This window comes from Marinobacterium sp. xm-m-312, assembly GCF_013283295.1.
Classification (GTDB): domain Bacteria; phylum Pseudomonadota; class Gammaproteobacteria; order Pseudomonadales; family Balneatricaceae; genus Marinobacterium_E.
Window position 1 is genome coordinate 57,672 of sequence record NZ_WBYS01000008.1, and the last position, 57,671, is coordinate 115,342.

The following is a 57,671-nucleotide window of genomic DNA, read 5'->3' on the forward strand; positions in this document are numbered from 1 at the left end:
TACGCCAAGCTCAAGGAATGCGTAACGAACAGCGTTGATCTTAGCTAGGAAGTCAGAGTGAGGTACAGTAACTTTACCGTCCTGGTGACCACACTGTTTCTCATCAGAAACCTGGTTCTCTAGCTGGATACAACAAGCACCGGCTTCGATCATTTTCTTAGCTAAAAGGTAAGTCGCTTCAGCGTTACCGAAACCAGCATCGATATCAGCAATGATTGGAACGATATGAGTTTCGAAGCTATCGATCTTAGCGATGATCTCTTGCTCTTTAGTGTTGTTGCCAGCGTCACGTGCAGCGTCTAGCTCACGGTAAAGGTGGTTAAGTTCCCACGCATCCGCTTGTTTAAGGAAGGTGTAAAGCTCTTCGATAAGCATTGGCACAGACGTTTTCTCGTGCATTGATTGGTCAGGAAGTGGACCGAACTCTGAACGTAGAGCCGCAACCATCCAGCCAGATAGGTATAGGTAGCGCTTGTCAGTAGAACCGAAGTGCTTCTTGATAGAGATTAGTTTCTGTTGACCGATGAAACCGTGCCAGCAACCTAGAGACTGAGTGTATTTAGATGTATCAGCATCGTAATCAGCCATATCTTTACGCATGATCGCTGCAGTGTATTTAGCGATATCTAGACCCGAGTGGAAACGGTTCTGAAGTTTCATGCGAGCAGCCGATTCAGCATTAATTGCTGACCATGTGCCGCCGTACTGGTTACAAGTCGCTTGTTGAGCTTCAATCTCTTGTTTGTATGTAGACATATCTCATCCTCAATAATGGGTACCTGTGCACCCGAATGTGTTAAATCTCTGGCGGTTCAAAAATCAAACCTGACCGATGGCGACATCATGAAGATTGCTGCACCTGCTGTCAAAGCGCTTTTGTGCATAGCAGCATAGAATGGAGGGTGTCAGTTAGGGGGTGGTCGTATTTCTTGTAGTTAAACTACAAGCAGTCAATGTGGTGATATTTGTTTTAATTTATATAAAACAATAACTTACTTTAATATAGACTATGGTTTAGCGACTTAAGTTTAATAGTAAATGGTCGTAAATTGTCTGTTTTTACAGCGATTAAATACTCTTTTTATATACCAATTTCTTCTATAAGACCTTTGGTGCATGGCAAGAAGTTGTAGGTGGAAAATAGTATAAAAGCGACATAAGCTGTCCTTTGGCGAACCGCTGGTTTAATGTGAAGGCACGATTACCTACTGAATGGCTCCCTGAGTAAAGAGCTGTTTGATGAGCGATGACTCGCCAATCTTGTACTGATTAGCTGATAGGTAACCTTGATTGGCTAGCTGTTTAGCAAGTTCTATCTCTGCGTCATCGACCTCTAGCTGAACGCCGTTACAGAAGAGTTTGAACTGTTCACCATCAGAATAGAGCAGGCGGTTGTTTGGAAGAAGCTCGATACCGTCCTCGGTGGCGCCCAGTATCCAATCATCGTAATCCTCTGGGTCAAGCTGTTCAGTTTGATCAGGATACTTAGGTTCTGAAAACAAGGACCCTAAAGCGCTTTCAAGCTGTTCCCGATTGGATAAAAGTGCTTTTAGGCGCTGTTCGATTTGAGTGATGGACGCTTGATCGATCTCCCCCGGCGATTGGCAAAGAGTTCGTTTAGGATCACTAAACCGGTGTTCGCTAGTCAGGGCTTCACCGATGCTGTCTGATACGGTTCGCAGTATCTCGGCATCGGATGGTGCTCTGAATCCTGCAGAGTAGGTGACGCAATCTTCACTGGTTGCTATGCCGTTATGAGCGACTTGTGGAGGGAGGTAGAGCATATCGCCCGGCTCCAGATCAAAGCTCTCTAGGCATTGGAATTCACTCAGAATCATAACCGGCGCATCCGGTAAACGGGGTGATTGGCTGGATTCGATAGCACCCAACTCCCAGCGACGTGTCCCTTTAGCCTGAATTAAAAAGACATCGTAGTTGTCATAGTGTGGTCCAACACCACCACCCGGCGTTGCATAGCTGATCATCAGATCATCGATGCGCCAGTTAGGGACAAAGTTGAAGGCATCTAGCAATGCTTTTGCTTCGGGGGAGTAGTGGTCTACGGCTTGCACTAGAAGCGTCCAGTGCGATTCTGGAAGATGTGCGAAGGTCTCCTCATTTAGAGGACCACATTCCAACTGGTATTCTGAGCTGTCCGGTTTGAATTGAATCAGTCTCGATTCGACTTCCTCTTCGAGGGATAAGCCTGCCAATTCATCAGAGCTGACAACGGGTTCAAGGTCGGGAAATGCATTGCGAATTAACAGTGGTTTCTGTTGCCAATAGTCACGCAGAAACGTCTCAACCGTTAAATCACCCCAGTTAATTGTGTACATAGCCAATCCTTTAAAAATGATGGCTTCATTTTAAATTAAAGGGCCGGTGGGTGATATCTACTTTGTTAAGAATTCCAGTGACTGGCTTCAGCCTGTCATCTGCTTTATCGGTGTTTTCCAGATAGGTATTAAATTCTAACTGCGGATGACAGGCTGAAGGCCAGTCACCGTCGCTACTAGCTAGATGCATACGAAAATTAATCGCGACCTCTTCGAGATCGCTCCAACAACCTAACTGCGGATGACAGGCTGAAGGCCAGTCACCGTCGCTACTAGCTAGATGCATACGAAAATTAATCGCGACCTCTTCGAGATCGCTCCAACAACCTAACTGCGGATGGCAGGCTGAAGGCCAGTCACCAATAGATGAATTAGATAGACCGATCCTGGGTGAGCTACTATTATTCAGTGATGAATGAATTACAGATTACACGAGTCGATTACCTAGATCCGCAACAGGGTAAAGATCTTGTCACTCTATTAAATGCCTATGCATTGGATCCCTTGGGGGGTGACACTCCGCTTAGTGATGAAGTGAAGCAGGCTCTTCCTGCTAAATTAGCTGAGGTAGACGGTGCAAATAGCTTTATTGCCTATGTGAATGATCAGCCAGTCGGGCTGCTTAATGCCTTTATGGGCTTTAGCACCTTTAATGCCGCTCCATTGATCAATATTCACGACGTTTATGTGGCACCCCAAGCGAGAGGTAAGGGTGTTGTCGATGCACTCTTTGCTGCTATCGAAGCGGTGGCTAAGGAGTTGAACTGCTGCAAGATCACCTTGGAAGTATTAGAGGAGAATGGCGTTGCTCAGTCTGCTTATAAACGGTTGGGCTATAAAGGCTACGATCTTGGTGAACTAGGGGGTGAAGCCCTCTTTTGGCAGAAAAAACTGTCGTGAAAATCCCTCTTATCATCCTCCCCAAGCTCTCTAAAAAGAGCTTTTTGGTTGTTTTCATAATATTGACGGCATTTACTCTGTTCAATGTGAATAAGAGTTATAAAACCTATACGGTGCTTAACAATGCGAGGTTGTTGGGTTCTGAGACCGCTGCAGATATCCGTGCTAAAGATACACTGAGTGATTTAATTGACCATTATCAGGTTTCATTAGAGGGATTGGTAGGGGTGCTAGGTGCGCCGTTGCCAGAGAAGAGCTCAACGTTAAAATCGATTGCGGAGAGTCGAGGTATGAGTGAACTGACTCTGATTGCTAAGGTTCAGTCTTTAGTTCCCCAGTCAGGTGATTTGCAGCAGAGTGATGATGGCTCTTGGTCAGCGTCGCTCAATGAGCTCTTGTATGAGGGGTTGGCTCTTTATGGTCTTCCTATCGTGCTAGCGGTTGTATTACTTGGTGCTTTAGGTTTGCCTGTACCAGCGGGTCCAATGACCGGAATAGTGGGGCTAATGGCCTTCTCAGGTCTGTTCGATGCTTTTTTTGCGGCTGTTGGGATAGTGGTTGCAGCGTTTTTAGGTGATGTTCTGTTGTTTGAGTTGGGTCGACGAATGGATACCGCTTGGTTCGATAAGCACGGCGCAAAATTTGGTTTCAATAAGAAGAGTCGTCACAGGGTAGAGCATCTTTTTCACCGTTGGGGCTCTTTGACACTAATACTGTCGAGATCTTTGGTGGCGCACATCAGTGCGGTTGTCAGCCTGATGGCAGGTGCCTCTTCATTAGGTCGAACAAAATACTGGCTAAACTGTCTAATAGGTCGGCTTGGTTGGTTGTTAATCTATTTTGGTTTTGGGTATTTCGTTGGGGATAATCTTGCAATGGCAGGTAGCTTCTTGGGATACCTGAGTTTAAGTTTGTTGGGGCTGTTACTGATCATTGTGCTCTTTGATCAGTACCACAAGCAAAGTCATAGAGTGGTATGAGGTAACCAGGGAAGCTATGTTTGAATCGGTTCGTTCTTTAACAATGGAAGCGGCACTTGAATTGGCTAAAACCGTTCAAGCTGAAGCGGATACTCAAGGGTTCGCCATGAATGTGGTTGTCGTCGATCGCTCAGGTCTGCCTTTAGTGGTACTCAGAAACCCTAAGGCGCCGGATGCCTCTTTGGAGTTTGCGGAGCGTAAAGCTTACACCGCTGCGAGCTATGGCTGGCCAACCGCTAAGTGGCAGGAGATTGTGGGTGAGCGTCCATTGGTGATGCAGGGGCTAGCGCAAAATCCTAAAGTCTCTCTGATCGCTGGTGGTCTACCCGTTAAGCTGGGCGATGAAACCATCGGGGGGCTAGGGGTAGCAGGTGCTAAAGCGCCAGAGGATCATGCGGTTGCCGCTGCGGGTTTAGAGGCGTTTTTGGAAAAGCCTTAATGCGTGTGTGAAAGGGAAGACGAGTTCAATAGATTGTTGTTGGAGCCTTATCGAAGATGAGGCGATGTCCGGTTTCGCGACCTCTGCGAGATCGCTCCTACGGGGGTTCGGCCATTTGCGATCGAGAATGCGTTCGATGGATTGTTGTTGGAGCCTTATCGAAGATGAGGCGATGTCCGGTTTCGCGCGTTAGCTTCCCTTGTTTTCGCGATCCAGGGTCTCTTCGACGGCGTTGAGAATGCCTCGTAACATACCCATCTCGGTTTTCTCTGGACGGGTGCGATTGAAGTAGCGTTTCAGTTTATCCAATACGCGTCCTTCGTGTTGAGGGATGATAAAGCTGACGCGACGTAGCACGCGCTCTAGGTGTTCAAAGAATAGAACCATCTCATGTTGGCGCGGGTAGGGTGCCTCTTCAACTTTTTCAGGTGCTAGGCGACTGGCACGGCGTAACTCATAGCAGACCAGTTGAATCGCCTGTGAAACATTCAAAACCGGGTAGTCCGGGTTGGCATCAATAAACAGGTGTCGATTACACATCAGCATCTCTTTATTGTTTAAACCCATAGTCTCGCGCCCAAAGATGATCGCGATTTCGCCGGAGTGTGATTCAGTATGAATCTGTTGTGCAGCGCTCTCTAAGTCTTGCAAGGGGAGGTCGAAGGTTCTTTCACGAGCACTGGTGCCGACCACCAGCTGACAGTCTGCAATCGCCTCTTCGAGGGTTGCAACTACCTTCGCACTCTCCAATAAATCTTTAGCGCCAGCGGCACGCGAAGTGGCCTCTTCACTTGGAAACTCACGAGGGTTGACTAGCCAGAGTTGGCCCAGTCCCATGTTCTTCAGTGCGCGAGCCGCCGCTCCAATGTTTCCAGGGTGGAAGGTCTCGACTAAAACGATTCGAATGTTGTTCAGCATGATGGGTGATCTGTTGTGTTAAACAATAAAAACGCCCCATAAGGAGCGTTTTATTCAGCGCTTCATCGATTAGATGCGAGACGCTTGTTCTGCTGCATTACCGACGTAAGTACCCGGTGTCAGTGTGCGAAGCTCTGCTTTAGCGGACTCTGGGATCTCAAGTGTTTCGATGAAATCGAGCATCACCTCTTTAGTCATCCCTTTACCGCGAGTCAGTGCTTTTAGCTTCTCATACGGCTCTTCAATCGCATAACGGCGCATCACTGTCTGGATAGGCTCAGCTAGCACTTCCCAGCTGTTGTCTAGATCTTCATCTAGGCGTGCCGCGTTCACTTCAAGTTTGCTAATGCCTTTCAGTGTCGATGCATAGGCAATCAGACTGTGGCCAAACCCGACACCTAGGTTACGCAGTACGGTTGAGTCTGTTAGATCGCGCTGCCAGCGAGAGATTGGCAATTTCATGGTCAGGTGGCCCATTACTGCATTCGCGATGCCTAAGTTGCCCTCTGAGTTTTCAAAATCAATTGGGTTAACTTTATGTGGCATGGTTGATGAACCCACTTCGCCAGCAATCGTTTTCTGCTTGAAGTAACCCCATGCGATATAGCCCCACACGTCACGATCAAAGTCGATCAGGATGGTGTTGTAACGACAGACTAGGTCGAACAACTCAGCAATGTAATCGTGAGGCTCAATCTGTGTCGTGTAGGGGTTGAAGTTCAATCCCAGGCCTTCAATAAAGCTCTTGGCATTCGCTTCCCAGTCAATCTCTGGGTAGGCACTTAGGTGAGCATTGTAGTTACCAACGGCACCGTTAATTTTGCCAAGGTACTCGATGCTGTCTAGCTGCTTGATTTGACGACGCAGACGGTAAGCTACGTTAGCCATCTCTTTACCCAGTGTCGATGGTGAAGCTGTCTGACCGTGAGTGCGCGATAGCATTGGCTGTGTTGCAAAATCTTGTCCGATTTTGGCAATCGCCTGTTCAATCGCTTCCATCTCTGTGCGCATAACGGCGACGCCGTTTTTCAGCATCAGTGCGTGAGACAGGTTGTTAATATCTTCGCTGGTACAAGCGAAGTGAACAAATTCGCTGATCGCGTTGAGTTCGGCATTGCCAGAGATCTGCTCTTTAATGAAATACTCAACCGCTTTTACATCGTGGTTGGTGGTGCGCTCGATCTCTTTGATGCGCTCAGCCTGTTCTAAAGAGAATTCTGCAACCAGTGTATCTAACAGTGCATTGGCTTCGCTGCTTAATGCAGGGACTTCAGTGATCTGCGGATGTGAAGCTAATTGCTGCAACCAACGGATCTCAACTTCAACACGGAAGCGGATCAATCCGAATTCGCTAAAAATAGTACGAAGGGCAGAGGTTTTGCTTCCGTAGCGGCCATCAACGGGCGATACGGCTGTTAGAGCAGTGAGTTCCATGAATGGGGTCTCTTGAATAGCGTGAATTTAAGGGTCGAGATTATATAGAAAAAAGCAGAGGTTGGGGAGTGTCTAAGGTTGTGGTGACAGGCTTTAGCCTGTCATCCGCTCTATCAGCAATTTCCAGCGCCTCCATTGGAAGCCCGTCAGTGGATGACAGGCTAAAAGCCAGTCACCGCAACTTCGCGCTAATTCGCTCCCACATCCGAGTTCCGTACTATATTTCTACGAAGCACAATTGTAGGAGCGAATTCAGCAAAGCTGAAACCGCGAAAGGATCTGGCAGAGGTCTCTATTTAAAGACGCTTCAGCTCTTGAAGAGCGTCACCGACGCGCGATCTAAAGAAGATCAGATGCCAGCGTTGGCCGCCAACCTGTCTCCAAAGAATAGCCGCTCGAATGCCTGCCAGTAGAAGGGCGCGTATGCGGGCTGCATTTTCATTGTTCTGCAGATTGCGTGGGTCACCCTGTACCTGAATTCTGAAATTAAAGTTGCTGATCGTCTCTTGATAGAGAGCGTCAATACCAGCTAGTACTGAACTGTGAGTAAATCGACTGGCATCGGTCGGTTCGTCATCACGGTGATTGTTCAGCCAGAAGTAGTCCGCTTTTTTTGCAAGCTCATCCAGACGCTCTGAAATGGTATTCAGGTAGTCGCTGTTCTTGGCCAGTTTGCGCTCCAATGTGATCAGGCTTAGTGCGTAGCGCATCACCATTGGTGAGTAAGCATTCTCTTTTTTATCAATAATTTGCTGTATTGAATTAAAGCCGTCATTAAGATTGATTTTAAGTTGCTGCCGGCCGCCGAAGATATCCTCAGTCGTAGCTGGGTTCATCTCGAACAGTGACGCGATAGAGACTTCGAAACTGCTGCTTGAACAGCTCCCTTGGCGCGCAATCTGATCGACGAGGTGGGCTGCTTGAAAGATGGCAGCCATTGCGATCGCCTGCTCCTGTTTTGCCCTCGACATCTATCTATCCCCCCAAGTCAGATCTCGTGAACTCTGTTCAATGACACCGCCGCCTAAGCAGAGATCGCCTTGATAGAGGACCAGAGATTGTCCCGGTGTAACCGCTCGTTGAGGTTGGTCGAAATAGACCTTGTAGCCCTTTTCATGCTTTTCGATGCGGCAGGCTTGATCCGCTTGTCGGTAACGGACTTTTGCGGTGCAACTCATCGGTAGCTGAGGCTCTTCACCGTTGATCCAAAAAATCTCGGACGCATAGAGCCAATCACTGTAGAGCAGCTCGTTATCGATGCCTTGCACTGCGATCAGTTCATTAGCGTTCAAGTCTTTACCCGCCACGAACCATGGATCTTCGGAGTAGTTGGCCAGGCCGCCAATGCCGAGGCCCTGACGCTGCCCAAGGGTGTAGTACATCAAGCCCTGGTGTTTTCCGATGACATCCCCAGTGGGTGTGACGATATTGCCTGGTTGAGCGGGGATGTACTGTTTTAAGAAATCGGTAAAGCGACGTTCACCGATGAAACAGATACCCGTGCTGTCCTTCTTTTTGGCGGTAATTAAATCGAGCTGTTCTGCAATCTCACGAACCTTAGGTTTCTCCAACTCACCAACAGGGAATAGCGTCATGGCCAGCTCTTGGTGGCCCACCTGGTGTAAGAAATAGCTCTGATCCTTGTTGGGATCTAGACCTTTTAACAGCTCGCCCTTCTCACCCTGCAGGCGACGACGTGTGTAGTGACCGGTTGCAATCATGTCGGCACCCAGTAGTTGGGCATACTCAAGAAAGGCTTTGAATTTGATTTCACGGTTGCAGAGGATATCTGGGTTGGGGGTGCGACCCGCTTTGTACTCTTCTAAAAAGTGTTCGAAGACGTTGTCCCAATACTCTGCAGCAAAGTTAGCCGTATGAAGCTTGATCTCAAGTTTGTCGCACACTGCTTGTGCATCGGCAAGATCCTCAAGAGCGGTACAGTACTCAGTACCGTCGTCCTCTTCCCAGTTTTTCATGAACAGACCTTCAACTTGGTAGCCCTGTTCTTTTAAAAGGTATGCAGAGACAGAGGAGTCCACGCCGCCAGACATGCCGACAATAACTTTTGTCTCGGTGATCGATTTTGTGCTCATGACGTCAGTCTAATTGATCGTGTATTAAATTAAGTGGGTAGCGTTTGCCTGCCAAATAGTCATCGATGCAGTCCAGTACCAGGTGGCTGCGTAAACGGTGCTTGTTCTCTGCTACCTCATCGCGCGTCATCCAGACCGCTTGGAGAATCCCCTCATCCAATGCCTGTTCAGGGTTATGCGACAGCGCATTCGCGATAAAAGTCACCCTATGGAAGGTGAGATCTAATTCAGGCACGCGGTAGACATAGAGTCCCAGTAGGGCATCCAGTTCAACGCTCCATGCGGTCTCCTCTTCGGTTTCACGCAGTGCTGCTTGAAACAGAGTTTCTCCATTTTCAACATGGCCAGCTGGCTGGTTAAGCACCTTTTGATCGCCGTTGATGATCTCTTCTACCAGTAAAAAGCGATTCTCTTTCTCAACAATTGTTGCGACGGTCGCATGTGGAAACCAGCGGTTTGGTTTGGAGTCGTGCATCGTTTAACTATCTGCAATAAAATAGCTGATTATCATATCAGATTTTAAGCCGTTTCTAGGCGGTGTTTCTTAATTTTGAGGTCAGAATGCAAGATCGCATTGAAGTCGTTACGCAACCGATTGACAGTTCAGATGGTTTGACTTGGTTGAAAGAGTCACCAGAAGGGGTGGGGGCACTGGTCTCATTCACAGGCATGGTGCGTGAATTGCCGGATGCCGATTTAGAGTTCATGGAGCTCGAACACTACCCAGGCATGACTGAAAAGGCCTTAGCCAATATAGCGACTCAAGCACGAGAACGTTGGCCGCTAAAACGTGTCTATATTGTGCACCGAGTCGGTCCTATGGGGCTGTCCGAAGAGGTTGTGCAAGTGGCTGTGAGTTCGGCGCATCGCAATGCTGCATTTGAAGCGGCCAGCTTTATTATGGATTATCTAAAACGTGACGCGCCGTTTTGGAAGCGTGAGGTGAGTGATAAAGGATCGGTTTGGGTCGAGCAGAAAGCTAGCGACGTCGAGGCCGCGAAGAGCTGGGGCGACCGCTAGTCCGCCTGTTATTCGCAGGTTGAGTTCTCTTTTTAGGCAGTGGTGCTAGGTTAACGTCCAACTTTCGCCACTCGCCTGGTGCTAAATCATCGATTGTCCACTCACCCACGGCATAGCGAATCAAACGTAAGGTTGGAAATCCGACGGCCGCCGTCATTCGTCTGACTTGGCGGTTTTTCCCTTCACTGATGACCAGCTCAATCCAGCTGGTTGGTATGTTTTTGCGCTCACGAATCGGTGGTGTTCTTGGCCAGGGTTCATCGATCTGGATGATGTTTGCTTTGGCGGGGCGGGTTAAGCCATCTTTTAACTCTACCCCTTGTCTTAGCTGATCCAAAGCCTGTTCAGTGATACTGCCCTCTACTTGAACCCAGTAGGTTTTGGGGAGTTTGAACTTAGGATGTGCGAGCCGGTGCTGCAGTTCGCCGTCACTGGTTAAGACCAGTAGTCCTTCGGAATCGTAATCTAAACGGCCTGCGGCGTAGATTTTGGGGATATCAATGAACTGTGCAAGCGTGTCTCTACCCTGATCATCGGTAAAGGTGGGTAGGACATTAAAGGGTTTGTTCAGTAGATAGAGGGTAGACATAGGGTAGGAGTACTCAAAACGTATCGCGCAGTGTACGCGATAAGTCTGCCAGCCCCAAGTCCCAGAATGAGCCCTTTTAGGCTACGTCGAACTGAATATTGATAGCGTGGTAGCCGCTCTCGACGGGTTTAGCGTCAAAGACGACCTCTTGACCCGCTTTAAGGGTTTTATAGCCCTCTTTCTGAATAGCACTGAAGTGTACGAAAAGCTCCTGATCAAACTGATCACACAGAATAAATCCAAAACCTTTGACGTTGTTGAACCACTTCACCTGACCTCTATGCATGACATCCTCCTATGCAATCTGATCTGTAACATGAGTGCGTAAACTGGTTAAATGAACGATCCGTAATGGGTTCAACACACTGACTGTCTGTTACACTGAAAGAGTATTTAGCGGGCGCTGGGTAATGAAGCGCTTTTCAAAAAATGCATAAACTCTAAAGCGGTAATTTTTTATATTTAGATTAATTTGGTGAAAATGAGTATTACAAAGCGTCATGCACAGCCTGAAATGTCCGATCAAGACGACGATCAACAGCATCCACCGGGATTGGCCACGGCTGAGGCGAAACCTGAATTAAAGCAACCCTCGCTCTATCGAGTGCTGCTTATGAACGATGACTACACGCCGATGGAGTTTGTGGTTCAAGTGTTAATGGGCTTCTTCAACATGAGTGAAGAGAAAGCCACTCAAGTGATGTTGGCCGTTCATACCCAGGGCAAAGGTGTCTGTGGCGTCTATACTAAAGATGTTGCTGAGACAAAAGCGGCACAAGTTAATCAGTATTCACGTGACAATAAACATCCGCTACTCTGTGAAGTAGAGCAGGCATAAGGAGATTCGCTATGTTGAATCGAGAGTTAGAAGATACTCTAAGTCAGGCTTTTCAGTCGGCTAGTACGTCTCGTCACGAGTTTTTGACCGTCGAGCATCTGTTATTGGCCTTGATCGATAATCGTCATGCATTTGAAGTGTTGGCTGCCTGTGGGGCTGACTTTGATGCTCTGGTCAATCAGCTTCACAACTTCCTTAAAGAGACAACGCCTCAGCTTCCCGATAATGTCGAAGCGTCCGAAACCCAGCCAACACTTGGTTTTCAGCGGGTCCTTCAGCGCGCGGTGTTTCATGTCCAGTCGTCGGGCAAGACCGAGGTCACCGGCGCCAATGTTCTGGTTGCTATTTTCAGTGAGCAAGAGAGCCAAGCTGTTTACTTCCTTAAGATGCAAGGGATAGAGCGGTTGGACGTCGTGAACTTTTTATCGCATGGCGTATCGGACAGTGAGTCAGAGAATGAGCAGCAGTCTGCTGCAGCGGACGCGAAAGATGAGCAGAAACAGGAGAGTGCGCTCTCTAAGTATGCGATCAATTTAAACAAACAGGCAGCGGTTGGTCAGATCGACCCGCTGGTGGGGCGTGACTCAGAGGTTGAGCGTGTCGTTCAGATTCTGTCACGTCGTCGCAAGAATAATCCGCTGTTAGTGGGTGAGGCCGGTGTCGGTAAGACAGCCATTGCAGAGGGTTTGGCGAAGCTAATCATTGAAGAGCAAGTGCCTGATGTGATTGCCAATTCGGTTGTCTACTCCTTAGATTTGGGTGCCCTGGTTGCTGGGACGAAGTATCGTGGCGACTTTGAAAAACGCCTTAAGTCACTGCTGAACGAGATCAAAGATCAACGCGAAGCGATTCTGTTTATTGATGAAATCCACACCATTATTGGCGCCGGGGCCACTTCGGGTGGCTCTATGGATGCCAGTAATCTGCTTAAGCCTCTTTTAAGTTCAGGTCAGTTGCGCTGTATTGGATCAACGACTTTCCAAGAGTTCCGCGGCATCTTTGAGAAAGATCGTGCCTTGGCTCGCCGTTTCCAAAAAGTGGATGTGTTAGAGCCTAGTGTTGAAGATACCTACCAAATTTTGAAAGGTCTTCGATCACGCTTTGAAGAGCATCACGAGATTCGTTACACCGATGCTGCACTGAAGTCGGCGGCTGAAATGGCGGATCGATACATCAATGAGAAGCATCTTCCAGACAAGGCGATCGATGTGATCGATGAGGCGGGTGCCTATCAGCGACTCATTCCTGAAGAGGATCGAGTTGAAGCGATTGATGTGCCAGAAATCGAGACGATTGTTGCTAAGATCGCTCGAATTCCGCCTAAGTCGGTTTCAGCCTCTGACAAACAACAGTTGGCTAAGCTTGATACCAATTTGAAAATGGTCGTATTGGGTCAGGATGAAGCGATCGATAACCTTTCGGCTGCTATCAAACTATCACGTGCCGGACTTAAAGAGCCTAACAAGCCGGTCGGTAGCTTCTTATTTGCAGGGCCAACAGGTGTGGGTAAAACTGAGGTGACATCGCAACTGGCTCGTATTCTAGGTATTGAGCTGATTCGTTTTGATATGTCGGAATACATGGAGCGCCATACCGTCTCCCGATTGATCGGTGCGCCACCAGGGTACGTTGGTTTTGACCAGGGTGGTCTGTTGACCGAGGCGGTGACTAAATCACCGCACGCTGTTGTGCTGCTTGATGAGATAGAGAAAGCTCACCCCGAGGTCTTTAATCTACTGTTGCAGGTGATGGACAACGGTACCTTGACCGACAATAACGGTCGTAAAGCTGATTTCCGTAACGTGATCCTAATCATGACCACTAATGCCGGTGCTGAGGATATGGGGCGAGCCAGCTTCGGTTTTGCTAAACAAGACCATAGCAGTGACGGTATGGAGGCGATTAAACGACTCTTTACACCTGAATTCCGTAACCGTTTGGACTCTATCGTTCAGTTCAAAGCGCTGACGAGAGAGATCGTGCGTGGTGTGGTCGATAAGTTCCTTATGGAGTTACAGGTTCAGCTAGACGATAAAAAGGTCAGTATTCATGCTAGTGATGAAGCCTGCGATTGGCTGGCCGAGCATGGCTATGATGAGAAAATGGGTGCGCGTCCAATGCGTCGCCTAATTCAAGAGAAGATCAAAAAGCCGTTGGCTGAGAAGATCCTGTTTGGTGAACTGTCTGAAGAGGGCGGTTCTGTTGAGATTATAGTGAACTCGGAAGGTGAACTCGATCTTGAAACCAGCACAGAAACAAAAATGGCCACTGTATAGTGGCCATTTTTTTGTAGGTCTCGATTAACGAGCGCGGTAAGTGATACGACCCTTATTCAAATCGTAAGGAGTCAGTTCAACTTTAACCTTGTCACCCGTAAGGATACGGATGTAGTTTTTACGCATTTTGCCAGAGATGTGCGCGATTACTACGTGACCATTCTCTAGTTCTACACGGAACATCGTGTTTGGAAGGGTATCGATTACCGTTCCTTCCATTTCAAAAGCGTCTTCTTTAGCCATTAATACCTACCTTTGGAATTCTTTACCAAGTATCGCTTAGCGTGGAATTGATCGCTTTTGTGCGTTACTTGACCTGAAGGTCGCGTATTCTGCACTAAATTGCTAAAAAAGTGAAATAGTTTAGGTTGCAGCCTCAAGTCGGGTAGACAATCACTTGATCATATCGTCCGTGGCATCAACCCAAACATCATCCAACAAGATCTCAATCGGTTGATACTGTGTTTTGTAGGCCATCTTTTTACAGTTTTTCACCCAGTAACCTAGGTAGTTGTAGGGAAGGTTAATCTGTTTTAGATGCTCCATCTGCCAGAGAACAGCAAACACGCCAAGGCTGCGTTGATCATGATCAGGACTAAAAAAGCTGTAGACCGCTGATAGACCATCAACGAGCTGATCCGTCACAGCGACCGCGAGCAGTTCACCATCAGTATCACGGTACAGGTGAAACTGCGTGCTTTGGTTGCTCTCCACTAGAAAGCTGATGAATTGATCTTGTGAGGGTGGGTACATATCACCGTCATCATGGCGTGCGTTGATGTAACGGGCGTAGAGATCGTAAATCTCTTCATCGAAACGAGGTTCTATCGTCTCAACTAAGATGTCTCGGTTTTTGTTCCAAATGCGACGTTGAGATTTTGAGCGTTTAAAACGATCGACCGGAATACGCGCTGAAATACAGGCAGCACAGCCATCGCAATGGGGGCGGTAAACGTGGGTGCCACTGCGTCGGAAGCCATATTGAGTCAGTTGCGAGTAGGTCGATTTATCCAGGGGTGCTTGTGGGTCGACGAAAAGAGTTTTCGCTGTCGCTCGCTCTATATAGCTGCAGTCATGATCGGGCGTGACAAAAAACTTAAGCGTTTGCAGATTCGACATCGGGATACCAATTTCGCTTTGCCCAAGGGTTGTGGCTAGGCGTCCTTTTGCATTGTGTTAACAGCTGTTCAAACTCGGTCCGTTCGATCTCAACTGCACCCAGTGAGGCCAGATGTGGATTGTAGATCTGGCAATCAATTACAGCATAGTTCGCTTTTTCTAATTCTGCACAAAGAATTTTAGTGGCCAGTTTAGACGCGTCTGGTACACGCGAAAACATCGACTCGCCAAAAAAGAGTCGTCCGATCGCAATGCCGTATAAACCACCGACAAGTTGATCATCTAGGTAAACCTCTACAGAGTGGGCGATCCCTTGATGATGCAGCTCGGTGTAGGCGGAAATAATCTGCTCGCTTATCCAAGTGCCTTCCTCACCTCTGGGCGCAGCACACTGCCTAATAACCTCTTCGAACTGAAAGTCGATTCTGACGGTGAATTGCTCTTTTCTTAGGCGTTTTTTAAGCGATTTTGATTCATGGAATTGTGTTGGGTAGAGCACGCAGCGGGGGGAGGGTGACCACCATAGAATCGGGTCGTCTTCGCTAAACCAAGGGAATATCCCCTGTGGGTAGGCGGCAGCTAACCAGGCTGCATTCAGCTCCCCGCCGGCAGCCAACAACCCGTTTGGGTCATCGAGTGCGAGGCGGGTGTCTGGGAAATAGGGCTCTCCCGGAGTGAGCCAGGGGATCATTAGATTACTTAGCTAGATCGTCAAGGTAGCGTTCTGCATCTAGGGCTGCCATACAGCCAAAACCAGCTGAGGTGATCGCTTGACGGTATGAGTGGTCAGCGACGTCACCGGCTGCGAATACCCCTTCAATACTGGTTTGAGTGGCGTTACCTTCAAGACCTGTTTTGATTTTAAGGTAGCCATGTTGCATATCCAGCTGGCCGTCAAAGAGTTCAGTGTTGGGTTTGTGGCCGATTGCAATGAAGACACCTTGAGCGTCAATCTCTTGAGTCTCACCAGTTTCGGTACTTTTCACGCGAATTCCGGTTACACCCATATCGTCGCCCAGCACTTCATCTAGTTGATTGTTCCACATCAGAGTGATGTTGCCATTCTCGGCACGTTCAAAAATCTTATCTTGCAGGATCTTTTCAGAGCGCAAGGTATCGCGACGGTGAACAAGGACCACCTCTTTCGCAATGTTCGAGAGATAGAGTGCCTCTTCCACGGCCGTGTTACCACCACCCACAACCACTACCTTTTGATTGCGGTAGAAGAAACCGTCACAGGTTGCACAGGCGCTTACCCCTTTGCCTTTAAACGCCTCTTCAGAGTCCAAACCGAGGTATTGAGCGGAGGCGCCGGTTGCAATGATCAGAGCATCACAAGTGTAGACGCCAGTATCACCGGTTAGACGGAATGGACGCTCCGTCAATTCAGCTTTATTGATGTGGTCGTAGATGATTTCGGTGTTGAAGCGTTCGGCGTGCGCTTGCATGCGCTGCATCAATTCAGGACCTTGAACACCCTCAGCATCACCTGGCCAGTTGTCGACATCGGTGGTTGTGGTTAGCTGACCGCCCGCTTGCATACCCGTGATAACAACCGGATTTAGGTTGGCGCGAGCTGCGTAGACAGCAGCAGTGTATCCGGCAGGGCCAGAACCAAGAATGATAAGACTGTGGTGTTTAACGTCACTCATAGAAATGTTTCCAAATAAGATGTCATAAAAATGGGTCTAAAGGGTTTATGGGGGTGAATCCCTTTTTTTCAATCACAAGACCTAACCTACCACTTTATGGTATTTTCCCACAGCATAAAGTTGATTGAATTAAGGGTATTTTTTTGAGTAGTAATCAATCGCTGTCAACATTGACGCTAACCACCCAGTTGAACCGTGTGGTTCGCGAAACCTTGCTGGTGTTACTGATCGGTTTAAACCTGCTGTTTATGCTGAGTTTGATCAGTTACGACACGCGTGATTCGGGTTGGTCACATCAAGGGTATCAATCAGAAATTAGCAACTGGGCCGGCTGGTTCGGTGCATGGATTGCAGACTACTCGGTCTCTTGGTTTGGGGTAGTTGCGTTTGTTATTCCCTTTATTTTGGTTGTCCCTGCCTACCGTTGGTTGCGTCGTCGCTACATTGGCACCCTAGATATGTTGCCCTTTGTGGTAATGCGAACCCTAGGTGCGCTGTTATTTGTTCTTTCGGCCTCTTGTCTAGCCTCAATTCACATTAGCAATGCGGATCTTGGGTTGCCTTTCTCCGCTGGTGGGATTTCCGGTCAAGCGCTGGGTGATTTTGCGGTTCGTTGGTTGAATGTAGCCGGTGCCACCGTCGTATTGTGGATTGCTCTGTTAATCGGCCTAACACTCTATGTTGACTCAAGCTGGCGTCAGGTATTGGATTCTATCGGTGGTGGGTTAGAGACGCTCTGGCAGAGTCTTTTTGCGAAGAGCGAAGAGGAGACTCAAAAAGCGACAGTCTCTGAGCGCCCTATGGAAGTTCGTGTTGCAAAAAGAGCAGCGATGCAACGGGTAGAGCCTGATTTTGAAGTTGAGCCGGGTAGCATGGAGTCACTTCCGGTGGTCGATTTCGGAGAGCCTTCGTTTGACTCTTCGCGTTCTAAACCGCTTGAGATCAAGACCATGGATGATCTGACTGTGGGTTCTGAGGCTAAGTCAGACGGTGCGGAGGTTAAGCCTGCGTCGAAATCGGTTTTTGACGATGCTAACCGCGAGGATGCTGAGAAGCGAACACCGAAAATCGTGCCCCTCTCTGAGACTCATAAACCCTTAGATAGCGATGATGATGCTGAGCCGGTGAAACCCAAAGCCGCTGTGAAGCCTAAGGTGAAAATTCCGAGTCTTGATCTGCTCGATCCACCAGAGATACAGACCGATCAGGGCTATACGGAAGAGGAGGTGGAGCATCTCTCTCGTCTTCTTGAGCAGAAGTTGAATGACTTTGGTGTCGTCGCTGAAGTGGTTGAGGTCAATCCCGGGCCAGTGATCACTCGCTTTGAGATTCAACCAGCTCCTGGTGTTAAAGCCAGCAAAATTTCAAATCTGGCCAAAGATTTGGCACGTTCAATGGCCGTCAGTGCCGTGCGTGTCGTTGAAGTGATTCCCGGTAAGTCGGTGATGGGTATTGAGATACCTAATCACTCTCGTCAGATGGTGCGTCTCTCTGAGGTGCTTAACTCTAAACCCTATCTGGGTGCAGCCTCTAAATTGACGCTGGCGCTGGGTAATGACATCGCCGGCAACCCTGTTGTGGCCAACCTTGCCAAGATGCCTCACTTGCTCGTAGCAGGTACTACCGGTTCCGGTAAGTCGGTTGGCGTAAACGCTATGCTTCTGAGTCTGCTCTATAAGGCAACTCCCGAAGAGCTGCGTTTAATGCTGGTCGATCCTAAGATGCTTGAGCTCTCTATCTATGATGGCATTCCACATCTGTTAACACCGGTGATTACCGATATGAAAGAGGCGGCCGGTGGTCTACGTTGGTGTGTGGCAGAGATGGAAGATCGTTACCGTCTAATGGCGAAAGTGGGTGTGCGCAACATAGCCGGGTTCAATGATAAGGTTCGTGAAGCGGCCGCTGCCGGTCAGCCTTTGAGGGATCCGCTATGGAATCCGATGGAGCAGGGGCTTTCACCGACAGACCCTGCGCCGGAACTGCAGACACTCCCTTACATTGTGGTGGTGATCGATGAGTTCGCCGACATGATGATGATTGTCGGTAAAAAAGTGGAAGAGTTGATTGCACGTATTGCACAAAAAGCCCGCGCTGCTGGTATTCACTTGATTCTTGCAACCCAGCGTCCATCGGTTGATGTGATTACCGGCTTGATTAAAGCCAACGTCCCGACTCGCATCGGTTTTCAGGTCTCCTCTAAAATTGACTCTAGAACCATTCTCGATCAGTCGGGTGCTGAGAACCTGTTGGGTAACGGCGATATGCTCTACCTGCCTGCCGGTACCAGTGTGCCAAATCGTGTTCACGGTGCGTTTGTGAGTGATGACGAGGTACACCGTGTGGTTGAAGCATGGAAGGCTCTGGGTGAACCTGAATTTATCGATGCCATCCTAAACGGTGAGGCAGAGGGTGGCGCTGCAGCTGGCGGTGGCGGTGGCCTATTTGATGATGAAGCCGACCCACTCTATGACGAGGCGGTCGCGTTTGTCTTAGAAACTCGTAAAGCGTCTATATCGTCCGTGCAGCGCAAGCTAAAAATTGGTTACAACCGTGCAGCTAGAATGATCGAAACGATGGAGGCGGCCGGTGTTGTCTCGCCACCAGGATCGAACGGTCAGCGAGAGGTTATGGCACCGGCTGGCCCAAGGGATTAATGAGATGTTGAGATTCACTAAAATCGCACTGCTCCTGCTAGTGTCGCTGCCGATGATGGCCTGGGCCCAAACGGCTGATCAGTTATCTGCACTGCTTCAGTCCCACGCTAGGCTCTCTGCTGCGTTTCAGCAGTACACCCTAGGTGATGATAATTTAAAGTCTGAAAATGCCTCTGGCCGCTTGTGGATTGAAGGGGTTGATCGTTTTCGCTGGGAGACGGAGAGCCCCTTTCCACAAACCATCATCAGTGATGGCCAATGGTTGTGGGTCTATGATCCGGATTTAGAACAGGCGACTCAACGCCCATTGGGCGAGGGCGAAGTGATGACCCCGGCTCGCGTATTGGGTGGTGATGTTGAACAGTTGAATCGCTATTTTAATGTTCAGCAGATTGAGGCCGGCGCCGGAAACAGTCTGTTCGAGTTAACGCCAAAAGAGGAAGGGAGTGCGGAGTTCCAATCCCTGCGCCTACTCTTTAGTGGTGATCTACTTGCCGAACTGTTGATACAAGATGGGCTAGGTCAGCGTTCCCTCATTATGTTGAGTGAACAGAGTTTTCCGGCTGCTTTTGATCAGACGATGTTTCGTTTTGTGCCTCCCGCATCGGTTGATGTGATCCTGATGGATCAAAACGGATGAGTGATCTATTCGAAGACGCTCCAGTAACGGCTTATGAGCCGTTAGCGTCTCGCATGCGCCCAAGGTCCTTAGAAGAGTATCGAGGGCAAGAGCACCTCTTTTCTGAGGGCAAGGCGTTGCGTCGCCAACTCGAACAGGGGTCAATCCACTCGCTGATTCTGTGGGGGCCGCCAGGTGTTGGCAAAACGACGTTAGCCAGACTGATTGCATACTATGTAGACGCTGAGTTTATCTCTATCTCTGCTGTTATGGATGGCGTCAAAGAGGTCCGTGCAGCGGTTGAACGGGCCAAGATGTTACGTCAGCAGAGTGGTCGTCAGTCGATCCTCTTTGTTGATGAGGTTCATCGTTTCAATAAATCTCAGCAGGATGCTTTCCTCCCCTATGTTGAGGAGGGGACGCTGATCTTTATTGGCGCCACAACTGAAAACCCCTCGTTTGAATTGAATAATGCCTTGCTGTCGCGCGCCCGTGTCTATCCGTTAAAAGCGTTAACGGCAGAGACTTTAGAGGCGTTACTAGAACAGACCCTCAGTAGCCCAAGAGGCCTTGCAGATCGTGATCTAATTTTTGAGGAAGGGGCTTTGACAGCGCTGGCTCAGGCGGCTGATGGTGATGCACGTCGCGCGTTAAATCTGCTTGAAATCGCTGCGGACCTCTCTGAACCCGTCGAGGGTAAAGAGTACGTGTCGATCGCCGCGCTATCTGATGTGCTCGCTGCAGGGGTGCGCCGCTATGATAAGGACGGTGATCTCTTCTATGACCAGATTTCAGCCTTTCACAAATCGGTGAGGGGCTCCAGTTCAGATGGTGCGCTCTACTGGTACTGTCGTATGTTGGATGCGGGTTGCGATCCTCTCTACATTGCGCGCCGCTTAGTTGCCATCGCCTCGGAGGATATTGGTAATGCAGATCCCAGGGCGATGCAGGTGGTGTTGAGTGCTTGGGATGCCTTTGAGCGTGTCGGCCCTGCCGAGGGTGAGCGAGCCATTGCTCAGGCCACTATTTACTGTGCGTTGGCGCCAAAGAGTAATGCTGTCTATCAGGCGTTTAATCAGTGCTTAGCTGATGTGGCTAAAGATCCAAGTTACGAGGTTCCAGAACACTTGCGTAACGCTCCGACTCGATTAATGAAAGAGCAGGGATTTGGTGAAGGGTATCGCTATGCTCACAATGAACCCAACGCCTATGCAGCTGGTGAATCCTACCTGCCACAGGAGATAGCAGATCGCTCCTACTATCATCCTGAAGAGCGTGGTTTAGAGATTAAACTGAGTGAGAAGATGCGCCGCTTACAAGCGGCTGATCAAGCCAGTCCGACTAAGCGTTACCCTAAGGAGAGTAGTTGATGGTCCATCTATTAAGTGTTGCTTTAGGGGGTGCTCTGGGGGCGATGGCTCGTTATTGGTTGAGTGGTTGGCTCAACAGTGCTGATCAAAAGTTACCGGTAGGTACCCTAACGGCTAACGTTGTTGGTTCGTTGTTAATGGGGGTGCTGTTTGTTTTGGTGATGGAGCGAGCTAAGTTGCCACCTGAGATGCGCCCGCTGTTAATGACCGGTTTTTTGGGGGCTTTCACCACTTTTTCTACATTTTCGCTGGAAACTGTTACCTTGATTAACGAAGGTCATGTAACGGCAGCCATCTTTTATGTACTATTGTCCGTCGTATTATCAGTCGCAGCACTTTCTGCTGCCATTTGGTTTACTCGACTGCTATAAATTTTGTAAGGATATTTGATCGATGTTAGATCCACGCCAGGTTCGTGAGAACGCAGAGGCTATTGCTGAACAGCTTAAAAAGAAAGGTTACGAGTTCCCTTTAGCGGCATTTAATGCCCTAGAGCAGGAGCGTAAACAGATTCAAGTTGAGACAGAGAACCTTCAGCAGGAGCGTAACACCCGTTCCAAGTCGATCGGCCAAGCAAAAGCACAGGGGCAAGATATCGCACCACTGTTGGCTGAAGTCGGCGAGCTAGGCGCTAAGCTTGATCAATCCAAAGAGAAACTAAACGAAGTACAAGCTAAGTTGGATGATATCCTGCTGAGCACACCGAACCTGCCCGATGACTCTGTACCGGCGGGTGAGAGCGAAGATGATAACGTTGAAGTGCGTGTATGGGGTGAGCCTGGTTCATTCGATTTTGATGTTCAAGATCATGTCTCTCTAGGTGAGGGCTTAGGCGGTCTGGATTTTGAAGTAGCTGCTAAGTTAACGGGCTCTCGTTTTGCGGTGATCAAAGGGCCTCTAGCACGTCTGCACCGAGCGCTGGCGCAGTTTATGCTGGACACTCATATTGAGAAGAACGGATACACCGAGATCAATGTTCCTTTCATGGTCAACAGTGAGTCTCTGCAAGGTACCGGTCAACTGCCTAAGTTTGAGGAAGATCTATTTAAAGTGCCGTTCGGTGAACGTCACTACTACCTGATTCCAACCGCCGAAGTGCCGGTGACTAACCTAGTTCGTGATGAGATTGTCGACGCTGAAACACTGCCGATGGCTTACGCCTGTCACAGTCCATGTTTCCGTTCTGAAGCGGGTTCAGCAGGTCGTGATACACGCGGTATGATTCGCCAACACCAGTTCGAAAAAGTTGAAATGGTTCAAATGGTTAAGCCAGATACTTCGTGGAACGCATTAGAAGAAATGTGTGGGCATGCCGAGGGTATTCTGCAAGCACTGAACCTGCCATATCGTGTGGTAAATCTGTGTGGCGGTGATCTAGGTTTCTCTGCCGCTAAGACCTATGACATCGAGGTTTGGTTACCGGGTCAGGCTAAGTATCGTGAGATCTCATCTGTCTCAAATATGACCGACTACCAAGCGCGTCGTATGCAAGCTCGTTGGAGAAATCCTGAGACAGGTAAACCAGAACTGCTTCACACACTCAACGGTTCGGGTTTGGCTGTCGGTCGTACACTGGTCGCTGTGCTTGAGAACTACCAACAAGCCGATGGCTCCGTAGTTGTTCCTGAAGTACTGAAACCTTACATGGGTGGTACTGAGGTGCTCAGCGCCTAATCGAATCGGGTAGGTTAGAGATGGAAGGTAGATTTGATCTAGTCATCGTTGGCGGCGGCATGGTCGGTGCTGCGGTGGCTCTGTCTCTAGCCGATACCCAACTTAATATCGCTCTACTAGAGCGCTCTCTGCCTGAGGCCTTCAGCGCTGATCAACCTATGGACTTGCGCGTCTCTGCTTTAAGTCCTGCCTCTATCGATCTGTTGGATCAATTAGGTGCTTGGCAGCCCATTCTCTCTTGGCGAGCTTGTCCCTATCAACGCATGCGCGTTTGGGAGATGGATGAAGATGCGCCAGGTCTAGCAGGTCAAGCAGCACGTAATTTAGCAACAGAATTCTCTGCCCAAGAGATCTCAATGTCCGAGCTGGGCTACATAGTTGAGAACCGTCTGGTTCAACGGGCGCTACTAGATCAATTGAGTGGCCAGAGTAATATCAGTTTAATCACTGACGGGGTTGAGCGGATCGACTACTCGGCGGCATCGACCATCATAGAACTCGATTCGGGTAAGTCGTTAATGACCCCTCTGGTGATAGCCGCGGATGGTGGGCAGTCAATGGTGCGTGATGCGGCTGCATTAGGCGCACATCAGTGGGACTACGAGCAGATGGCCATGGTCATTAACGTTGAGACGCTGTTGCCGCAACAGGATATTACTTGGCAGCAGTTCTACCCATCGGGCCCAAGAGCGCTACTGCCTCTGCCAGGATCGAATGCATCCTTGGTTTGGTACGACGCGCCTGAGCGGGTACAGCAGTTGATGTCGATGGAGTTCGATCAACTTAAAACGACCATCGAAGCCAATTTCCCAAATCGATTGGGTGGCATCAAATCGATTCAAGCAAGAGCCAGTTTTCCGCTGCGCCGTCTGCATGCCCAGCGCTATGTGGACGAGGGCGTTGCTCTTCTGGGGGATGCTGCACACCAGATCAATCCATTAGCCGGTCAGGGGGTTAATTTAGGATTTCAGGATGTCGTTGCGTTTTCAGAGGTAATTCATGATGCGCTGTCTCGAAATGAGTCGATCAGCTCAGTTGATGTACTTAAACGCTACGAACAGAAACGACGCAACGCTAATCTATTGATGATGCAATCGATGGATCTCTTCTATCGCCTGTTCAGTAATCAGAAAAAGCCCCTCAAATTGGTACGCAATCTAATGCTAGGTATTGCAGGTGCTGCCAAACCCGCACGCGTAAAAGCGCTAAGAATCGCTTCAGGGATTGATCGGTTTTAAACGGTTGGAGCCTTATCGAAGATGAGGCGATTTTCTTCCGATCGCGGCCTTTTCAAGACCGCTCCAACAGTGAGCTAAAACGGGGTCTGACCCCTTTAATCCGTCACCTTCAGCTTGAATTAACAACGATCTGCTCCTATTAATTAAGTATATCGATTAAAGGTGTCTGTTATGCGGATTGCGGTTGTTTGGTTTTTTTCTCTATTGATAAGCTCAGTGAGTCAGGCTGGCTTGCCGGTCAGTGACTCGCAGGGGCAATCTTTGCCCTCTATTGCCCCTATGTTGGAGAGGGTGAATCCAGCAGTCGTCAACATCTCGACCTTCTCGACCCGACAAATCATCAACCCACTGTTGAACGACCCCTTTTTTCAACGCTTTTTCAACATTCCTAGAGATGCCTTTCCGCAACAACGCCGCAGTCAGAGCAGTGCCGGGTCTGGTGTGATTGTCGATGCCGAGCAGGGTACGATCATTACCAACTATCACGTCATTAAAGGGGCTGACGAGGTTCAGATTGGTCTTACCGATGGGCGCAGTTTTAAAGCCCGTTTAATTGGGGCCGACCCTGAAGTGGACATTGCGGTATTGGATATCGATGCCACGGGGTTGAGCGAGTTATCGATCCGCGACTCCTCGTCACTCAGAGTCGGTGATTTTGTTGTGGCTATCGGTAACCCCTTTGGACTTGGGCAGACCATCACAACAGGTGTCGTCAGTGCGTTAGGGCGTTCAGGTTTGGGTATCGAGGGGTATGAAAACTTCATTCAAACCGACGCCTCTATCAACCCCGGCAACTCCGGTGGTGCTCTCGTCGATTTGAATGGAGACCTGGTGGGTATTAATACAGCCATTATTGCGCCAAGCGGAGGAAATGTCGGAATAGGCTTTGCAATCCCCAGTAATATGGCACGACGTGTTGCTGATCAATTGATTGAAGAGGGTCGCGTCACCCGTGGCTGGGCAGGGCTTTCGGTGCAACCGCTAACCGCTGATTTACGTCAGGCGTTTGGGCTGGATGATCAGCAAAACGGTGTGATCGTTTCAGAGGTGATTAAGGACTCTCCTGCTGATCGTGCCGGTCTTCAAGTCGGCGACATCATTACCGCACTGGATGGTAGAGCACTGATCTCAGCGGCTACTATTCTTAACGCTGTGGCATTTGCAGCCGAAGGGGATCAACTAATGCTGGAACTACTGCGCAATGCTGAGCCGCGATCCGCCAAGCTGATCGTCGCCTATCAACAACCTAAATCTGATCCAGAACAGGGGGCTCTTCATCCGTTACTGTCCGGTGCCGTCTTTGAGCCAGTGACCAGTGGCAGAGGGGTTCAGGTCAAAAGTGTTGAACAGGGAAGCCGGGCCGCTCGGGCAGGGTTGGTCGCTGGCGATCTTGTTGTCTCTATCAATCGACGTTCGGTTCGAACCCTAGAGGATCTACAGCGTGAACTCTCTGGCAGTTCTAATCAGTTATTGATTCAACTTCAGCGTGGCCGCTCAATGTTTTATCTGGTCTTAAGATAAATCTGAGATTACCTAGCAACTTTTCAAAACTGTTCTACACTGAACACATTAATTACCTAATTGTCATATAGGGCTTAAAGAGAAATCATTAATGAAAGGTGTAGTGTTTAATATCCTTGAGGATATGGTAGTGGAAAAGGGCGGTGTTGTTCTCTGGCAACAGCTTCTTAATAGGGCCGGCGTTGCGGGTAGCTATATTTCAGTGGATACCTATGAAGATGCCGAACTCTTTAAGATTGTTCATGAAGTCCAACAGGCGCTCAATATTCCCCTAGAGGATGTGATTCGCAGTTTTGGTGATTTCATGTTTGCTAAGCTGGCTGAACGTTACCCTATGTTTGTTGAAGCTGAGGGTGATCTGTTTGGTTTCTTGAAAAGTATCGAGCCGGTGATTCACTTAGAGGTACAAAAGCTCTACACAGAGGCTAACCTTCCGACAATTGATTGCGCCAATGGTGACAACAACCGACTGGTAATGAACTATCGTTCGCCGCGAAAACTCTGTATTTTGGCAGAGGGGTTAATCCAGGGGGCGGCCACTTACTATCAAACCCCTATCAATATTGAGCACGATATCTGTATGCACAGAGAGTCTGACCACTGCGAACTCAGCATAAGTAAAGTGAATGTCTGAAGAGTTAGAGCTGTACAAACAAGCGTATGAACGAGAACGTAAAGCGCGTCTTGCAGCAGAAGATGTGCTGGAGACTCGTTCGCGTGAGCTGTTTCTAAAAAACCAGGAGCTCGAAGCCTCTTTGGTTCAGTTAAAAGCGCAGCAAGATGCACTGATTCGATCTGAAAAGTTGGCTACGCTTGGTACGCTTGTCTCTGGCGTGGCACACGAGATTAACAACCCGCTGTCGTTTGTTCACTCTAATGTAGACACCTTGGGTCAGCACAGTGACGCCATCGCTAAACTCTATCCTCTATTGATCGAATCTCTAGCGGTAGATGAATCTGAACGACCTGCGTTTGCTGAGCGTGTGTTCAAGTTCCTTGAAGAGGAAGATCTTGAATATTTCACCGATGAATTAGATGAGTTGGTTTCTGATACCAATGACGGTGTCCAGAGGGTGAAGGAGATCGTTCGCAACTTAAGAAGCTTTGCTCGAATGGATGCTCAGGTTAGAACAGAAGCCGATCTTAATGAGGGAATTCGAAGTACCCTTAAATTGATTAACAACCAGATCAGTGCCAACACGCGGGTCAACCTCTCTCTTGAAGAGATTCCTCCAGTGCTCTGTAACCCCGGTGAGATCAATCAGGTCCTTTTAAATATTCTTGTTAATGCAGCACAAGCGCTTGAGGGTCAGCGTGAACCAACCTTAGAGATCACGTCCAAAGAGAACCAAGGCTGGGTTGAGATATCGATAGCCGATAACGGTAAAGGGATGACCAAAGAGATACAGCAACGTATTTTTGAACCCTTCTACACAACAAAGGATATTGGTAAAGGTACGGGGCTGGGTCTATCCATCTCCTATGGCATTATTAGCCATCATCAGGGTGAGCTTTTGGTTGATTCCGCACCAAATAAGGGCACAACTTTCACGCTAAGAGTGCCAATTCAAACCCGCTAATCACCGCTTATATAACAACCCATTTCTTTACATAAAAATGTCATATAAATGTGACGAAATTATCTATTTTCTTCTAGCCCGCACCACAGCTGAATCTTCGCTCCTTGCCCAATAAGTCAAGAAATTTTTGACGCATATTTGCTATTGCAAAGTTCGTCCAGATCACTATATTTAGTGTCTGTTGTTTGTCGAATAACTATATATAGTGATTTATGTTGGATAGACAACCACAAGATATAGTGTTGTGTGAAGTAGCGATCAGCACCCTCATGCAGCACGAATAATAACACCGACTAAGAAGTGGAATGTCGTTATGCAACAGGGTTTAAAGGTCACAAAACGCGATGGTAGCCAAGAGTCACTGGATCTAGAGAAGATCCACAAAGTTGTGACTTGGGCTGCAACCGGTCTAAAGACTGTGTCTGTCTCTCAAGTAGAGCTGAGTGCCAACATGCAATTCTTTGAGGGTATCTCAACATCAGACATCCATGAGACCCTAATCAAAGCGGCTGCCGATCTTATTTCAGAAGAGGCGCCTGATTACCAATACCTTGCTGCGCGCCTTGCGATCTTCCACTTACGCAAGAAAGCGTTCGGTGAATTCGAACCACCCCACCTATTTGCCCATGTCCAAGCCATGGTGAATGACGGTCGTTACGATAAGCACCTTTTAGAAGACTACACTGAAGCGGAATTCAATGAGCTGAATGACTACCTTGCTCATGATCGCGACATGAACTTCAGCTACGCGGCCGTTAAGCAGCTAGAGGGTAAATACCTTCTACAAAACCGTGTTACGGGTAAGATTTACGAGAGCCCACAGCAGCTCTACATGTTGGTAGCCGCTTGTCTCTTCTCTAAATACCCACAAGAGACGCGTTTGGGTTATGTAAAACGTTTCTACGATGCCTGTTCTCTGTTTAAACTGTCGCTACCGACGCCGATTATGGCGGGCGTTCGTACACCGACCCGTCAGTTCAGCTCTTGTGTATTGATTGAAACGGGTGACAGTCTGGATTCAATCAACGCGACAGCCTCTTCGATCGTTAAATACGTATCACAGCGTGCGGGTATCGGTATCAATGCCGGTAGCATCCGTGCCCTAGGTAGCCCAATCCGTCAGGGTGAAGCTTTCCATACTGGATGTATTCCTTTCTACAAACACTTCCAAACAGCGGTTAAAAGCTGTTCACAAGGGGGTGTACGAGGGGGTGCTGCGACTCTGTTCTACCCAATCTGGCACTTGGAAGTGGAGTCACTGTTGGTTCTTAAAAACAACCGTGGTGTCGAAGAGAACCGTGTGCGTCACCTAGATTACGGTGTTCAGATCAACCGAATGATGTACCAGCGTTTGATCAAAGGCGGCAACATCACCTTGTTCAGCCCACACGAAGTGCCTGGCTTGTACGATGCGTTCTTTGCTGACCAAGATGAGTTTGAGCGTCTCTATGAGCAGTACGAACAGGATCCAAATATCCGCAAACAGACGATCAAAGCGGTAGAGCTGTTTGGTATTCTTGCATCCGAGCGTGCATCGACTGGCCGTATCTACATTCAGAACGTCGACCACTGTAATACCCACAGTCCGTTCGATCCTACAGTGGCGCCGGTTAAGCAGTCCAACCTCTGTCTTGAGATTGCGCTGCCAACTAAGCCTTTGAAAGAGGTGAATGATCCGGACGGTGAGATAGCTCTCTGTACACTGTCAGCATTCAACCTTGGCGCACTAGAGAACTTAGATGAGCTAGAAGAGCTGTCAGAGTTGATTGTTCGTGCACTAGACAGTCTGTTGGACTACCAGGATTACCCGGTTCCAGCTGCATACACTGCAACCATGGGTCGTCGTACTCTGGGTGTCGGTGTAACCAACATGGCCTACTACCTAGCGAAGAACTCTGTTCGTTACTCCGATGGCAGTGCTAATGGCCTAGTACACCGTACCTTTGAAGCGATTCAGTACTTCCTGTTGAAGGCATCAAACAACTTGGCAAAAGAGCTGGGTGCCTGTCCTAAATTCAACGAGACCACCTACGCTCAGGGTATTCTGCCAATCGACACCTACAAGCGTGAAGTTGATACCTTCTGCGAAGAGCCATTGAACTACTTCTGGGAGACACTTCGCGAAGATATCCGTGAATTTGGTCTGCGTAACAGCACCCTTACGGCGTTGATGCCCTGTGAGACCTCTTCGCAGATTACTAACTCAACCAACGGCATCGAACCACCACGTGGTTATGTTTCGGTTAAGTCGAGTAAAGATGGTGTGATGAAACAGATCGTACCTGAGTACTTAGAGCTGAAAGATAACTACGAACTTTTGTGGTCAATCCCAGACAACGAAGGCTACCTACAGTTGGTCGGCATCATGCAGAAATTCGTAGACCAATCAATCTCTGCAAACACCAACTATGACCCGGCTAAGTTCCCTGGTGAGAAGGTACCAATGAAGCAGTTGTTGAAAGATCTTCTAACTGCCTACAAGTACGGTGTTAAGACACTTTACTACCACAACACTCGTGACGGTGCTAAAGATCAGCACGATGACATGGGTGGCTGTGAAGGCGGCGCTTGTAAACTTTAAATCTGTAGTTCGCCGCCCAGTACTTCGGGCGGCCGTTTAAACTTTTACGAAGAGGTTAGGGCAGATGTCTTACTCTACATTCAGTACCAGTAATCACGATGCAACTCGCGAACCGATGTTTCTAGGTCGCAGTGTTAACGTTGCGCGTTACGACAAACAGAAATATCCAATCTTTGAAAAGCTGATCGAGAAGCAGCTCTCTTTCTTCTGGCGCCCAGAAGAGGTTGATCTAAGTACTGACCGTAAAGACTTCATGGCACTTCCAGAGCATGAACAGCACATCTTCTTGAGCAATCTTAAATACCAAACCCTGCTGGATTCAGTGCAGGGTCGGTCGCCAAACGTCGCGTTTTTGCCGATCGTCTCTATCCCTGAGCTTGAGACCTGGTTTGAAACTTGGGCGTTCAGTGAGACCATTCACAGCCGTTCGTACACGCACATCATTCGCAACATTGTGACTGAACCGTCTAAGGTGTTTGATACCATCGTGACCAACCCAGAGATCGTTGAGCGAGCTGAAGCGGTGACGCGTCTTTACGATGAGTTGATAGAGCTAGTGAATGTCTTCACCATTCATGGTGAAGGTAAGCACACAATCGACGGTAATCTGGTCGATGCAACGCTCTACAACATCAAAACGAAACTCTACTTAACGCTGGTATCTGTTAACGTTTTGGAAGCGATCCGTTTCTACGTTAGCTTCGCCTGTTCATTTGCATTTGCAGAGCGTGCAGTTATGGAGGGTAATGCGAAGATTATCCGTCTGATTGCACGTGATGAAGCGCTGCACCTCACCGGCACACAGCACATGATCAACATCATGGCCTCGGGTGCTGATGATCCTGATTTCAAACAGATCGCTATTGAGCAGAAAGAGGAAGTGATCAAACTCTTCCGTGATGCGGCAGAACAAGAGAAATCTTGGGCAGAGTATCTCTTTAGTCAGGGCTCAATGATCGGTCTAAACGCGCGAATTCTGGGTGATTACGTTGAGTACATTACCAACGTTCGAATGAAAGCTTTGGGTCTAGAAGAGATCTTCGAGAACCGCGCTAACCCATTGCCTTGGATGAACTCATGGTTGGTCAGCGATAACGTCCAAGTGGCTCCTCAAGAGTCAGAAATCAGCTCCTACCTGGTCGGTCAAATCGACAACGAAGTAGGGGATGAGGATTTCGAAGGCTTTGACCTTTAATTTGAGGGTTTGACGATGTCGGGTATCCCACGCATCAAAGTCAGCAACCATCACACCTTCTACTACCAGTATGAGTTTTCACTGCTTGATGCATTGGAAGCTCAACAAATACCTGCACCTTACAACTGCCGCGGTGGATACTGTGGATGTTGTAAGGTGCGTCTGTTAGATGGCGAAGTTGAACCTGTTCAGGATGCACTGGTGGACTGTGCAGAAGGAGAGGTTTTAACCTGCTGTTGTCGTCCCAAAGGGCACATAGAGATCGAAATTCCAGACGCCGAACAGCCCCTCTAAATCCGCACCAAAATGAGACAAAATAATTTTTGTTCACAGTGCAAGTTTTTTATAAGAAAAAAGTACAAAAATATTTTAAAAAAATTATAAAATCCTGTTGAATAATTTAAGTTATTGAATTTTAAGGTTATATTTTTACCGGTTCAAAATTGAACCAATTTGCTGAACGCCCCAGTTCATCGGTAGTAGCGCACTTCTTCCAAACATTATTCACCAAGTTATCCACAGATTCTGTGAGTAATAAAAACGGTGAAAAAAACACTTTTTGGTCTTGACAGGGAGAGATCAAAATACTGTCTTACTTCGCCCTTGGGTATAATTAACTAACCACTAATTTTCGACGAGTATTGGTAAATGACTGATTTTGAAAATGAAGTAATCAAATCGACCCAGCATTGGGTGGATAAAATGGTCGTCGGGCTAAATCTCTGCCCCTTTGCCAAGAAAAGCATCGATCAAAATCAGTTACGCTATCTTGTCTACACCGGTGACGACATTGAGTCGATTACTCAGCTGCTGGTCGAAGAGCTAGAGCGACTAGTGAACGATAAGAGTATCGAAACGACCCTATTGATCCACCCCAACTTTACGAAAGACTTTGATGCCTACTTAGATTATCTGGCCGGTGTCGATGAACTGATCGACGCACTGGGTTATTCGGGCGTTTTCCAAGTGGCTGGCTTCCACCCAGATTATCAGTTTGACGGTGTCGCAGAGATCGACCCTGCAAACCATACCAATCGATCCCCTTATCCCATGATGCATCTGCTTCGCGAAGCGAGCGTCGCCTGGGCCGTCGAGACACACCCTGACATCGATTCGGTGCCGGAACGTAATGTGGAGCTGTTGCGGGAGATGGGAGAGAAGGGGATTCAAGAGTTGATCTCTGGAAAACGCTGATAGGGCGGATTTCAGGCTGAAGCCAGACACCGGAGAATTAACCAAGCTACGGAGTGACGGTGACTGGCTTTCAGCCTCTCATCCGCTATCTTAATTTCGCGGTTTGTCGCTGTGCGCCAATTCGCTCCTACAATTTCGCGGTTTGTCGCTGCGCGCCAATTCGCTCCTACAATTTAATGCTCCGTTTGTAGGAGCGAATTACCACGAAGTGGTAAACCGCGAAACAACCGCAGAGCGGTTCGTTATTAAACAAAAAAACCCGGCAAAAGCCGGGTTTTTTAAGCGTTAATCAACCGATTACGCTTGAACCGTTGGAATCACAGAAGAGGCTTTCTCTACGTAGTTTTCCATCTGATCGAAGTTTAGGTAACGGTAGATGTCACCTGCCATGCTGTCGATCTTCTGAGCGTAGCTCATGTACTCTTCAACCGTTGGCAGCTTGCCCTCTAGAGCAGCAACTGACGCTAGTTCAGCAGAGGCTAGGAAGACATCGGCGCCATCACCTAGACGGTTAGGGAAGTTACGAGTCGAAGTAGAGACTACAGTCGATTTCGCAGCAACACGTGCTTGGTTACCCATACAGAGTGAACATCCAGGCATCTCCATGCGAGCACCGGCTTTACCGAAGATGTTGTAGTAACCTTCGTCACTTAGCTGAGCCGCATCCATCTTCGTTGGTGGAGCGATCCACATACGCGTTGGGATAGAGGCACCTGATGCTTCAAGCAGTTTACCTGCAGCACGGAAGTGACCGATGTTAGTCATACAAGAACCGATGAATACTTCATCGATCTTCTCGCCCTGTACTGTTGAAAGTAGGCGAGCATCGTCTGGATCGTTTGGAGCACAAAGGATTGGCTCTTTGATGTCCGCTAGATCGATTTCGATGACACAAGCGTATTCTGCGTCAGAATCAGCACGCATTAGGCTTGGGTTAGCTAGCCACTCTTCCATGCCTTTGATACGACGTTCGATAGTACGCGCATCACCGTAGCCTTCAGCGATCATCCACTTAAGCATGACGATGTTCGACTTCAAGTATTCTGCGACTGAATCTTCACCTAGAGTGATAGTACAGCCTGCTGCAGAACGCTCTGCAGATGCGTCAGATAGTTCGAATGCCTGTTCAACTGTTAGCTCTTCAAGACCTTCGATCTCAAGAACGCGACCAGAGAAGATGTTCTTCTTACCCGCTTTAGCAACCGTTAGGTGACCCTCTTTGATTGCGTAGTAAGGGATCGCGTGTACAAGGTCACGTAGCGTGATGCCAGGGTTACGTTTGCCTTTGAAACGAACCAATACTGACTCAGGCATATCCAGAGGCATAACGCCTGTAGCCGCAGCGAATGCAACTAGACCAGAACCTGCAGGGAAAGAGATACCGAGTGGGAAACGAGTGTGCGAGTCGCCACCAGTACCCACAGTGTCAGGAAGAAGCATGCGGTTCAACCAAGAGTGGATAACACCGTCACCTGGGCGAAGCGATACACCGCCACGGTTCATGATGAAGTCAGGAAGCGTGTGGTGAGTGTTAACGTCTACTGGTTTAGGGTAAGCCGCTGTGTGACAGAATGACTGCATAGTAAGATCAGCAGAGAAACCAAGACAAGCAAGGTCTTTAAGCTCGTCACGCGTCATTGGGCCAGTGGTATCCTGTGAACCAACCGTTGTCATCTTAGGCTCGCAGTACATGCCTGGACGAACACCGTCCATGCCGCATGCTTTACCAACCATCTTCTGAGCTAGAGTGAAACCTTTGCCAGAGTCAGCAGGCTGTTGTGGCTTACGGAACAGATCCGTTTGACCTAGACCTAGTGCTTCACGTGCTTTATCCGTTAGACCACGACCGATGATCAGTGGGATACGACCGCCTGCACGAACTTCGTCTAGAAGAACCTGAGTTTTTAGACCGAATTCACAGATCACTTCATCAGTGCCGTGCTTACATACTTTACCTTCGTATGGGTAAACGTCGATCACGTCGCCCATGTTTAGGTCGTCAACTGGCATCTCGATCGGTAGTGCGCCAGCATCTTCCATTGTGTTGTAGAAGATAGGAGCGATTTTGCCGCCGAAACAGTAGCCGCCAGCACGTTTGTTAGGCACGTTCGGGATATCATCACCGAAGAACCATAGAACTGAGTTAGTTGCAGACTTACGAGAAGAGCCAGTACCAACAACGTCACCCACGTAAGCAACTGGGAAGCCTTTTGCTTTAACTTCTTCGATCTGAGCTAGAGGACCTTTAACACCAGGGACTTCTGGGTTAATGCCTTCACGTTCCATCTTAAGCATCGCGTTAGCGTGCAGTGGAATGTCAGGGCGTGACCATGCATCTGGAGCAGGGGATAGGTCGTCAGTGTTTGTTTCGCCAGGTACTTTGAATACAGTCACTGTGATTTTTTCAGCAACTTCAGGCTTGCTAGTGAACCACTCAGCGTTAGCCCAAGACTCCATCACCTGTTTAGCTGATGCGTTACCGGCATCCATCTTCTCTTTAACGTCGTGGAACGCATCGAACATAAGAAGTGTGTGTGATAGGCCTTTAACAGCAGCAGGTGCTAGTTCAGCGTCATCTAGGCTCTTGATCATTGGCTCGATGTTGTAACCACCTAGCATTGTGCCAAGAAGTTCAACCGCAGCAACTTTGCTGATTAGAGGAGATGAAGCTTCACCGTTAGCGATCGCCGCCAAGAAACCTGCTTTCACATAAGCAGCTTGGTCAACACCGGCAGGAACACGGTTAGTTAAAAGGTCTAGAAGAAACTCTTCTTCGCCTGCTGGTGGGTTTTTAAGTAGCTCAACCAGTGCGCTGGTTTGATCAGCGTCTAGTGGCTTTGGCGGTACGCCTTCTGCGGCACGTTCTTCAACGTGTTTACGGTAAGCTTCAAGCACGATATGGCCCTCATTAATGGCTACACCTAACACCCTTGTGAGGCGAAAGGAGGATATCTTCCCGATATCAATGGTTATTAAAAAAACGCCGTTATTCTACAGGAGTCGCCATTCTCTGTTAATCACCCAAAGGCTAAAAGGCCTTTATACTTTGGGCTTGTAACCGGCTGTTTATAGAACCTTTTCTTATTGTTTTACAAAGAAAAAGTATATCGCTGCAGCGCAACATATCTAAGAGGGTACCGGACGGGTGCGCTGATCGTTATAATTCGCACCACCCAACGATTATATGGAGAGAGACGTGGACGCGTTAACCGAGATTCAAAGCTTTTTAGGATGCCAGACACCGGATCAGTGGATCCAAGTCGCCAAAGATCCTAAGCATCAATCTCTGCTACTGACCGACCACGCTCACTGTGAGAAGAAAGCGGCCTCTACGGCCATGACACTGATGTTTCGATACGTCGATCGTCCAGAACTTCTCAATAAGATGTCACGACTCGCTCGGGAGGAGTTGATCCATTTCGAACAGGTGTTGGGTCTGATGGACAGGCGTGGCTTTAAATATGGCAACCTATCTGCGTCGCGTTACGCCAGTGGTCTGCATGAGTTGGTTCGACGTGAAGAGCCGGGTCGATTGATCGATACGTTGATTGTCGGTGCGTTTATTGAGGCGCGCTCCTGTGAGCGCTTCGCTGCATTGGCCCCTTACCTTGATGAAGAGTTGGCCAAGTTCTATCGCTCACTGCTGCGCTCTGAGGGTCGTCACTATCAGGACTATTTAAAACTGGCTGAAGATTATGCGGGTGAGCCGATTACCGATCGGATTGAACTTTTCCGCCAGAGAGAGCAAGAGTTAGTGGAGTCAGAAGATGATCTGTTCCGCTTTCATTCGGGTAAGCCTACACTCAATTAAGTGAAATCTTCTGGGGGTTCAAACTTAGAGAGTGTGAACTCCTTTTTGTGACTCAGAAGATAATACCCGCTTGAGCTCCAGTCACCCAAAACAACTCTGGTTAGCGAATCATTACCATTGATATTGGTATGAATGCTGGGTCTATGAGTGTGTCCATGGATCAGTATCTGACACTCTTCTTTTGTAAGTAATTCTTCGCAAAATCCAAAATTTACATCCATGATGTAATCTTCTTTGTTGCTGTTTTGCTGTTGGCTTTCATCGCGAATTTGGCGTGCAATGGCGAGGCGTTCCTCAATACTTTTCGCTAGAAAGCCTTGCTGCCAGTTTGGGTCTCTCACCTGGTTTCGAAAGGCCTGGTAGGCGGCATCATCAATGCAGAGTTCATCGCCGTGCATCAGTAGGGCGGTGCCGCGTTTGGGTAGCTCAATCTTGATCTGTTCAGGTAGTAGTTCGGCTGACAGTTTACTTGCACTTTTCTTGCCTAACAGGAAGTCACGGTTGCCGTGCATGAGATAGATGCTCGTACCCGTTCGGCTTAAGGCTTCGAAGTAGGGTTGAATCTCTTTGAGAACAGGGTCGGCAAAATCGTCACCAATCCAGGCTTCAAAAATATCACCCAGTAGGTAGAGTTCATCGCTAGAAGGCGCGATATGTGAGAGGAAGTAACGAAGCGCCCGAGTGATCTCGGGTCGCTCCGCTTGCAGGTGAAGGTCTGAAATGAATAGACGTTTCAAGATTAAGCCTGAACTTCAGCCTTCTCAATGATGACATCGTCAACCGGTACGTCTTGGTGACCCACTTTCATAGTAGTAGGTACCAGTTTGATTTTGTCGACTACCTCTTGGCCTTCAACAACTTTACCAAATACCGCGTAGCCCCAGCCTTGCGTGTTCTTGCCAGAGTGATCTAGGAAGGCGTTATCCGCAACGTTGATGAAGAACTGAGCAGAGGCTGAGTGTGGGTCCATCGTACGTGCCATTGCAACGGTGTACATCTCGTTGCTTAGACCGTTATCGGCTTCGTTCTCAATCGGTTCGCGAGTTTTTTTCTGGTGCATGCCTGGTTCAAAACCACCGCCTTGAATCATGAAGTTGCTGATGACACGGTGGAAGATTACACCGTCGTAAAAACCCTCTTTAACGTACTGTTCGAAGTTCGCCGCAGTTTTTGGAGCCTTGTCAAAATCGAGTTCAATTTTGATTTCGCCGAAGTTGGTCGTAAGAACGATCATCAGTTTTTCCCTTTAAGTTGAAATTTGTGCGAAGTATATCAGATCAAATAGGGGTTTCGCCCTGTATTGACGTGTTCGGATGGCATATAATTCCGCGCTTATTATTTTACAGTCACGTCAAAGTTGAATTATGAGTAAAAACGAAGCGGTTACCGTTACCAATTTCATTCATCAGATCGTTGAAAAGGATCTAGAGCAGGGCACGCATCAGGGTAAGGTTGTTACCCGTTTCCCACCAGAGCCCAATGGTTTTCTTCACATTGGTCATGCCAAATCGATCTGTCTGAACTTTGGTACGGCTGAGAAGTACCAAGGTGTCTGTAACCTTCGTTTTGATGACACCAACCCAGAGAAAGAGTCACAAGAGTACATCGATTCGATTACGCGCGATGTTGAGTGGTTGGGTTACAAATGGAATGGTGACATCCGCTACACATCAAACTACTTCGATCAACTCTATGCTTGGGCGGTTCACCTGATTCAAGAGGGCAAAGCCTTTGTCTGCGAGCTGAATGGCGAAGAGATGCGTCAGTACCGCGGTAATTTGACCGAGCCGGGCAAAAACAGCCCCTTCCGTGATCGCTCACCTGAAGAGAACCTGACGCTGTTTGAAAAGATGCGTGATGGTGGCTTCGAAGAGGGTGAAGCGGCGTTGCGTGCCAAGATTGATATGGCATCACCTAACATGAACATGCGTGATCCGGTTATCTACCGTATCCGCAAAGCGCATCACCACCAGACGGGTGATAAGTGGTGTATCTATCCGAGCTACGACTTCGCACATGGTCAATCGGATGCGATTGAAGAGATTACACACTCTATCTGTACGCTTGAGTTTGAAGATCACCGTCCACTATACGACTGGTTTGTTGCCAATCTGCCAGTACCGGCAACACCGCGTCAGTATGAATTTGCACGTCTTAATCTGAACTACACCATCACCTCTAAGCGCAAGCTGAAACAGCTTGTCGATGAGCAGCATGTTTCAGGCTGGGATGATCCGCGTATGCCAACCATCTCTGGTTTGCGTCGTCGTGGTTACACACCCGATTCAATTCGTAACTTCTGTGACATGATCGGCGTAACACGCTCTAACTCAACGGTCGACATGGGTATGCTGGAAGCGGCTATTCGTGAAGATCTGGACGCTAAATCGCCTCGTGCTATGTGTGTGACCGATCCTATCAAACTGACCATTACCAACTACGAAGAGGGTAAAGAGGAGTGGTTTGAGGTGCCTGTACACCCTAAAGATGAGTCGATGGGCGTGCGTCGTATTCCGTTTACTAAGAATCTTCTGATTGAGCGCGAAGATTTTGCGATGGAAGCGCCTAAGAAGTGGAAACGTTTGGCACCAGGATTTGCCGTACGTCTGCGTGGCGCTTTCTGTGTCACCTGTGAAGAGGTGATCACCAATGAGCAGGGTGAAGTAACCGAATTATTAGTGACCTATGATCCGGCGACTAAAGGTGAAAACCCAACCGACTACAAGCCTAAGGGTGTCATTCATTGGGTCAGTGCAGACAACTCAATTCCTTGTGAAGTGCGTCTCTACGATCGACTATTTACTGAAGCGAATCCAGATGGGGATAAAGAGCGTGATTTCTTGGAGTTCATTAATCCAGAGTCTCTATCGGTTTTCCCCAATGCACGTGTAGAGGTTGGTATGGCGAATGCTGCCATCGAGAGCCGTTATCAGTTTGAGCGACAGGGCTTCTTTGCGGTTGATCCAGACAGTAACGCAGATCGTTTAGTCTTTAACCGCACTGTGGGTCTTCGTGACTCTTGGGCGAAAATGGCGAAATAGATGCGCTGGATCTCTCTGGCTCTTCCACTGCTGATCTTGATCGGTTGTTCATCGTCACCGGTGAATCGAGCGCAGTGGTCAGAGCTGAGATTGATGCCAACATCGATTCGATCCTTAGGCGAATATTTGCCAGAAGGCTCTGGTTTGGCGGTTCACAATCAGACCCTATGGTCCATTAATGATGGCGGTAATGATCCCATCCTTTATGGGTTTGATTTAACGGATGACTCAGCCACAAAGGTGGAAAAGGTTACCCTAAGGAATGCGGCTAATCTTGATTGGGAGTCACTGATTACCACCAGTGAGGCGCTGGTCATTGCTGATTGCGGAAATAATCGCGGTGATCGTATCTGGTTTCAGTTCCACTCAATCAGTTGGGATCAGCTAGTGGAGAGCCAAGGCTTGGTGGATGCCAATACCATTAATGTGAAATTGGCCGATGTCACGCCAGCGGTAGAGCGCCAGGATCACAATCGTGACTGTGAAGCAGTCACAGAGGTTGACGGTAACTACTGGCTCTTTACTAAGAATTGGCGAGATCAAAAGAGTCGGCTCTATATAGTCGATCCAAACTCTGATCAACAGTCGGTAAGTTCGCACCAGAGCTTTGATGTGGCCGGTGTAATTACCGGTGCTGATTATGACGCAAAGAGTCGTCGTTTAGCGCTTATAGGTTATGGCAGTGGCTTTGCCGTCACCCAGCCCTTCATCTGGATAGTTCCAGTGTATCAGGGAGAGGCAGAGTTTGATCAGGCGGTGCGCTACTCACTGGCGAAGATGGGGCAGTGGGAAGCGATTCACTGGTACCAAGGTCATTTATTGATTTCACGCGAAACCAGTCCGCTGGGTGGCGCGTTGTTGGCAGAGGTTAAGCTGCCAACTCAAATGCATTAATACGGATAGAGTATGTTTCAACTATACAACACACTTTCAAAATCAAAGCAGCCCTTCACTCCGATTGAAGCGGGTAAAATCCGCATGTATGTCTGCGGGGTGACCGTCTACGATCTGTGTCATATAGGTCATGCGCGAGTCATGGTCTCGTTTGATGTGATCACTCGTTACCTACGGGCGCGTGGTTGGGATGTTGAGTATGTTCGAAACATCACCGATGTCGATGACAAGATTCTAAAGCGCGCAGCTGAGAACGGTGAGACTCCTGATCAGCTGACTCAGCGTATGATCGCGGCGATGCATGAAGATGAGGCTTCGCTAAGCGTACTGCGTCCTGATCAAGAGCCGCGTGCAACCCATCACATTCAAGACATTATCGACATGGTCCAAGCCCTTATCGACAAAGGTTTTGCCTATGCAGCGGCCAACGGTGATGTCTACTACCGGGTTGAGAAGTTTGAGACATATGGACGCCTAACCAATAAGGTGATTGACGAGCTTCGTTCAGGTGCTCGTGTCGAGGTTGAGGCAGCAAAAGAGAGTCCACTCGACTTTGTACTTTGGAAAGCTGCTAAACCAGGTGAGACCAGTTGGGAATCGCCTTGGGGAGCTGGCCGTCCAGGTTGGCACATTGAGTGTTCAGCCATGTCTAAATGCTGTCTAGGTGAAACCTTTGATATTCACGGTGGCGGACCTGATCTTCCGTTCCCGCACCATGAAAATGAGATTGCTCAGTCGGAAGCTGCTAATGGCAAGACCTATGTAAACTATTGGATGCATGCTGGCCCTGTGCGAGTGAACAAAGAGAAGATGTCCAAGTCGTTGGGTAACTTCTTTACGATTCGTGAAGTGCTTAAAGAGCATAATCCAGAGGTGGTTCGCTACTTCTTATCGAGTGTGCATTACCGCTCTTCGATCGATTACTCGCTGGATAGCCTTAAAGAGGCCCGTTCGGCACTGGATCGTTTCTATCAAGCACTCGACGGGGTAGAGATACCTGAAGTCGAGATCGCCTCAAACGACTACAGCGATCGATTCTTTGCCGCGATGGATGATGACTTTAATACCCCAATGGCGTTTGCTGTGCTGTTTGAGATGGCCAGTGAGCTAAACCGCCTGAAAGGTAAAGATGAGGCAGCGGCTTCACAATTGGCAGGTCAGATTAAGGCGCTTGCTGGTGTTGTGGGTCTATTGCAGCAGAACCCTAAAGATTTTCTGCAGCAGGGCAGTGCTGGAGAGATCAGTGGCGACGAAGTGGAAGCGTTGATCGTAGAGCGTAAAGAGGCAAGAGCAAACAAGGACTTTGCCCGATCTGACGAAATTCGTGATCAATTGGCTGCTGCGGGAGTCATCCTTAAAGATGGTCCAGAAGGTACGACTTGGTATCGGGAAGGGTAGTTGCCTTTGAGAGCGGATGACAGGCTGAAAGCCAGTCACCGCCACTCCTGATCGCGGTCTGCCTTGGAGGCAGAGCGCTCCTACAGTAGGACTTCGCAACGGTCTTTCTGCTTAGCTAGACTGTAGGAGCGAATTGGCGCGAAGCGACAAACCGCGAACGTAATTCTCCGGTGACAGGCTGAAAGCCAGTCACCGCCACTCCGTAGCTTGGTTAATTCACCGGTGACAGGTCTTCAGCCTGTCATCCGCCACCTCACCGTCTTCCAGAAACCCCAGCTAAAGCACCGAAATCCCCGGTTTCTGATCAACTATTAATCAAAACGAAAAAAAATCTTTAAAAAAGTAAAACAGGGTATTGACCACCTGCAGGTCAGGTCGTAGGATACGCACCTCCTCGCAGATGACGACTTCCATCCAGTCACTTGTGAGGTCGGGCAGCACGTTAGGCGCCCATAGCTCAATTGGATAGAGCAACGGCCTTCTAAGCCGTAGGTTGCAGGTTCGAGCCCTGCTGGGCGCGCCAAGCAACCTGTCCAGATGTACCACAATGGTGGGTGTAGCTCAGTTGGTAGAGCCCCGGATTGTGATTCCGGTGGTCGTGGGTTCGAGCCCCATCATCCACCCCAATTTTTGGGTACATCATAAAAGTATGCGGTCGTGGTGGAATTGGTAGACACGCCAGATTTAGGTTCTGGTGCCGCAAGGTGTGAGAGTTCGAGTCTCTCCGACCGCACCATACTTTTATAACGAGCAACACTATTCGGCTCAGCCGAATCGCAACAATCCAGATGCGGTCGTGGTGGAATTGGTAGACACGCCAGATTTAGGTTCTGGTGCCGCAAGGTGTGAGAGTTCGAGTCTCTCCGACCGCACCATCTGGAAACACCCCTTAGAAGTTCCCTCTTTTTTATCGCTCACATTATCAAGCTCATCTTCGTTTTCTATACCTTGTAACTTTTTCAGTTCTGTTGGCATGTTTACTTGACTAATGGGCTCAGTTACCGGAAAATTTCGCGCTTGATTTTAATGACTCGGACTGCGTCATTTTTGATGACAGAAGAGTTTGACACTCTCAAAAGAATTAATGAGGAATTCCATGCAAGTTTCTGTAGAGACTACTTCAGGCCTTCAGCGCCAACTAACCGTGACTGTTCCGGCCGAACGTATCGATACTGACGTTGAGAAGCAGGTTGTACAGCAGGCTCGCACTCGCCGTATGGACGGTTTCCGTCCAGGTAAAGTACCTGCAAAAGTAATTAAGCGTATGTACGGTGACGCGATTCGTTACGAAGTACTAAACCGCGTCGTACAAGAGACTTTCTACGAAGCTGTTCAGCAGGAATCACTAATGCCAGCAGGCGCTCCTTCTATCGAGTTCAAAACCGATAAAGAAGGTGAAGACTTTGCATACGTTGCGACATTCGACGTTTACCCAGAGATCGAACTAAAAGATCTAGCGGGCGTTGAAGTTGAGAAAGCAACAGCATCGATCAAAGCGGCTGACGTTAAGAACATGATCGACACACTTCGCAAGCAGCAGAGCACGTTTAAAGCGACTCGCGGCATGGTTAAAGAAGGCTTCCAAGTTAACATCGACTTTGAAGGTTTCGTAGATGGCGAAGCGTTCGAAGGCGGTAAAGCAGAAGGTCAAGACCTAGTCATCGGCTCTGGTAGCATGATCCCTGGTTTCGAAGATGGCATCATCGGTAAGAAGAAAGGCGAAGAGTTCGACGTAGAAGTCACTTTCCCTGAAGAGTACCAGTCTGAAGCGCTAGCGGGTAAAGCTGCAACCTTCAAGATGAAGCTTAACGAAGTGTCTAAACCAGAACTTCCTGAGCTAAACGAAGAGTTCTTCGCTAAGTTCGGTGTCTCTTCTGCAGACGAAGCTGAATTCAAAGCGGAAGTTGAAAAGAACATGGCTCGTGAAATGAACCACGCGCTTAAAACTAAGACTAAAACAGCTGTATTCGATGCACTGATCGCTCAGAACGAAATCGAAGCACCAGCTGCAATGATCGATGATGAAGTGAACGTACTTCGTCAGCAAGCGGTTCAGCAGTTTGGTGGCCAGGCTCAAATCGATCCAAACACTCTACCTAAAGAGCTGTTCGAAGAGCAGGCAATCCGTCGCGTTAAGATCGGTCTTCTAGTACAAGAGGTGATCAAAGCGGGTAACCTTGAAGCGACTGACGAGCGTGTTGATGCGATTCTTGCGGATATCGCAGAGAGCTACGACGATGCTGATGAAGTGATCAGCTACTACAAAGGCAACGAACAGATGCTAAATCAGATCCGTAGCCTTGCTCTAGAAGACGAAGTTGTTGACCACCTTCTTGCATCTGCTAAGGTGAAGGAAGTTAAAGTCAGCTACGAAGAAGCTCTTAAGCCGGCTCAGCAGTAATTATTGTTGAGTAATGGATCTAAACCTCGTTTAGATCCTTATAAAAAACGGCAGTTAGCGAAAGCTGGCTGTCGTTTTTTGGTTATTAGTGCCGTGAATAAGGAAAACTATTGATGTCAGATATCTACTCAGGCCGCCCATTTGATGTAACAGACAGTGGCTTGGTGCCAATGGTTGTCGAGCAGAGTTCCCGTGGTGAGCGCGCTTACGATATTTACTCTCGCCTATTAAAAGAGCGAGTAATCTTTATGGTCGGTCCTGTCGAAGATCACATGGCGAACCTGATCGTTGCACAGATGCTTTTTTTGGAAGCGGAAAATCCAGAAAAAGATATCCACTTATACATCAATTCACCTGGTGGATCGGTCACTGCTGGTATGGCGATCTACGATACCATGCAGTTCATTAAACCGGATGTCAGCACCATGGTATTGGGTCAAGCGGCTAGCATGGGCTCATTCCTTGCGATGGCCGGCGCCAAAGGTAAGCGTTTCTTGCTACCTGAATCACGTACAATGATTCACCGTGTCAGCTCAGGTACACCAGGTACACGTGGCTCTGTACATGTACAAGAGCTTGAGTTTGAAGATGCCCGTCGTCACATGGAAGAGGCTAAACGCCTTAACGATCGTTTGACTGAGATCTACGCTGAACGCAATACTGCGGGTAAATCGTATGAAGAACTGTACGAAATCATGAAGCACGACACCTTCCTATCAGCCGAACAGGCGGTGGAATTTGGTCTAGCTGACAAAGTGCTTAGTAGCCGAGAAGGCTAATCTTTTTAGAGGAATTAACATGTCTGAAGAGAACAACGATCAGAACGACAGCAAGCTATTTTGTTCATTCTGTGGCAAAAGCCAGGATGAAGTACGCAAGCTGATTGCTGGTCCTTCAGTCTTCATCTGTGATGAGTGTGTCGATCTGTGTAACGACATCATCACCGAGGAGATGGCGGAGATCGAAGAGTCACACTATGACGAAACGCTCCCTACGCCAAGTCAGATTAAAGACAATCTTGATGAGTATGTGATCGGTCAAGAGCGTGCCAAGAAAGTGTTGGCAGTAGCGGTTTATAACCACTACAAACGCCTACGTGCTACGGGTAAAAACAGTGACGTTGAGCTGAGTAAGTCCAATATACTTCTGATCGGCCCAACGGGTAGCGGTAAGACTCTGTTGGCGCAGACGCTAGCGCGTATGTTGAATGTACCCTTCACTATGGCTGACGCGACGACGCTGACTGAAGCGGGTTACGTCGGTGAAGACGTTGAGAACATTGTTCAGAAGTTGCTGCAGAAATGTGACTACGATGTAGAGAAAGCACAACAGGGCATTATCTACATTGATGAGATCGATAAGATCTCGCGTAAATCCGACAACCCATCGATCACGCGTGATGTGTCTGGTGAGGGCGTACAGCAGGCGCTTCTGAAACTGATTGAGGGTACCGTTGCCTCTGTACCGCCACAGGGTGGCCGTAAACACCCTCAGCAGGAGTTTTTGCAGGTAGATACCTCTAACATCCTGTTTATCGTCGGTGGTGCCTTTGCCGGCCTCGAGAAGATCATTGCCGATCGCAGTGAGCGAAGCTCAATCGGCTTCAGTGCTACCGTGCGTAGTAAAGATGACGAGAAGGGTGTCGATCGTATTCACGACGTCGAAGCAGAAGATCTAGTGAAGTTTGGTCTGATTCCAGAGTTCATTGGTCGTCTACCGATGATCGCGACGCTCTCTGAATTGGATCAAGAGGCATTGATTCAGATTTTGACTGAACCTAAAAACAGCCTGACTAAGCAGTACCAAGCACTGTTTGAGATGGAAGGTGCTGATCTAGAGTTCCGTGAAGACGCACTGTTCGCTGTGGCTGAGTTGGCGCTTGAGCGTAAAACCGGTGCGCGTGGTCTGCGTTCAATCCTAGAGTCTAAACTGCTTGAAACCATGTACGAACTTCCTTCATTAGAGGGTGTCTCGAAAGTGGTGATCGATCAGGGTGTGATTAAAGATAAGAACGATCCGATCCTGATGTATGAGACACAACAGCTCGATAAAGCGTCACCGGACGCTTGATCTAATCAATAAAAAAGACCGCCTATTGGCGGTCTTTTTTTACTCCGTGTTAGGTGACTGGCTTCAGCCTGTCACCCGCTTTCGATCTAAATTGTAGAGGCGGATCAGGCGGATGACAGGCTAAAGCCAGTCACCAAGTTGTTCCGTTACTCCGCATGATCCCGCGTAAACACCCACTTATCTCCTTCACTCATCGACGCATTAAATGCATAACCCTCTAGATCAAACTGTTTCAGATCCTCTGGATTCTCAATGCGGTTCTTGATGGCGTAGCGGGTCATCAGACCTCGAGCCTTTTTCGCGTAAAAACTGATGATCTTGTATTGACCGTTTTTTAGGTCTTTAAACTCAGGGCTGATAAGGCGAGCATTAAGTGCTTTAGCTTGCACCGACTTGAAGTACTCGTTCGACGCAAGATTCACAACGACCGGTGTTTTATCACTGGCTAACTCGTCATTGAGGCGATCGGTAATTGTTGAACCCCAGTAGCTGTAGAGGTTTTTGCCGGCATCGTTTTGAAGTTTTGTGCCCATCTCTAAGCGGTAGGGCTGCATCAGATCCATCGGTTTTAGGAGACCATAGAGGCCGGACAGAATTCTTAGGTGGTTCTGTGCAAATTGGTAGTCCGCTTCGTCGAACGAATCAGCATCCAAGCCGGTATAGACATCGCCTTTAAAGGCTAACATCGCCTGTTTAGCATTCGTCTCATTATGCTCTTTCACCCAGCTTTGGTAACGCGCTACGTTCAAAGAGGCCAGTTTGTCGCTGAGCTTCATCAGTTCAGCGATATCTTGCGGCGCATATTCACGCAAGTTGTTGATCAGCGTTTCAGCTCGGTCGGTAAACTCCGGCTCACTTTTCAGTTGGGTGCTGGCCGGTGTTTCATAATCGAGAGTCTTAGCAGGTGATATCAGTAGTAGCATGGATACAGTCTTCAGATAATGTACTTGAAATAGAGGGTTTGATAGCTGTTACGCGAAGCGTTTTATCCAGATCAATCTCGCAAGGGTGGCAATTGTAGATCCAAGAACCACCATCCCTGAGGTGAGTAGGGGGTTGCTAAGGCTCAATAACTTGATGGCGGCCCCAGAGAACAGGAAGCCAACAAATAGACAGAGCAGAGCCATCAACAGTGCGTGTACGATAGTCGCTGCTTGGTATCGGTCTAAACGAATGATAAAGACTAGAGCAGGCACTACAAAGCCTAGCAGAGTGATGTAGGACGGAAGTTGGCTATCCATCAAAAGATTCCTTAAATTAACAGTTCCTAAATTAAACCTTCATTAACCGGTAAGTGCAAATGGATTGGGGTGGGCGTTACAGCCACAACTGTGTAGAATCTGCACCTTAATTTTCACACAGACTCTTGAGTGTTCCATGAGCAATACACGCGTTTTAACAGGTATCACAACCACCGGTACTCCGCACATTGGTAACTACCTTGGTGCGATTAAACCTGCGATTGAAGCGACCCTTAATCCAAACACCAATTCGTTCTTCTTTTTGGCGGATTACCATGCACTGATCAAATGTCACGATCCGGAACGCGTGGCGCAATCAACACGCGAAATTGCGGCGACTTGGTTGGCACTTGGGTTGGATACCGACAAAGCGACCTTCTATCGTCAGACCGATATACCAGAAATTCCAGAACTCACTTGGATTCTTACCTGTATGTGCTCTAAGGGTTTGATGAACCGTGCTCACGCTTACAAAGCCTCAGTCGATGCTAACCGTGATGCTGGGTCAGAGGATCTGGACGATGGCATCACCATGGGCCTGTTTAGCTACCCCATTCTAATGGCGGCAGACATTCTGATGTTCAACGCGCATAAGATTCCGGTGGGTAAAGATCAGATTCAACACATCGAAATGGCGCGTGATATCGCTGGTAAGTTCAACCATACCTATGAAGAGTTGTTCGCACTTCCAGAAGCTCAGGTGGATGAGGAGACTCAACTGATCCCCGGTTTGGATGGTCGTAAGATGTCGAAGAGTTACGACAATACGATTCCTCTGTTTGCGCCAACTGATCAGCTACGCAAGCTCATCAATCAGATTAAAACCGACCTGCGTGAGCCCGGTGAGCCAAAGGATGCCGATAACAGCACCATCTTCCAACTCTACAATCTGTTCGCCAATAAGGACGAAAGTGCAACAATGCGATCAGCGTTTGAAAATGGCATCGCTTGGGGTGAAGCAAAGCGAGAGCTGTTTGAGTTTCTGGATGCCAAATTGTCAGCGCCACGTGCACGTTACAATGAACTGATGAACAATCTTGATGCCGTTGAAGCTGAGCTTCACAAAGGGGCTGAAAAGGCACGTGCAGAAGCGGCTCCACTGCTTGAAAAGGTTCGTATCGCGGCCGGTATTCGTCCGTTGACCTATGTAGCACCTAAGGCTGAAAAGCAGAAAGCCAAGCAGAAAGAGCTTACAGCAGAAGAGTTAGCGCGCATTGAAGAGGGGCGCCGTCGTGCCATTCTCCGTGGTGCCCAGCCTCTATTGGATCAGGTAGCCAATGCCGAGGATCCTGCAGCAGAAGCTAAAGCGATTGTTGCAGCGAAAACAGATGAGGTTGCAAGCCTTAAGAAAAAAGCGAAGCAGAAAGCGGAAAACGAGCTCGAAGCACTCAAAGCTGAGTGGGCTGATCTGCTGGCACAATGAAAAAGCTTGATATCTCGCAATGAGCTGAATCTAATAAAGGGATCTACTATTGATCCCTTTTTTATTACCGAAAAAATAGGAGTGAAGATGTCACTGCTGGGTAATTTAGCAGCTTGGTCTGCCTACGCCATATTTAGAAGCCCATTCGCACGTCGCTCTAAATGGATTCACGATAAGACGATGAAGCTCTTCAGGGTAGGGGCCCAACGCGGTAGCGTCAAAGCGCTCTCTACTTATGGGTTTCTTCTGCACTTTCGCGGTGCCGATGCTGCCAGCAAAGAGCAGGGGGCTTTGTATATTCAGGCTGCTGCTGAGCGCGGTGATGGAAAGTCACAATACCAAATGGCTAAGCTCTATGAGTCTGGGTATCCGCCAGTGATTTTCAAATTGGCTGATAAAGCCTATGAACACTACAAAGCTGCGGCGGAACAGGGCCACCCAGTTGCCATTCAGCGAATGGTGGATATCTACACCAAGGGCGAGCTGGGTAGGGAGATTGATTTAGAGAGAGCTCAGCAGTGGGAAGCGAAGCTTGGGCAAAATGCCGGGGTTTGACAGCAGTGACTGGCTTTCAGCCTGTCAGCTGCTTTCGAATTACATTGTAGATTCTGGAAGATGCTGATAAAGCGGATGACAGGCTGAAAGCCAGTCACCGGCACTCTGTAGGAGCGAATTTGAACGAAGTGAAAAACCGCGAATGGACGAACCCGCCAAATTAATTGTTCACGGTTTGCCTTCGGCAATTCGTTCCTACAGGATCGCGTTACTCCGCCGACGTATCCAACGCGGGGAAGGACTTAACCAACTCATCCACCGCTTTCATCTGTGCTAGGTAAGGCTCTAGCTTGGATAGCGGCAGGGCGCATGGGCCGTCGCACTTCGCAACATTTGGATTAGGGTGTGCTTCCAAGAATAGGCCGGCAATACCCTGTGAAAGACCCGCGCGTGACAGCTGTGCTACCAGTGCACGACGTCCATCGGCTGAATCCGAACGACCACCTGGCATCTGCAGTGCATGGGTAGCATCGAAGATAACTGGGTAACCAAACTCTTTCATGATGCTAAAGCCAAGCATATCGACCACTAGGTTGTTGTAACCAAAGGCGCTGCCGCGCTCACACAGAATCAGTTGGTCGTTACCGGCCTCTTCACACTTGGTTAAGATGTGCTTCATCTCATGAGGAGCTAAAAACTGTGCTTTCTTGATGTTAATCACCGCACCGGTTTTCGCCATAGCGACCACAAGATCAGTCTGGCGAGAGAGGAATGCAGGTAGCTGAATCACATCACAAACTTCAGCGGCAGGCTGACACTGGAAGGGTTCGTGCACGTCGGTAATAACAGGTACCTTAAAGGTCGATTTAACCTCTTGAAGGATCTTCAAACCCTCATCCAAGCCAGGGCCACGGAAAGAGTTGATAGAGGAACGGTTTGCCTTATCAAAGCTCGCTTTGAAAACATAAGGAATGTTCAGCTTGTTCGTCACTTCAACGTACTGCTCAGCAATGGTCATTGCTAAATCACGCGATTCCAATACGTTCATACCACCAAAAAGCACCATCGGCTTATCGTTATTCACATCGATTTGACCGACTTTGATACTGCGCTGTTCCATTGTTGTTCCTTATAAAAATGATTCCGCGATTATAAAGTAACTAGCCGGTATATTGTAGAAGGTAACTACTTTAGCAACGGTGACTGGCTTTCAGCCTGTCATCCGCTTTCGAATTACATTCAATCTTCTGGAAAACGCTGATAAAGCAGATGACAGGCTAAAGCCAGTCACTGGTGAATCCGGTAATTGCTTTAAATCGAGCCGCCGATAAACTCAACGATAATTGATTTTGCTAGAAAGGCAGCAAGGCCTAGGCCGAGTGCAAAGAAGAGAATAAAGGTACCGAATTTGCCGGCGTTCGATTTTTTAGCAAGATCGTAGATGATAAAGAAGATGAAGAGAGCGAAGACGGTGACACCGACGTTAAACATGATCGCTTCCATTTCGGCTAAACGCATAGTTCTCTCCTCTCAATTTGAGCGCGCATCATAGCAAATAGAGAAGAATTAACACCCTGTAAAAGGTAGGGTTTTTTACAGCTGGTTCGCTTTACGATAGCGCCCCTGGTAATCAAAAATGCGCTCGGTCACTTGCCAATACTTACCCGATTTTCTGGAGACGACAAAGTCCGGTACGGGTAAAGCGCTGCTCAGCTCAAGTACTGATTCCACGCTATTAAACTGAGTGGGTGATTGACCACTTTTCACCCGTGATCCAAAGAGTTGATTAAACAGCGCCCTTTGTTTGGGGTTTGTGAGATTGAACTTCTCCGATAGGGTGTTTGCATCTTCATCATAGTAGGTCACTCGTATCGCCTTATCCTCTTGATTGACTCTAAGTCCCGCACAGCGAATCACTTTGCAGCTGTTCAGTGACAGAGCTTTTTTGATCAGATCATCAGGGTCGATCAGAGCCTCCTGGCACCCTTGGCAGTTTCGGGCCGCAATATCATTTTCAGCGCCGCAATGAGGGCAGCTTTTGAACTTAAAGCGAAACTGACACTGCTCCCCGTCATCAGAGAGACCTTGGCAGCGGCGCCCATAGTGCTCAATTACGGCTCCATCTTGATCGGTTCTGCCCCAAAAGAGGTTGGCAAAGTCGCAGAGAGGGCAGAACACCTGTACCGGCTCGGTATCCGGTGCTGGTTTGGGTAGACCGACTTCAGGGTCGAACAGGTCGATACCGTTGTTTGCGTAGTCGATGACTAAACACTCATTTTTACCTTCACTCAGTCGTAAGCCGCGACCGACCATCTGTTGGAACAGACTGACCGATTGGGTGGGGCGAAGAATCGCAATTAGATCGACATGCGGTGCATCAAAACCGGTGGTCAGTACCGCAACGTTAACTAGGTATTTAAACAGCCGCTGTTTAAAGCGGTTGATGATCTCTGTACGTTGCTTTGCATCGGTATCGGCAATCACCAGCTCCGCATCCCCTTCAGGCAGGTAGTCCAGTATCTCTTTTGCGTGCTTAACACTGGCCGCAAACAGCATGACGCCTTGCCGATCCTTGGCAAGTTCCACGACCTGCTCACAAATGGCTTCTGTGACTCTGGGGTATTTAGCCAGTAGTTCATTGACCTCACGCTCTGCAAACAGTCCGTTAGGTGAGGGTGTCAGTGCTGAAAAATCGTAGTGTGCGGTCGCTGCATTGATCAGCTTAGGCTCCGTTAAGAACCCTTGTTTGATCAGGTTGCGCATCGGCAGATCATAGATGCAGTGTTGGAAAATGGTGCTCTCTGATTGGCGGAAAAAACCACGGTAATCCCGATGGTAGATCCAGCCATGGCCTAAACGATAGGGTGTGGCAGTGAGTCCTAATACCTTTAGCGATGGATTACTCTTCTTGATGTGGCTGATCAGTTGTTGATAGAGCGATTCGTCGTTATCAGAGACGCGGTGGCACTCATCAATAATGATCAATGAGTACTGATGATCAAACTGATCGAGATTTCTGGCGATCGATTGGATCGAAGCAAACACCACTTGATGTTCAGTGTCACGCTGCTTTAATCCCGCCGAGTAGATACCCGGTGTCAGCCCTAATGCCGCATATTTGGAAGCATTCTGTTCGACCAGTTCTTGAACGTGGGTGACCACCAATATTTTACGCTTTGCTAGGCGGGCTAGCTCGGCAATGATTAGGCTTTTACCGGCTCCGGTAGGGAGTACCAGTACGGCGCTCTCGGAGGTTTGGCGGAAGTGCGTCAGCGTCGCATCGACCGCCTGTTGTTGATAGGGGCGAAGAGTAAAGCGCTGTGTCACTCCCACTCCATCGCTTCAAAGATGCGCCCCGCGTTTTTGCCCGCTAGCTCATCGGCTGTCTCTAGATGAAGGTAGGGTGTTTGGTCAATTTTGTAGGCGTCATCGAGTGTGCCGCCCTCATCAATCAGCTCGCCGATTTTACCCCGAACGTACTCAAGGTAACCGCGAGTATATTTGTCGACCTCGGCAAAGTTAGTGGGCTCTCCGTGACCCGGAACAATGATCATATCCTTTGCAAGGGGGGTGAACTCATTCACCCAGGTCTCTATCCATTCAGCCGTATTGGTCTCCGGAAAGACGGGCAGCATGCGTTGGTGAAACGCGATATCGCCTGCAATGATGACGTTGCGTTCAGGAATCACAACACTGATGTCTCCTTTGGAGTGGGCAGGACCAAGGTGAATAAGTTCAGCCGTGATGCCGCCAAGATCCAGCGTCATGCTCTCTTCAAAGGTTTGATCGATTTCGGTCAGTTCGGTACCTTCAATGCGCTCTTTAAGCGTCTCTTTCAGCATCTCTAGACCGCGAAATCCCTGTTCATGAATCTCCTCTTCCGCATCGACATGGGCAATAATGGTTGCCCCTTGCTCTTTCCAGTAGTTATTTCCTAGAGCGGCATGGGATTGGCCATTTTCATCAACGACGTATTTAACCGGTTTGTCGGTCAGTTTTTTGATCTCATCATGCAGGGCTTTGGCTAATAGGTAAGTACTTGAACCATTCACCACCAGGACTGACTCATCGCCGATCACGAAACTAAGATTATTGTTATGACCCGCATTCTCATAGGTATAGAACTTCAACTGCCCGATGGCTGAGTAGACATCTTCGGCGACTTTGACGGGTTTATCGTAGAGTAGGGACTCTTTGTACTTATCATCGGGCGTCACAGCAAAGGCTGACGTCGACACTAGGCTTGTGAGAAGTGACACACTTAAAGAGAGGGCTTTTAACTGCATAGCACACACCTTGTTCTGTTTTTATAGACCAGAAATATAACACGCTTTTATCGAACGGGTAGTGCTGATTCACTCTTCACATTGCGCATCACAAAACTCGAATGCACGCCGGTCACGCCCTCTATGCGGGTGATCTTCTCGAGCAGTAAGCGTTGAAAATCTTCCATGTCATGCACCACCACTTTGAGCTGGTAATCGGCATCCTGACCGGTAATCAGCAGACACTCCAATACTTCCGGTAGCTCATTAATGACCTTATCGAAGTTGGCGAATCGTTCCGGGGTATGACGATCCATCGAGATCATAATGATGGCGGTTAGCGTTAACCCCAATCTCTTGGCATCCAAGCTGGCGCGATAGCCACTAATGATACCGCTCTCTTCAAGGGCTCTGACACGGCGTAAGCAGGGGGAGGGTGAGAGGCCAACCTTATCCGCTAACTCCTGGTTCGAGATGCGTCCATCTAGCTGAAGCTGCTGAAGAATAGCCTTGTCGTAACGATCCATTTCTTTATATCCGTAAAAATTGAAATTAAATTGCTCTATCAATCAATTTATAGCAATTAATGATAATAATTTCACCTATTTGATGGGTGATTCGCAATCATTCACCTCAATAACCCCAGTACACTGTGCAGCAATGAATTAACTCGAAGCCACTGTTGAGGATTGTATGTCTAACTTTGATTACCGCCGCTATCAGCCAGCTCCACAGATTCAAATTGAGAATCGTACTTGGCCTAACAACACAATCACCCACGCGCCGATTTGGGCGTCGGTGGATCTGCGTGACGGTAATCAGGCGCTACTTGAACCGATGACTGTTGAACAGAAGCAGCGTCTATGGCGTCTGTTGGTGAAGATTGGGCTAAAAGAGATTGAAGTGGGCTTCCCGTCAGCGAGTCAGCCGGACTACGATTTTGTTCGCTGGTTGATCGACAACGGTGAGATCCCTGATGACGTGACGATTCAGGTACTAGTACAGGCCCGTAAAGAGCTGATCGATCGTACTTATGAGGCGCTTCGTGGCGTTAAAAGTGCGGTGGTTCACGTCTACAACTCAACCAGTACGATTCAGCGTGAGCGCGTATTCAATCAGGATCGCGAGGGAATCAAAGCCATTGCGACTCAGGGTGCGCAGTGGGTCATGGACGGCGCCAAAGATTACCCTGAGGTTGATTGGACCTTCCAATACTCTCCAGAGAGTTTTACCGGAACTGAGATCGACTATGCGATCGAGGTGTGTGATGCGGTAATGGATGTTTGGCAGCCAACAGCTGAGAACCGCTGCATCATTAATCTACCGTCAACGGTAGAGGAGTCGACGCCCAACATTTTTGCCGATCAGATTGAGTACTTCTGTACCCATATGAAGAATCGTGCGGGCGCGATCATCTCTGTTCACACACATAATGACCGAGGTTGTGCTGTGGCGGCTGCTGAGCTGGCAGTATTGGCCGGTGCTGATCGTGTTGAGGGGACCTTGCTAGGCAATGGCGAGCGTACCGGTAACATGGATTTGGTAACAATGGCGATGAACTTATACAGCCAAGGTGTTGATCCTAAAATGGATCTGTCTAATCCAGATGAGATTATTACCACCTTTACTGAGTGTACGCGCTTGCCGGTTAGTCCACGTCACCCTTGGATTGGAGAGTTGGTCTACACCGCGTTTTCGGGTAGCCATCAGGATGCTATACAGAAGTGTTTGCACCGACAGGGCGAGGATGAGCACTGGCAGGTGGCCTATTTGCCAATCGATCCTAAGGATATTGGGCGTGATTACCAAGCGGTTATTCGCGTAAACAGTCAATCAGGCAAGGGCGGTATGTCCTTTGTACTTGAACGTGATTATGGCATTACTCTGCCGCGCTGGATGCAGACTGAATTAGCTCCGCTGGTTCAAAAAGCCTCAGAAGAGAGTGCCTCTGAAATGGGCAGTGATGCGATTTTTGAAATTCTTAAAGCGAACTTTATTAAATCGGCTGAGCCAGTTGCGTTGCAAGGCTTCTCAATTGATCGTCAGCACAACGAACAGTTCAAAGCGACAGTGTCGATTAACGGCCAAGATCGTGAATTGATTGGTCAGGGGGAAGGTGTAATCTCCGCGTTCCTGGATGGTTGGGCCGCATTGACCGGGCAGGCAGTCAACGTTATTGACTACTTCGAACATGCGGTTGGCAGTGGCACCGATGCCTTGGCAGCGGCTTACTTCTTGATCAATGTTGATGGGCAACGTGTCGTCGGTATGGCCTTTGATACTGATAGCCTAGGGGCTTCTCTAAAGGCACTGATCTCGGCCATCAACCGATCAGAGGTCGCTGTCCAACTAGCGGCTTAGTTACGCTAACAACTGATTTAATCCGTTAATTAATAAGGCCGGTTCGCATTGTGAAATGTGTACTGGCCTTTTTATTTTCAATCAATCTATCAAAAAGTGTCATGAATAAGGCTGAAGGAGTAGAATATTGGCCTTAATTGAAACTTTCTAATAGTCAGTTGGAACCCTTCATGCCTCACTCTCAAAGTACGCTTCAAGAACTTCGCGATTCTGATCAATTCATTCAGCGCCACCTCGGCTCAAATGATGCTGAGCAATCACAGATGTGCAGCACCCTGGGTGTCTCTGATCGTGCTGATTTGATTAAGAAAACCGTTCCTGAATCGATCTTGCTGAGTGATGCGCTCTCGATTGGTAATCCGGTGACAGAGGTTGAAGCCCTGTCAGAACTTAAGCAGATTGCGGCTAAGAACCAACTGAACACAAACTATATCGGTATGGGTTACTACGGCACTTTGGTACCGGGTGTGATTCAGCGTAACGTGCTAGAGAATCCCGCTTGGTACACCGCCTACACCCCTTACCAGCCTGAGATCTCACAAGGCCGTCTAGAGTCGCTGCTCAACTTCCAGCAGATGGTGATGGATCTGACCGGCATGGACTTGGCAAACGCGTCGTTGCTTGATGAAGCGACCGCTGCAGCCGAGGCAATGACTCTGCTTAAGCGTTCTAATCGTAAGAAATCAGACACCTTCTTTGTCGATTCTCAGGTACACCCACAGACCTTGGATGTGATTCAAACACGTGCCGAGTACTTTGGTATTGAGGTTGTTGTTGATGATGCCACAAACCTCTCTTCACACGACTGTTTCGGCTGTCTGGTTCAATACCCAGGCAGTGAAGGGGAGATCATCGATCTTGCCAGCGTCGTTGAAGATGCTAAGGCTCAGGGTGCACTGGTTGCGGTGGCAACCGATCTTTTAGCATTAATGCTGCTTAAATCACCGGGCTCTCTTGGTGCAGATGTTGCACTCGGTTCAGCGCAACGTTTTGGTGTACCGATGGGCTTTGGAGGTCCACACGCTGCATTTTTCGCGACCAGCGAAAAGCTTAAGCGCTCTGTTCCTGGGCGCATCATTGGGGTATCGATCGATTCCCGAGGTAACCAAGCCTACCGCATGGCGATGCAGACACGTGAACAGCACATTCGTCGCGAGAAGGCGACCTCTAACATCTGTACAGCTCAGGCTCTGTTGGCCAATATGGCTGCGTTTTATGCGATCTACCATGGCCCAGCGGGTCTGAAAAAGATTGCTACTCGTGTTCACCGCCTCGCTCAGCTTGCAGCGAATCAGCTTAACCGTGCTGGCTTAACGACCAATACCCACTTCTTTGATACCTTGAGCTTTGATGCCGATGCAACGGTCTATCAGCGCGCTTTAGATGCCAATATCAATCTTCGTAAGATCACTGAGACTCGTTTCGGTGTCAGCTTTGATGAGACGCACAGCGTTGAAGATGTCGCTCAACTTGTAAGTATCATTACCGGTAAGGTTGTTTCAGTTGAGGACCTAGGTGATGTCGATGCGGCTCTATCGATCCCAACGGATATGATTCGTGAAGATGAAGTGTTGTCTCACCCTGTCTTTAATCGCTACCACGCTGAGCACGATATTCTTCGCTACATGAAGCGTCTAGAGAATAAAGATTACTCTCTGGTTCACGGTATGATCCCGCTTGGCTCCTGTACAATGAAGTTGAATGCGACTTCAGAGATGGCACCGGTCACTTGGCCAGAGATTGGTAATGTTCATCCGTTCGTTCCTGCAGAGCAGGCGCAGGGCTACGCTGAAATGCTAGAACAGTTGGATCGTTGGTTGATTGATATTACCGGCTACGATGCGATCTCTATGCAGCCAAACTCAGGTGCATCGGGTGAGTATGCTGGTCTGTTAGCGATTCGTAAGTACCAAGAGTCTATCGGTGAAGGTCACCGTAATGTCTGTTTGATTCCGTCGTCGGCGCACGGTACCAACCCTGCTTCAGCCGCAATGATGGATATGAAAGTGGTCGTGGTTGCCTGTGATGAAGTGGGTAACGTGGATGTG

The 57,671-nt window shown here is 48.6% G+C and carries 53 protein-coding genes and 4 tRNA genes (2 of these 57 cut by a window edge); 34 read left to right on the plus strand and 23 right to left on the minus strand.

Annotated features, from left to right (window positions below):
• Together XMM312_RS10395 and XMM312_RS10400 are read right to left on the minus strand one after the other, a co-directional pair.
• On the minus strand, positions 1-756 hold the 5' portion of the coding sequence (locus XMM312_RS10395) for an isocitrate lyase (RefSeq protein ID WP_173483676.1). The gene continues 849 nt to the left of window position 1, outside the view; only the first 756 of its 1,605 coding nucleotides appear in the window; its start codon is at positions 754-756; its stop codon lies beyond the left edge, outside the window.
• 449 nt (positions 757-1,205) lie between these two features.
• Positions 1,206-2,336, minus strand: a complete 1,131-nt coding sequence (locus XMM312_RS10400; protein ID WP_173489208.1) for a cupin domain-containing protein — start codon at positions 2,334-2,336, stop codon at positions 1,206-1,208.
• A 390-nt stretch (positions 2,337-2,726) separates the two neighbouring features.
• On the opposite strand from XMM312_RS10400, the gene XMM312_RS10405 reads away from it, so the two are divergent.
• From XMM312_RS10405 to XMM312_RS10415, 3 genes are read left to right on the plus strand one after another with little or no spacing between them, the layout of a single operon-like run.
• Complete coding sequence (locus XMM312_RS10405) at positions 2,727-3,236, plus strand: GNAT family N-acetyltransferase (protein WP_371731437.1); 510 nt, start codon at positions 2,727-2,729, stop codon at positions 3,234-3,236.
• Positions 3,233-4,216, plus strand: coding sequence for a VTT domain-containing protein (locus tag XMM312_RS11705; protein ID WP_173481050.1), 984 nt, complete (start codon positions 3,233-3,235; stop codon positions 4,214-4,216). The genes XMM312_RS10405 and XMM312_RS11705 overlap by 4 nt, the downstream gene beginning before the upstream one ends.
• A 16-nt stretch (positions 4,217-4,232) precedes the next feature.
• Entirely contained in the window at positions 4,233-4,655 is a 423-nt protein-coding gene (locus tag XMM312_RS10415) for a heme-binding protein (protein WP_173481049.1), read from the plus strand.
• A 189-nt stretch (positions 4,656-4,844) separates the two neighbouring features.
• On the opposite strand, the gene XMM312_RS10420 is transcribed toward XMM312_RS10415, so the two are convergent.
• The 5 genes from XMM312_RS10420 to XMM312_RS10440 form a co-directional block, all read right to left on the minus strand.
• Positions 4,845-5,573 carry an RNA methyltransferase gene (locus tag XMM312_RS10420; RefSeq protein ID WP_173481048.1) on the minus strand — a complete coding sequence of 243 codons (729 nt, stop codon included), beginning with the start codon at positions 5,571-5,573 and terminating at the stop codon, positions 4,845-4,847.
• Between the two features lie 69 nt (positions 5,574-5,642).
• Positions 5,643-7,007 (minus strand): adenylosuccinate lyase, encoded by a 1,365-nt coding sequence (gene purB, locus XMM312_RS10425; protein WP_173489209.1) that lies wholly within the window; start codon positions 7,005-7,007, stop codon positions 5,643-5,645.
• Positions 7,008-7,303: 296 nt separating this feature from the next.
• Positions 7,304-7,978, minus strand: a complete 675-nt coding sequence (gene hflD / locus XMM312_RS10430; protein ID WP_173481046.1) for a high frequency lysogenization protein HflD — start codon at positions 7,976-7,978, stop codon at positions 7,304-7,306.
• Entirely contained in the window at positions 7,979-9,100 is a 1,122-nt protein-coding gene (mnmA, locus tag XMM312_RS10435) for a tRNA 2-thiouridine(34) synthase MnmA (RefSeq protein WP_173481045.1), read from the minus strand.
• Positions 9,101-9,104: 4 nt separating this feature from the next.
• Positions 9,105-9,575 (minus strand): NUDIX hydrolase, encoded by a 471-nt coding sequence (locus XMM312_RS10440; protein ID WP_173481044.1) that lies wholly within the window; start codon positions 9,573-9,575, stop codon positions 9,105-9,107.
• 86 nt (positions 9,576-9,661) lie between these two features.
• Here XMM312_RS10440 and XMM312_RS10445 point away from each other — a divergent pair, with 86 nt between their 5' ends.
• Positions 9,662-10,120 (plus strand): molybdenum cofactor biosynthesis protein MoaE, encoded by a 459-nt coding sequence (locus XMM312_RS10445; protein ID WP_173489210.1) that lies wholly within the window; start codon positions 9,662-9,664, stop codon positions 10,118-10,120.
• Here XMM312_RS10445 and XMM312_RS10450 read toward each other — a convergent pair.
• The gene (locus XMM312_RS10450) at positions 10,080-10,709 is read right to left on the minus strand and encodes a pseudouridine synthase (RefSeq protein WP_173481042.1); all 630 of its coding nucleotides are present in this window, start codon (positions 10,707-10,709) and stop codon (positions 10,080-10,082) included. The two genes, XMM312_RS10445 and XMM312_RS10450, sit on opposite strands and share 41 nt — an antisense overlap.
• A gap of 76 nt (positions 10,710-10,785) precedes the next feature.
• Entirely contained in the window at positions 10,786-10,995 is a 210-nt protein-coding gene (locus tag XMM312_RS10455) for a cold shock domain-containing protein (RefSeq protein ID WP_173481041.1), read from the minus strand.
• Positions 10,996-11,190: 195 nt separating this feature from the next.
• Between XMM312_RS10455 and clpS the strand changes: the two genes are divergently transcribed.
• Complete coding sequence (clpS, locus tag XMM312_RS10460) at positions 11,191-11,547, plus strand: ATP-dependent Clp protease adapter ClpS (protein ID WP_217362057.1); 357 nt, start codon at positions 11,191-11,193, stop codon at positions 11,545-11,547.
• An 11-nt stretch (positions 11,548-11,558) separates the two neighbouring features.
• Entirely contained in the window at positions 11,559-13,823 is a 2,265-nt protein-coding gene (clpA, locus tag XMM312_RS10465; protein ID WP_173489211.1) for an ATP-dependent Clp protease ATP-binding subunit ClpA, read from the plus strand.
• A 24-nt stretch (positions 13,824-13,847) separates the two neighbouring features.
• On the opposite strand, the gene infA is transcribed toward clpA, so the two are convergent.
• The 4 genes from infA to trxB form a co-directional block, all read right to left on the minus strand.
• Positions 13,848-14,066 (minus strand): translation initiation factor IF-1, encoded by a 219-nt coding sequence (gene infA, locus XMM312_RS10470; protein ID WP_169450742.1) that lies wholly within the window; start codon positions 14,064-14,066, stop codon positions 13,848-13,850.
• A 150-nt stretch (positions 14,067-14,216) separates the two neighbouring features.
• Positions 14,217-14,942: an arginyltransferase gene (locus XMM312_RS10475; RefSeq protein ID WP_173489212.1), complete on the minus strand. Its 726-nt coding sequence runs from the start codon at positions 14,940-14,942 to the stop codon at positions 14,217-14,219.
• Complete coding sequence (gene aat / locus XMM312_RS10480; protein WP_173489213.1) at positions 14,920-15,633, minus strand: leucyl/phenylalanyl-tRNA--protein transferase; 714 nt, start codon at positions 15,631-15,633, stop codon at positions 14,920-14,922. Before aat ends, XMM312_RS10475 begins: the two co-directional genes overlap by 23 nt.
• A gap of 4 nt (positions 15,634-15,637) precedes the next feature.
• The gene (gene trxB / locus XMM312_RS10485; RefSeq protein WP_173481037.1) at positions 15,638-16,594 is read right to left on the minus strand and encodes a thioredoxin-disulfide reductase; all 957 of its coding nucleotides are present in this window, start codon (positions 16,592-16,594) and stop codon (positions 15,638-15,640) included.
• A gap of 143 nt (positions 16,595-16,737) precedes the next feature.
• Here trxB and XMM312_RS10490 point away from each other — a divergent pair, with 143 nt between their 5' ends.
• From XMM312_RS10490 to XMM312_RS10550, 13 genes are all read left to right on the plus strand, one after another.
• Positions 16,738-19,251 carry a DNA translocase FtsK gene (locus tag XMM312_RS10490; protein ID WP_173489214.1) on the plus strand — a complete coding sequence of 838 codons (2,514 nt, stop codon included), beginning with the start codon at positions 16,738-16,740 and terminating at the stop codon, positions 19,249-19,251.
• Positions 19,252-19,255: 4 nt separating this feature from the next.
• Positions 19,256-19,891 (plus strand): outer membrane lipoprotein chaperone LolA, encoded by a 636-nt coding sequence (lolA, locus tag XMM312_RS10495; RefSeq protein ID WP_173489215.1) that lies wholly within the window; start codon positions 19,256-19,258, stop codon positions 19,889-19,891.
• Positions 19,888-21,240 (plus strand): replication-associated recombination protein A, encoded by a 1,353-nt coding sequence (locus XMM312_RS10500; protein ID WP_173483681.1) that lies wholly within the window; start codon positions 19,888-19,890, stop codon positions 21,238-21,240. Before lolA ends, XMM312_RS10500 begins: the two co-directional genes overlap by 4 nt.
• Entirely contained in the window at positions 21,240-21,611 is a 372-nt protein-coding gene (gene crcB, locus XMM312_RS10505) for a fluoride efflux transporter CrcB (protein ID WP_173481033.1), read from the plus strand. The genes XMM312_RS10500 and crcB overlap by 1 nt, the downstream gene beginning before the upstream one ends.
• A 22-nt stretch (positions 21,612-21,633) precedes the next feature.
• Positions 21,634-22,914, plus strand: a complete 1,281-nt coding sequence (serS, locus tag XMM312_RS10510) for a serine--tRNA ligase (RefSeq protein WP_173481032.1) — start codon at positions 21,634-21,636, stop codon at positions 22,912-22,914.
• 20 nt (positions 22,915-22,934) lie between these two features.
• Positions 22,935-24,152: an FAD-dependent monooxygenase gene (locus XMM312_RS10515; protein WP_173489216.1), complete on the plus strand. Its 1,218-nt coding sequence runs from the start codon at positions 22,935-22,937 to the stop codon at positions 24,150-24,152.
• A 171-nt stretch (positions 24,153-24,323) separates the two neighbouring features.
• Positions 24,324-25,673, plus strand: coding sequence for a Do family serine endopeptidase (locus tag XMM312_RS10520; protein ID WP_173489217.1), 1,350 nt, complete (start codon positions 24,324-24,326; stop codon positions 25,671-25,673).
• A 91-nt stretch (positions 25,674-25,764) separates the two neighbouring features.
• Complete coding sequence (locus XMM312_RS10525) at positions 25,765-26,307, plus strand: heme NO-binding domain-containing protein (protein ID WP_173489218.1); 543 nt, start codon at positions 25,765-25,767, stop codon at positions 26,305-26,307.
• Positions 26,300-27,253, plus strand: a complete 954-nt coding sequence (locus tag XMM312_RS10530; protein WP_173484009.1) for a sensor histidine kinase — start codon at positions 26,300-26,302, stop codon at positions 27,251-27,253. The genes XMM312_RS10525 and XMM312_RS10530 overlap by 8 nt, the downstream gene beginning before the upstream one ends.
• 313 nt (positions 27,254-27,566) lie before the next feature.
• A complete protein-coding gene (nrdA, locus tag XMM312_RS10535; RefSeq protein ID WP_173481027.1) occupies positions 27,567-29,834 on the plus strand; it encodes a class 1a ribonucleoside-diphosphate reductase subunit alpha in 2,268 nt (755 codons plus the stop codon).
• 64 nt (positions 29,835-29,898) lie between these two features.
• Positions 29,899-31,029 carry a class Ia ribonucleoside-diphosphate reductase subunit beta gene (nrdB, locus tag XMM312_RS10540; RefSeq protein ID WP_173483685.1) on the plus strand — a complete coding sequence of 377 codons (1,131 nt, stop codon included), beginning with the start codon at positions 29,899-29,901 and terminating at the stop codon, positions 31,027-31,029.
• A gap of 15 nt (positions 31,030-31,044) precedes the next feature.
• On the plus strand, positions 31,045-31,323 hold the full coding sequence (gene yfaE, locus XMM312_RS10545) for a class I ribonucleotide reductase maintenance protein YfaE (RefSeq protein WP_173481025.1): 279 nt from the start codon (positions 31,045-31,047) through the stop codon (positions 31,321-31,323).
• A gap of 354 nt (positions 31,324-31,677) precedes the next feature.
• Positions 31,678-32,223: a DUF1415 domain-containing protein gene (locus XMM312_RS10550; protein ID WP_173484008.1), complete on the plus strand. Its 546-nt coding sequence runs from the start codon at positions 31,678-31,680 to the stop codon at positions 32,221-32,223.
• A 297-nt stretch (positions 32,224-32,520) separates the two neighbouring features.
• On the opposite strand, the gene acnB is transcribed toward XMM312_RS10550, so the two are convergent.
• A complete protein-coding gene (gene acnB / locus XMM312_RS10555; protein WP_173489219.1) occupies positions 32,521-35,118 on the minus strand; it encodes a bifunctional aconitate hydratase 2/2-methylisocitrate dehydratase in 2,598 nt (865 codons plus the stop codon).
• A 301-nt stretch (positions 35,119-35,419) separates the two neighbouring features.
• On the opposite strand from acnB, the gene XMM312_RS10560 reads away from it, so the two are divergent.
• A complete protein-coding gene (locus XMM312_RS10560; protein WP_371731436.1) occupies positions 35,420-36,034 on the plus strand; it encodes a tRNA-(ms[2]io[6]A)-hydroxylase in 615 nt (204 codons plus the stop codon).
• Here the strand turns inward: XMM312_RS10560 and XMM312_RS10565 are convergent.
• Both XMM312_RS10565 and XMM312_RS10570 read right to left on the minus strand, forming a co-directional pair.
• Entirely contained in the window at positions 36,031-36,771 is a 741-nt protein-coding gene (locus XMM312_RS10565) for a UDP-2,3-diacylglucosamine diphosphatase (RefSeq protein ID WP_173489220.1), read from the minus strand. The two genes, XMM312_RS10560 and XMM312_RS10565, sit on opposite strands and share 4 nt — an antisense overlap.
• 2 nt (positions 36,772-36,773) lie before the next feature.
• Positions 36,774-37,268 carry a peptidylprolyl isomerase gene (locus XMM312_RS10570; RefSeq protein ID WP_173483688.1) on the minus strand — a complete coding sequence of 165 codons (495 nt, stop codon included), beginning with the start codon at positions 37,266-37,268 and terminating at the stop codon, positions 36,774-36,776.
• A 130-nt stretch (positions 37,269-37,398) separates the two neighbouring features.
• On the opposite strand from XMM312_RS10570, the gene XMM312_RS10575 reads away from it, so the two are divergent.
• The 10 genes from XMM312_RS10575 to clpX all read left to right on the plus strand — a co-directional run bounded on the left by XMM312_RS10575 (position 37,399) and on the right by clpX (position 45,838).
• Entirely contained in the window at positions 37,399-39,075 is a 1,677-nt protein-coding gene (locus tag XMM312_RS10575) for a glutamine--tRNA ligase/YqeY domain fusion protein (protein ID WP_173489221.1), read from the plus strand.
• Positions 39,076-39,969 carry a hypothetical protein gene (locus XMM312_RS10580; RefSeq protein WP_173489222.1) on the plus strand — a complete coding sequence of 298 codons (894 nt, stop codon included), beginning with the start codon at positions 39,076-39,078 and terminating at the stop codon, positions 39,967-39,969.
• Positions 39,970-39,981: 12 nt separating this feature from the next.
• Complete coding sequence (cysS, locus tag XMM312_RS10585) at positions 39,982-41,367, plus strand: cysteine--tRNA ligase (RefSeq protein WP_173489223.1); 1,386 nt, start codon at positions 39,982-39,984, stop codon at positions 41,365-41,367.
• A 446-nt stretch (positions 41,368-41,813) separates the two neighbouring features.
• Positions 41,814-41,890: transfer RNA gene (locus XMM312_RS10590), tRNA-Arg, on the plus strand.
• Between the two features lie 27 nt (positions 41,891-41,917).
• Positions 41,918-41,993: transfer RNA gene (locus XMM312_RS10595), tRNA-His, on the plus strand.
• Positions 41,994-42,018: 25 nt separating this feature from the next.
• A tRNA-Leu gene (locus tag XMM312_RS10600) sits at positions 42,019-42,103 on the plus strand.
• A gap of 54 nt (positions 42,104-42,157) precedes the next feature.
• Positions 42,158-42,242: transfer RNA gene (locus XMM312_RS10605), tRNA-Leu, on the plus strand.
• Between the two features lie 221 nt (positions 42,243-42,463).
• Complete coding sequence (tig, locus tag XMM312_RS10610; protein ID WP_173489224.1) at positions 42,464-43,768, plus strand: trigger factor; 1,305 nt, start codon at positions 42,464-42,466, stop codon at positions 43,766-43,768.
• Between the two features lie 113 nt (positions 43,769-43,881).
• Positions 43,882-44,547: an ATP-dependent Clp protease proteolytic subunit gene (locus XMM312_RS10615; protein WP_173483693.1), complete on the plus strand. Its 666-nt coding sequence runs from the start codon at positions 43,882-43,884 to the stop codon at positions 44,545-44,547.
• Between the two features lie 19 nt (positions 44,548-44,566).
• Complete coding sequence (gene clpX / locus XMM312_RS10620; RefSeq protein WP_173489225.1) at positions 44,567-45,838, plus strand: ATP-dependent Clp protease ATP-binding subunit ClpX; 1,272 nt, start codon at positions 44,567-44,569, stop codon at positions 45,836-45,838.
• A 146-nt stretch (positions 45,839-45,984) separates the two neighbouring features.
• Here the strand turns inward: clpX and yaaA are convergent, their stop codons facing one another.
• Together yaaA and XMM312_RS10630 are read right to left on the minus strand one after the other, a co-directional pair.
• Entirely contained in the window at positions 45,985-46,761 is a 777-nt protein-coding gene (gene yaaA, locus XMM312_RS10625) for a peroxide stress protein YaaA (protein ID WP_173489226.1), read from the minus strand.
• Between the two features lie 48 nt (positions 46,762-46,809).
• Entirely contained in the window at positions 46,810-47,079 is a 270-nt protein-coding gene (locus tag XMM312_RS10630) for a hypothetical protein (RefSeq protein ID WP_173481012.1), read from the minus strand.
• A 136-nt stretch (positions 47,080-47,215) separates the two neighbouring features.
• Between XMM312_RS10630 and XMM312_RS10635 the strand changes: the two genes are divergently transcribed.
• Complete coding sequence (locus XMM312_RS10635) at positions 47,216-48,502, plus strand: tryptophan--tRNA ligase (protein WP_173489227.1); 1,287 nt, start codon at positions 47,216-47,218, stop codon at positions 48,500-48,502.
• An 87-nt stretch (positions 48,503-48,589) separates the two neighbouring features.
• Complete coding sequence (locus XMM312_RS10640) at positions 48,590-49,057, plus strand: tetratricopeptide repeat protein (RefSeq protein WP_173489228.1); 468 nt, start codon at positions 48,590-48,592, stop codon at positions 49,055-49,057.
• Between the two features lie 208 nt (positions 49,058-49,265).
• On the opposite strand, the gene kdsA is transcribed toward XMM312_RS10640, so the two are convergent.
• The 5 genes from kdsA to XMM312_RS10665 all read right to left on the minus strand — a co-directional run bounded on the left by kdsA (position 49,266) and on the right by XMM312_RS10665 (position 53,789).
• Positions 49,266-50,117 (minus strand): 3-deoxy-8-phosphooctulonate synthase, encoded by an 852-nt coding sequence (kdsA, locus tag XMM312_RS10645; RefSeq protein WP_173483998.1) that lies wholly within the window; start codon positions 50,115-50,117, stop codon positions 49,266-49,268.
• 191 nt (positions 50,118-50,308) lie between these two features.
• Positions 50,309-50,515 (minus strand): DUF2788 domain-containing protein, encoded by a 207-nt coding sequence (locus tag XMM312_RS10650; protein ID WP_173481007.1) that lies wholly within the window; start codon positions 50,513-50,515, stop codon positions 50,309-50,311.
• 75 nt (positions 50,516-50,590) lie between these two features.
• On the minus strand, positions 50,591-52,324 hold the full coding sequence (locus tag XMM312_RS10655) for a DEAD/DEAH box helicase (protein WP_173489229.1): 1,734 nt from the start codon (positions 52,322-52,324) through the stop codon (positions 50,591-50,593).
• A complete protein-coding gene (locus XMM312_RS10660; protein WP_173489230.1) occupies positions 52,321-53,283 on the minus strand; it encodes an MBL fold metallo-hydrolase in 963 nt (320 codons plus the stop codon). Before XMM312_RS10660 ends, XMM312_RS10655 begins: the two co-directional genes overlap by 4 nt.
• 47 nt (positions 53,284-53,330) lie before the next feature.
• On the minus strand, positions 53,331-53,789 hold the full coding sequence (locus tag XMM312_RS10665) for an Lrp/AsnC family transcriptional regulator (protein ID WP_173489231.1): 459 nt from the start codon (positions 53,787-53,789) through the stop codon (positions 53,331-53,333).
• Positions 53,790-53,955: 166 nt separating this feature from the next.
• On the opposite strand from XMM312_RS10665, the gene leuA reads away from it, so the two are divergent.
• Positions 53,956-55,623, plus strand: a complete 1,668-nt coding sequence (gene leuA / locus XMM312_RS10670) for a 2-isopropylmalate synthase (protein ID WP_173489232.1) — start codon at positions 53,956-53,958, stop codon at positions 55,621-55,623.
• A gap of 170 nt (positions 55,624-55,793) precedes the next feature.
• On the plus strand, positions 55,794-57,671 hold the 5' portion of the coding sequence (gene gcvP, locus XMM312_RS10675) for an aminomethyl-transferring glycine dehydrogenase (RefSeq protein ID WP_173489233.1). 987 nt of this gene lie beyond the right edge of the window; 1,878 of the gene's 2,865 nt are visible here — the first part of the coding sequence; its start codon is at positions 55,794-55,796; its stop codon lies off the right edge, out of view.

Bases quoted from the DNA above. Each gene is read 5' to 3' on its own strand.
- XMM312_RS10400 (WP_173489208.1), bottom strand. From the start codon at position 2,336: ATGTACACAATTAACTGGGGTGATTTAACGGTTGAGACGTTTCTGCGT.
- XMM312_RS10415 (WP_173481049.1), top strand. From the start codon at position 4,233: ATGTTTGAATCGGTTCGTTCTTTAACAATGGAAGCGGCACTTGAATTG.
- XMM312_RS10420 (WP_173481048.1), bottom strand. From the start codon at position 5,573: ATGCTGAACAACATTCGAATCGTTTTAGTCGAGACCTTCCACCCTGGA.
- purB (WP_173489209.1), bottom strand. From the start codon at position 7,007: ATGGAACTCACTGCTCTAACAGCCGTATCGCCCGTTGATGGCCGCTAC.
- hflD (WP_173481046.1), bottom strand. From the start codon at position 7,978: ATGTCGAGGGCAAAACAGGAGCAGGCGATCGCAATGGCTGCCATCTTT.
- mnmA (WP_173481045.1), bottom strand. From the start codon at position 9,100: ATGAGCACAAAATCGATCACCGAGACAAAAGTTATTGTCGGCATGTCT.
- XMM312_RS10440 (WP_173481044.1), bottom strand. From the start codon at position 9,575: ATGCACGACTCCAAACCAAACCGCTGGTTTCCACATGCGACCGTCGCA.
- XMM312_RS10445 (WP_173489210.1), top strand. From the start codon at position 9,662: ATGCAAGATCGCATTGAAGTCGTTACGCAACCGATTGACAGTTCAGAT.
- XMM312_RS10450 (WP_173481042.1), bottom strand. From the start codon at position 10,709: ATGTCTACCCTCTATCTACTGAACAAACCCTTTAATGTCCTACCCACC.
- XMM312_RS10455 (WP_173481041.1), bottom strand. From the start codon at position 10,995: ATGCATAGAGGTCAGGTGAAGTGGTTCAACAACGTCAAAGGTTTTGGA.
- clpS (WP_217362057.1), top strand. From the start codon at position 11,191: ATGAGTATTACAAAGCGTCATGCACAGCCTGAAATGTCCGATCAAGAC.
- clpA (WP_173489211.1), top strand. From the start codon at position 11,559: ATGTTGAATCGAGAGTTAGAAGATACTCTAAGTCAGGCTTTTCAGTCG.
- infA (WP_169450742.1), bottom strand. From the start codon at position 14,066: ATGGCTAAAGAAGACGCTTTTGAAATGGAAGGAACGGTAATCGATACC.
- XMM312_RS10475 (WP_173489212.1), bottom strand. From the start codon at position 14,942: ATGTCGAATCTGCAAACGCTTAAGTTTTTTGTCACGCCCGATCATGAC.
- aat (WP_173489213.1), bottom strand. From the start codon at position 15,633: ATGATCCCCTGGCTCACTCCGGGAGAGCCCTATTTCCCAGACACCCGC.
- trxB (WP_173481037.1), bottom strand. From the start codon at position 16,594: ATGAGTGACGTTAAACACCACAGTCTTATCATTCTTGGTTCTGGCCCT.
- lolA (WP_173489215.1), top strand. From the start codon at position 19,256: ATGTTGAGATTCACTAAAATCGCACTGCTCCTGCTAGTGTCGCTGCCG.
- XMM312_RS10500 (WP_173483681.1), top strand. From the start codon at position 19,888: ATGAGTGATCTATTCGAAGACGCTCCAGTAACGGCTTATGAGCCGTTA.
- crcB (WP_173481033.1), top strand. From the start codon at position 21,240: ATGGTCCATCTATTAAGTGTTGCTTTAGGGGGTGCTCTGGGGGCGATG.
- serS (WP_173481032.1), top strand. From the start codon at position 21,634: ATGTTAGATCCACGCCAGGTTCGTGAGAACGCAGAGGCTATTGCTGAA.
- XMM312_RS10515 (WP_173489216.1), top strand. From the start codon at position 22,935: ATGGAAGGTAGATTTGATCTAGTCATCGTTGGCGGCGGCATGGTCGGT.
- XMM312_RS10520 (WP_173489217.1), top strand. From the start codon at position 24,324: ATGCGGATTGCGGTTGTTTGGTTTTTTTCTCTATTGATAAGCTCAGTG.
- XMM312_RS10525 (WP_173489218.1), top strand. From the start codon at position 25,765: ATGAAAGGTGTAGTGTTTAATATCCTTGAGGATATGGTAGTGGAAAAG.
- XMM312_RS10530 (WP_173484009.1), top strand. From the start codon at position 26,300: ATGTCTGAAGAGTTAGAGCTGTACAAACAAGCGTATGAACGAGAACGT.
- nrdA (WP_173481027.1), top strand. From the start codon at position 27,567: ATGCAACAGGGTTTAAAGGTCACAAAACGCGATGGTAGCCAAGAGTCA.
- nrdB (WP_173483685.1), top strand. From the start codon at position 29,899: ATGTCTTACTCTACATTCAGTACCAGTAATCACGATGCAACTCGCGAA.
- yfaE (WP_173481025.1), top strand. From the start codon at position 31,045: ATGTCGGGTATCCCACGCATCAAAGTCAGCAACCATCACACCTTCTAC.
- XMM312_RS10550 (WP_173484008.1), top strand. From the start codon at position 31,678: ATGACTGATTTTGAAAATGAAGTAATCAAATCGACCCAGCATTGGGTG.
- XMM312_RS10570 (WP_173483688.1), bottom strand. From the start codon at position 37,268: ATGATCGTTCTTACGACCAACTTCGGCGAAATCAAAATTGAACTCGAT.
- XMM312_RS10575 (WP_173489221.1), top strand. From the start codon at position 37,399: ATGAGTAAAAACGAAGCGGTTACCGTTACCAATTTCATTCATCAGATC.
- XMM312_RS10580 (WP_173489222.1), top strand. From the start codon at position 39,076: ATGCGCTGGATCTCTCTGGCTCTTCCACTGCTGATCTTGATCGGTTGT.
- cysS (WP_173489223.1), top strand. From the start codon at position 39,982: ATGTTTCAACTATACAACACACTTTCAAAATCAAAGCAGCCCTTCACT.
- tig (WP_173489224.1), top strand. From the start codon at position 42,464: ATGCAAGTTTCTGTAGAGACTACTTCAGGCCTTCAGCGCCAACTAACC.
- XMM312_RS10615 (WP_173483693.1), top strand. From the start codon at position 43,882: ATGTCAGATATCTACTCAGGCCGCCCATTTGATGTAACAGACAGTGGC.
- clpX (WP_173489225.1), top strand. From the start codon at position 44,567: ATGTCTGAAGAGAACAACGATCAGAACGACAGCAAGCTATTTTGTTCA.
- yaaA (WP_173489226.1), bottom strand. From the start codon at position 46,761: ATGCTACTACTGATATCACCTGCTAAGACTCTCGATTATGAAACACCG.
- XMM312_RS10630 (WP_173481012.1), bottom strand. From the start codon at position 47,079: ATGGATAGCCAACTTCCGTCCTACATCACTCTGCTAGGCTTTGTAGTG.
- XMM312_RS10635 (WP_173489227.1), top strand. From the start codon at position 47,216: ATGAGCAATACACGCGTTTTAACAGGTATCACAACCACCGGTACTCCG.
- XMM312_RS10640 (WP_173489228.1), top strand. From the start codon at position 48,590: ATGTCACTGCTGGGTAATTTAGCAGCTTGGTCTGCCTACGCCATATTT.
- kdsA (WP_173483998.1), bottom strand. From the start codon at position 50,117: ATGGAACAGCGCAGTATCAAAGTCGGTCAAATCGATGTGAATAACGAT.
- XMM312_RS10650 (WP_173481007.1), bottom strand. From the start codon at position 50,515: ATGCGTTTAGCCGAAATGGAAGCGATCATGTTTAACGTCGGTGTCACC.
- XMM312_RS10660 (WP_173489230.1), bottom strand. From the start codon at position 53,283: ATGCAGTTAAAAGCCCTCTCTTTAAGTGTGTCACTTCTCACAAGCCTA.
- XMM312_RS10665 (WP_173489231.1), bottom strand. From the start codon at position 53,789: ATGGATCGTTACGACAAGGCTATTCTTCAGCAGCTTCAGCTAGATGGA.
- leuA (WP_173489232.1), top strand. From the start codon at position 53,956: ATGTCTAACTTTGATTACCGCCGCTATCAGCCAGCTCCACAGATTCAA.